This is a genomic window from Caldalkalibacillus salinus (genome assembly GCF_016745835.1).
Taxonomy (GTDB): Bacteria; Bacillota; Bacilli; order Caldalkalibacillales; family JCM-10596; genus Caldalkalibacillus_A; species Caldalkalibacillus_A salinus.
Genome location: NZ_JAERVL010000025.1, coordinates 57,300 through 106,143 on the forward strand (window position 1 = coordinate 57,300; position 48,844 = coordinate 106,143).

Here is a 48,844-nt window from a genome sequence, read left to right on the forward strand (position 1 = left end):
GTGTTTTGTGATGTCTACTTGGTGTGTCATCGTTAAGTCAACTCCTTCAGTCATCGTGATCGTTATCTTTTATCATACTAAGTCAAAAAAATAAAAGTAAGTAGTATGGCCACTAAGGCAGCACTACCCGTACAGAGCGCATTAACGGCGTCGTTGTTTAACCATGTGGTCCCTTTGACGAGCCTGCCTGCCTGATGACAATGATGCTTATGTTCGGTCATACGCTGACATTTCGGACAATGGTATAAACCCTGCCATTTGGCTCCTACGAAGGTATCAACCCAATTCCCAATCCAACCAGCCAACCCCAGTAGGATGAGGATAGACGTAGTAGTAGCACCTAAGTCAACATTGGGGATATGAGACAATTGTTGATGTAAAAGCGGCCAGGAAACAAGGGCCGTAGACCACGCTCCAATCATACTTGCCACTGTTCCTGGTAAAGTAATACCACCGGACGTCCCTTTAGCCACTTTTTTACGCGTTAGTAGGTCGAGGGGTAGGGATGGACTGTTTTTACCAACTTCTGAAGCCCATGTATCCGAGCTCGCAGCGGCTAGCGAGGCTGCGAAACCGAATAACCACCATGGTGAGGGACTGAAAGCAAAGATCAGAGCACACCCCGCCGCTACTCCCCCATTTGCCAAGACCTGATAGGCATCTCGCTGATCACCTTTATGTTCAACCGCAACCGCCTGCGAACCATCTGACCCCTTTCTCCACTTACTTAAGTAAGAGGAGGTAGCAAAAAAGTAAGCCAACACTAAGAACCCAAGTAAACCTGTCCCCCCCACGACCGTCGTTCCAACCACAATCGCTGCTAGACTCCCTGACCGAGTTAAGTGTTGCTTATGGTAGGCCACGTACGCTAGGCTCATGCTGATAAGTGCGCCTAATCCCCACAACAATGATAGTCCTCCTTCTCCGGTTGGCATGTTTACCCCTGTGAACCTGCCATTGTCTGTTTCCTCCTAGTATACTACAATAAAAGGAATGAGTATAAGGAGTTGAGCTGATGAGTTACCAATTTGTATTTGATGAGCGCTTAGGCATTTCTCTACCCGTACTCGAGAAGCCTTGGGAGGACTATTCACTTGCTGAACAATCTCAAATGATTCTCGAATGGGAGTCCCACCGTTCAGATATTCCTGACAGGATAAAAGAAATTGAAAAAATAATCATTGGCAAACAACAAATGCTAAGCGTAGAAGAGAACTTTCAACGATCATGTGAATTAAATAAAGATATTGCAGAACTTGCAAGTGTCATTAATGACCTCAATATTTGGTTCCGTATTCAGCAAGACACACAACGCAAAATGCACGCCTAATGACTGGACGAGATTGGCAAAAAACGAACGCCCCCGGTGCGATATAAAACCGGGGGCGTTTAATATGCTATGAGCTGTGTTTGTGTTTTGCCTTGTTTGTTTGTTTAAAGTTTGATCGTGTTTTGTATTGTATTGGGTGTCTTTTTTGGTATCTGACTGACAAGCATGATGCAAAAGCTTTATTGGCAAAATATCACAGGGTGAATGTTTTGGCTAAGCCAGGGACCTTCTTACCCTTATGGTCATAGTAAGTGAATGATAATGTCTTAGCCCCCTCACCTTCTGCTACATCTAGAATAGCAAATGTAGGCACTGAAAATCCTCTCGGGTGTCTCAGGCTTCCTGGATTCATGTAAATGACGCCATCTTCTCGCTCACAGTAAGGCGTATGTGTGTGACCAAATAAGACTACATCAGCTCCTGCTTCCTGCGCTTTGTATTTCAGGTTTAACAAGGAAAACTCTACTTGATATAAATGACCATGTGTCACAAAAAATGTTAACCCCGCCCAATTCACAACTTGATCGTTGGGCACACCCGCACGGATGTCATTATTTCCTTTGACAAGGACCATCTTGTTTAATGGAAACATGTTCTCGTCAACACAAAAGTCCCCACAGTGGAAGCCTTTGTCAACCTTGACTTTTTCGGCCAGTGTTTTTAAATCTTTTTTCAAACCGTGCGTATCACTTGTGATTAAAGCTTTCATTTTAACCTATTACCGCTCCTTTTGTTTGCATAGTGCCTTTAATCAGTGACCGCTCCTTTAGAAGCCGATGATACCGTTTTGGCATATTTATAGAGCACACCTTTATGGTACTTCAAACCGGGTGCAGTCCAGGCACGTCTGCGTTGTTCTAAATCTTCGTCAGAAACATCCACTTTCAGTTCCTGCGTTTCACTATCAATGGTAATGGTATCACCCTCTTGAAGCAAACCAATCGGTCCACCCACTTGTGCCTCAGGCGCTACATGGCCTACCACTAAGCCGTGTGTGCCCCCAGAAAATCTTCCGTCCGTTAGTAGTCCAACTTTTTCTCCTAGTCCTTTACCAACGAGGATAGCTGAAATGGATAACATTTCAGGCATACCTGGTCCCCCTTTTGGGCCTTCATAGCGAATAACGAGAACATCCCCGGGATTGATTTGATCATTCAATACGGCTTCTGTTGCTTCTTCCTCAGAATCAAAGACTCGTGCTGGCCCCGTGATTTTCTTCACCTTTAGGCCCGACATTTTAGCCACAGCCCCTTCAGGTGCTAAATTTCCTCTGAGGATCACGAGAGGCCCAGTCGTCTTCAACGGTTCATCGAAAGAACGAATGACTTCTTGGCCTTCTTTTAAGCTATTTGCTTGCTGTAGGTTTTCTTTTAGAGTTTGTCCAGTCACTGTGAGACAATCTTCATGGAGTAAACCTTGATCTAAGAGTTCCTTCATGACAGCTGGCACACCGCCCACTTCAAACAGGTGTTGCATCACGTATTGACCGCTCGGTTTAAGGTCGGCAATATGAGGCGTACGCTCACGTATCCGTTCAAAGTCATCAAGGGAGAGATCCACATCAACCGCATGTGCAATAGCTAATAAATGCAGGATAGCGTTAGTAGAACCCCCCAGGGCCATGACAACGGTGATCGCATTTTCGAATGCTTCCTTCGTCATAATATCCTTAGGATAAATCCCTTTGCGTAAGAGATTCATCACAGCTTGACCGGCACGTTCACAGTCATCTCGTTTATATTCATTCGTTGCCGGATGAGAAGAGCTTCCCGGTAAGCTCATACCCATCGCTTCAATGGCGGACGCCATCGTATTTGCTGTATACATCCCGCCACATGAACCTGGCCCAGGACACGCTTGGCACTCAATCTCATGTAGCTCATCTTCATTAATCATACCTTTATTGTACTTGCCCACGCCTTCAAAAGCTGAGACGATATCAATGTTTTTTCCGTCTAATCGGCCTGGTTGAATCGTTCCCCCATATACAAATACAGCAGGGACCTCAGATCTGCCAATTGCAATCATACATCCGGGCATATTTTTATCACAACCGCCGATGGCCACAAAGCCGTCCATGCGTTCTGCTCCTACCACCGTTTCTATTGAGTCAGCGATGACTTCACGGCTGACGAGCGAATAATTCATGCCCTCAGTCCCCATAGAGATCCCATCGGATACGGTGATCGTGTTGAAAATCATGGGGGCACCGCCAGCTTGTCTCACGGCCTCTTTGGCTTTTATCGCAAGTTCGTCGATATGTACGTTACAAGGCGTCACCTCGCTCCACGTACTTGCCACACCGATCATCGGCTTTTTAAAATCTTCATCCTTAAAACCTACCGCTCTCAACATTGCACGGTTAGGCGCTCGATTCTCTCCTTCACTAATCACGTGGCTTCTGATGCGTAAATCCTGATTCTCGTTGTTTGCCATGTCTAGCTCCACTCCCTTTATTTGATTTTTCTGTATATTTAAAATATATATTTGTATATTGTATCATGCTTGTACGAAAATGTCACAACAAAAATAAAAGCACTGGCTCCAGGTCAGCCAATGCTTTTATTTTTGTTATTTTTTTCTTAATTGTCCCAACTCTGAGACAATCATTTGCGTCTCGCTCGTACTATAGTTATCTTTTGTCATAATATAGTCATATAAGTCTAATAAATCTTCGTAACGAGATAAATCAATGTCCTCTGACCTAATCATACCCGTATTGACCACTTGTAGCTTTTTATTCATCTGGTCAATGATAAAAGCAACGTTCTCCTGTGACGGCTCCTGTAATTCTCCAATTGGTTTACTCAAGATAACAACCCCTTGTGACATGTTGTTAGTATTATAACAAAATCAGGCCTAATTATAAATAAAGGGTCACACCCATAAAGGCACTGGCCATGACGAATTATTTTTACGGAACAATAAAAGTTTAGCTGAAAGCCAAGTTTGGTATCGAACAAAAGGAAGACATCTTATCATTAAAGGAGTGGTACCTATGTATAGGCTTTTGGGTATGATCCTACTCGTTAGCATACTCACAACAGCACCCGTTGCCATGGCAGCCGGAGACACACAATTTGCTACAAAAACTGAAAATTCCGTGACGCTAAAACAGAATAATCTAAGTATATCAAGTGAAGCAGAAACTGAAACCAACGCAGCATTAGATTCTGATTCAGAAACAAGCACAGACGTATCATATGACATCAGTGCTCATGCTACACAAGAGAACGATAAAACAATATTAACACTTACGATTACAACTCTCGAAAGTGGTCCATCAACCGACTTGAATGTCGACTTTGATTTCTCTTCTTCCGGAAGCATTGAAGTCGTCAATCATTCAGCAAACGTTTCGGCCACAACTTCACAGGAAAATCACCTGCAAGTCGATATTGACGATATTAATGAAGGAGACAGCGGCACTCTAGAGTTAATCTTTACGCCATCCTCTATTGACAATCAGTCCTATCAAGTCCCTTATAACGTGACATATCAACAGGATTTACTCCTTGAGTCTGAATTGTTATTCGAGATCGGTACCTCTATTGGTGAGGAGGACGGATCACAAGACGATGGTCAAAATGAAGATGGTTCGCCAGATGAAGACCCTCCTGCAGAGGAGGACCCTCAGGAAGAACCCAATCAACCTGAAGGCTCTGATGACCCTAACCAAGAAGAAGAGCATGATCAACCTGAGGAGCCGGGCAACAATGACCCCTCAAATCCTGATCAAGGGGAAACTCCTACATCTTCTCCTCAAGAGCCCGAAGACGGGGACCCTCACGGCGATCGACCAGATGATGAAGAAGTCCATTCAGACCCAGGCGAAGAAACATTACCACAAACAGGTTCTTGGATCAATTCCATGCTATGGTATAGCTTAGGTGGTATCTTACTTGTCATCGGAGCTGCTCTGTTTGTACGTACTCGGTTGCTTGGAGCTGAATAATGCATGGGCGTGAAAGGAAAGCGAATATTAACAATGATGGCGGTTATCTTTATATTTACAGGGATGATATGCATTTCGATTCCTACGTTTAGCAAGTTCATAGTGGATGCGAAACAAAAAGAACTGTCAAAAGAGTGGGAAGCCTTGCAATCCACTTATACATCCCCTCAACTCAATGATGAGGGGCGACGAGAAGCACATCATGAGTTCAACAGAGACGATACGGCAAGTGATGATATACAAGACCATCGCAAGCTCGTCAATGAAAACCAAGTGCTCGGCCAATTAGAAATTCCTAAAATTGATTTAGACGTTATGGTTAAGCCGGGGGTTGAAGAAGCCGTACTCGATCATGCGCTCGGTTGGATGACATCCACCAGTTTTCCGGGGGAAAAAGGGAATGTCGCCATTGCCGGTCATAGAAGTCACACGTATGGACAGTTTTTCCATCGCCTGGGAGAGATTGAAGAGGGAGATCAAATCACATTAAACACTCATTTTGCTACTTTCACATACGAGGTAGATGATATTTTGGTCGTTGACCCTACCGATGTATCCGTTATTGCACCGACTGACAAAGAAACGATTACCCTTATTACTTGCGAACCGCTGTATTCTAATGAATATCGTCTGATTGTTAAAGGCCATAAGACAAACATGACCTTGAAAGATGAAGCAAAAGCAGAAATTAATCCATGGTACAGGTTATAATAGACGATCAAAAAGACCAGCTGTGATCACAGCTGGTCTTTTTAGTGGCTAAAGGTGTTTAAGACAAATTCCACATCATAGGATGATTACGCATCCTACTAGTAGGGATTAACGCACACAACGGTGTGTCTTTTATATAAGTTGTATTTTTAGATGTATGTCTAAAGTCCAATTTTATTCGTATTGTGATGAACCAACCATCCCGCTCCAATGACCCCTGCATCATTGCCGAGCGTCGCCGGCGCAATGTCAATATGACCGGTAAGGTGAGGTAATCCGTACTTCTGATAAGCTTCACGGATGGGGTTAAACAGTACCTCACCTGCTTTAGACACACCGCCACCGATCACAATCTTCTCGGGGTTCAAAATAACAGCATAATTCCCTAACATGACACCTAACGCTTCTGCCGCTTGTTTAATGACGTGTCTTGCTAAGGCATCGCCATCTTCCGCTGCTTGAGCGACATCTTTGGCTTCGATGTTAGACTTGCCCTGTAACTTGGAATCTGGGTAATCACCCAAATGCTCCTTGGCTAAACGGACAATACCCGTAGCACTTGCGATCGTTTCAATACATCCAGACTTGCCACAGTTACAAGGGGCGCCACCTTCAGTAACGATCGTGTAATGCCCGATTTCACCAGCCACGCCACGATGCCCATGATAGATGTTACCGTTAAGTATGACGCCGCCTCCAACACCTGTCCCCAGTGTAATACACAGGAGGTCTTTGGTTCCTTCACCTGAACCTCTCCACATTTCACCTAATGCGGCCGTGTTTGCGTCGTTATCGAGAAAGACGGCTAGTCCCGTTTTCCCTTCTAATTCCGCTTTAAATGCAAAGTCCTTGAATCCAAGGTTAACAGCTTCATAAACGTATCCTTCTTCAACATTAACAAACCCAGGTACGCCTATCCCAACACCGTGTACTTGAGATCGATCGTAATCCATCTCACTCAAGGCCGACGTGATCAAATCATCTATCTGGTCAATAATGCCTTCCCCGCCTGCATCCTTAGCCGTAGGCGCATCAGATTTGTAGACGATTTGACCATCTGTATTTATCAGGGCGTATTTGACTGAAGTCCCACCTAAATCAATGCCTACGTACACTTGCTGACTCAATGTGCTTCATCCTTTTCCTTTTTTCTATGTCCATCATAATGATATACGATACGTGTCTACATGACTAGTCATATTCTAGGACTGACAAAAGGAAATAACTACTTAATACGTTCTTCTGTCTCTTCATCGAAGAAGTGTACTTTGTTCATGTCTAAGGCAAGTTTAAGCGTCTGCCCGTTACTGACGTCCGTTCTAGAGTCGACACGAGCAATAAATTCATTGTCATTTATGGAACTGTAGAGGTATGATTCTGCCCCCATTAATTCCGCAACATCAATATATGCATTAATGACAGACCCTGGTGAAGATTCGATAAACACCGGTTCGTCATGGATATCTTCAGGTCTGATACCCAGGACAACCTCTTTGCCCTCGTAGCCTTTTAGAAGTTTCAATTTGCCCTCTGGCACCTCTAATGTTTGTTCTCCCACTTTAAACTGATTACCGTCGAGTTTACCGTGGACAAAATTCATTGCTGGAGACCCGATAAAGCCGCCGACGAATATGTTATCAGGGGCATCATATACTTCCTTCGGTGTTCCGACCTGCTGAATGACACCGTCTTTCATAATGACGATTCTGTCCGCCATGGTCATCGCTTCAATTTGGTCGTGTGTGACATAGATAATGGTCGTCTCTAGACGTTTGTGTAATTTCGTAATTTCAGCACGCATCTGTACACGTAGTTTGGCATCGAGGTTAGACAATGGTTCATCCATAAGGAACACTTGGGGTTCACGCACAATCGCACGTCCTAATGCCACACGCTGACGCTGACCACCCGATAGCTCCTTAGGCTTACGATCTAACAGGTTTTCAATGCCCAAGATCTTTGCAGCTTGGTCCACTCTTTCTTTGATTTCATCCTTCTTAAACTTTCGTAGTTTTAGTCCGAAGGCCATATTATCGTACACGTTCATATGAGGATATAAAGCGTAGTTCTGGAATACCATAGCGATGTCACGATCTTTGGGGGCGACGTCATTCACGCGACGGTCTCCGATGTATAGGTCTCCCTCTGAAATCTCCTCAAGTCCTGCCACCATACGTAAAGTCGTTGATTTACCACAACCGGAAGGGCCGACGAAAACGATAAACTCTTTGTCATCAATATTTAAGTTAAAATCTTTTACCGCTGTTACAGTATCACTATAATGTTTGTAAATATGAGATAACTCTATGCCTGCCATTATTAGTTCCTCCTCTGTTCCCTTTTATATTATTGTAAGGGTTTACAGCACATAAAACTATTAGGCAAGTTGACAGAAAAAAAAGGTCTACTTCTTGTTCAATTTGCCCAAAGCTTGTATGGCGAGGTGAACTTTGACTGCGTCCTCAAACTTCCGGATATCCATCCCCGTTTTTTCAGTAAATTTATCCAAACGATACTGCATACTATTACGATGAATAAACAGTTGTTTAGCGGCTTCAGATATGTTTAAATTTTCTTGCAAAAATACTTGGATCGTATGAAGGAGATCTTGATCCTTGCGTGTGTCTCTCAACACTTGCTCAACAGCATATCCAGCATCTTCCTCACGAAGATGTCCCAACAAAGCATAAGTCAATAGATCTCTCATGTGAACAACGGATGTTCCCCATGAAAAAGGTAAACTGTGACGCAAGAAGCGTAGTTCTTGCTTCACCTGAGTATGAACATGACTTGGCATGGTAAAGGGTTCACCAATCGTCATTTTTGGATCGACCATCATTTCAGACATGACCGTACCTAGGAGATTCTGAACAATCTGTTGAATGTTATCCTGAACCGACTCAAAAGAAGGAATAATCCAGACGAAAGTATCGCTTTCAATACGCAGCAAATAACTCTCATCTTCGATGACACCTTTGACCCAATCTTCTAATGGACCATCTTCTTCAATTTGAGCTTCTGGTAGTATGATGTATACGAGACCAAAAAGATGGTCATGCCAACGGTCAAAGGTTCTCCACTCCTCCAACCAATACGAGGGCTCGTGTTGTATCACAGTCATCCAAAAGGATTGTTCTGTATTCCAATCTTTGTGAAGGGTGGAAGAGGCGATGTCGGACAAAGCATGGAGCAATGCCTCAGCATCTTCACTAAGTCTCGCTTTTTTAATCCCAATCCAGCCTACTTCCTCTAACCCTTCTTTTACTTGAATATAGTGATAATCACCATCTACATGTACGATGTCATCATCTGAATCGACTAGTTGTAAGTGGTTTTCCCCGTATATCCTTTTCATTTGTGCATACATCCATGTTTTTTTAATGTTGAGCATTACTTATCCACCCTGTGTCAATTGCTGGCGTTCTTTCTTAAGAATCATTTTAGCCGTTTGATAGTCTCTCAAATCGATCATCCCAAACTGATACAATTCATTAAATTCTTCCTCTATCAGGTCTAAGTCGGCTTCTTTATCCTTGGTATAAATGAAAGTTCCGAAAGTCCTAAGGTAAGCCTGTAGATCACCTATATGTGTGAAGCTTGTCCCTTCTACGTTCATGTGACCATCCACTTCCTTATTTATTTTACATCCTATTATAGCATTTTTATTAAACCGTAACAGACAATTAAAAGTCCGGGAATATGAGGATAAATTAATTTCAGTCGCCAATTTGTCAGCCTTCTATTTCCAAAAGCCATACCACAGATAATACTCCCTAATAGCAATAATGAGATCGTCATAGCTAAACCAAAGCCACCATCCTCATTCTGACCGTAATGGAAGCCTAGTAGACCTACGTCCAGGGTTATAGTCAAGCCGAACAAAAGCAGGTCTTGTTGACCTGGATAAATGGGTTTTTTCACAACAATAGCCACACCGATGGCAATTAATATGAGACTCACGAACACTTCAAAAAAACGGTAGGAGAAATATTCCTTTGCTAAATGTCCGATGAACGAACTGGCTAAGCTGACCATGAAGAGAAGAACAATGAGAGCTGCTAGATGATACCAAGCGACAAACACTTTTCTCGTGTATAGACCAAAACCTACAATGGCACCTAGGGCTACCGTAAACATCGATAACATCACCCACTTGAGAATTTCCATACGATTCTCCCTCCATCATAAAGAATATATGACTGGATGAAGTGTTTCATGCAAATATTTGTCCCAAGTGAAATGTGTACTTATAGAAATGGTGCTCAATAACAAAAAGAAGTGCCCCATGTATCACTAAGGCCCTTCTTTTTCGTGAAAAGACAATGTATTATGATGACAAGAGATAAGTATAGAGTACGACCGCTGTGTTAACCAAAGCGTCCTGATGTGTGCGTTCATGAGCGTGAGAAGCATCAATCCCCGGGCCAATGAGGCCATGAACAATATCGTGCCCTGAACGGATGGCGGCACTCGCATCAGAGCCGTAATAAGGGTAGATATCCACTTTATAGTACGCCTCTACCTGCTGTGCACAATCGATGAGTTTGTTTCTTAACTTAAGGTTGTAGGGACCACTCGCATCCTTGGCACATATCGATGCACAGAATTCATCCGTTTGCTGTCCATCTCCTATCGCACCCATATCAACAGCTAGGTATTCGAAAGTTTGTGGCGTAATATTTGAGTTTCCGCCATAACCAATTTCTTCGTTGTTGCTGATGAGGAAGTGCGTCGTATAAGGTAGTTGTACCCCTTCTTGTTTGATGTTTTTCATAAGCTGTAGCAAGATGGCCACACTCGCTTTATCATCTAAATGACGAGACTTAATAAAACCACTGTCGGTTACTTCAAACCGTGGGTCAAAGGAGACAAAATCTCCAACCTCTATCCCTAAATGACGGACGTCTGCCTCTGATTTAACTCGTGCATCGATCCGTACTTCCATGTTCTGCTCTGTACGCTCTTCATTCTCTCGATAGACGTGCACGGAAGCCTTAGTATGTAATATGGTACCCGTGTAAGTTTCACCTGAAAGCGTTTGAATTTGGCAGTACTCGCCCTCAATGGCATTCCACCTAAAGCCACCTATTAAGGTTAGCTTCAATCGGCCGTTGGATTTGATCTCTTTTACCATTGCCCCTAGGGTATCAACATGTGCTGTGAGCATGCGATGAGCCTGATTATTCTCACCTTGTATTGTTGCGATTAGTCCCCCTTTTCTATTTAAAGTATAAGGGATTTGCAGCTCTTCTAGATAAGTGGCTACATACTGTATGACTTGTTCTGTGTTTCCCGACGGACTGGGAATCTTCACTAACTGTTCCAAAGTTTCAATCATGTCATTGACACGAAGCTCTTTTTTTATATCCATATGACCCCTCCTAAGTTTTCTTTCTATCATACCATCTTGCATAAATGTTGTCCTTTCTCGCATATAAGTATAGTAACCAAGAATGATGCTAGAGGGATGATGTTTATGGAGAGGCACAAAAAAAGATGGCTCGTTGCTTTGCTACTGGCTTGTTTTGGTGTCACTGTATACACAAGCTATGCCCTTTTATTTGAAGACGAAGCACTCACCCCTCCGTCCATCCTTAAGCATCATAAGCCCCAGCTAGAATTTCATCCGATTGACGCTGACGTGCAATTTATCGACGCCTATACCCGTGTCATTCTGGACAGTCGAGAAGGCAGCTCACATACACTCACGGTTCATGTCACCTCAGAAACGTCAATCCCGACCACCATTAGACAGGATGTGGCCCTCGTCTATGCTAACGGTGTACTGGCTGACCGTGTCTATGGAGGTGAAAAGGAGACCGCTTTTTTAAGTCAAGATATGTATATTCAAGGCCAAGGATCGACGCGTTATGATGTCATTACCTTTCACCATGCTGAAATAGAAAAAGAAGACGATAGCATGACAAGTCAACAAACACTCAGTCAAGACCGTGTATACTTATTAAGTTCAGCCATTACCTCCTCGTCCCTCTTTCGTGAAGCACAGACAAATACTCAAAATCATTGGAAACGCATTCTAGATAACGCCATTGAAGATAATTGGTCTTACCAGTGGCAACACCTTATGGAACACTTTGAATTAGATCAACGGGATTACACAGTCATTCCTTTGTATGAACTTCATGAATATACCACGCAGAGCTTTCCCGGTTTTGATCAAGACCAGACGACATTATTATTAGGCTTAATTTGGGAAACATTATTTGAACGTTATATTCTAGAGATACACCCTGACGACCATCATAAAGAACAACCTCAAGGAAGTATCATGCCCATCATCCTCGTGGCCAACGACCAAACCCATGTAAGCATCCTGTTTCGAACAGCGGAGGGTAAAGAAGTCCAAATCGAGCATCCCATCTCTTTCAAAAATAAAACAACAGAAGAGTGATATCCCTCAGGGTAGACATGGCTGTGGCCCACTGATCTACACGTTTGGACTTGCCGTGATTGATAAGTGATAACCGTGGTGACCTACGGTTCCGTGGTGACCTACGCTTCCGTGGTGGCTTACGGTTCTGGATATTCTCCAATCGTTCTTCGATCAATCATATCTCTCAGCATGGCCATACGTTCACTTTCAATATCCCTCTCCTCTGCTCGGTCCAACACTTCAGCCGCCTCTTCCCATTGAGACATCTGCATCAACAAAAAGGCCAGTCGTAGATAAGGTTCCTCCAAGTGAGGAGAACGCCTAATGACCTGTGTTAATTGATCTCTAGCCTCATCATAACGCTCTAACCCCATCAGAGCGACCCCATGTTCAATGAATAACGCTTCATACTGTGCACCTTTTTGTTCGGCCTGTTCTAACAGTGTGACCGCTTCATCGTAATCCTGCAGTTGGTTATAGACCATACCTAATTGGATATCGAATTCAGGCTCATCATATGCCAGTTCTCTCGCTTGGGCTACAAACCATCTCGCCTCTGCTTGATCATTCCTTTCTAAGGCTAAACCGGCGTGATGTAAAAAATAATAAGGGGATGTGCCGGCTTGCTTAAAGCCAAATAATATTAAACCGACGACGAGCACGACTGTGACCACGGTCGCCCCCACTCTCTCCAATACGGCACGTTTATGTGGCAAACTCAGCATCACGGCAGCTGAAAAGCCCCCTAATAATCCCCCTACATGTCCGTAGTTATCAATCATCGGGATGACGGCGCCAATCCCTAAGTTAATCAATAAGATAATGAGGACATCCATCCCTAACGTTCTAAAGAACAAATCACGATATTTCAGCCCAAAATACAAAAGGGCGCCGAAACATCCAAAGATGGCACCGGATGCACCCGCTGCTAAATTATCAACAAAAGCAAAGCTGGCCAGCGTGCCTGCAAAACCAGCGAACAAGTATATCCATAAGAACCGTAGAGAGCCATATATGCGCTCAACCAGCGAACCTAGAAAGTATAAAGCTATACTGTTCATAATGATATGGAGTATGCCAATATGGAGAAACATAGCGGATAGTAAACGCCAGTATTGGCCATCGACAATACTGGGATTCCACTTTGCCCCATAAGTAATCAGTGTCTCCGGGTCTGTACTTGAACCGACATACTCCAGAAAAAAATAAACTAAGGCATTCAAAACGAGAAAAGCGTAAGTTAAAATGGGGCGTCCGAATTTGAAAATACTTGCAAACTGCTTTTCTTTTTTACGCTCTTCTTGTCTAAGCTCATGCTTCATCTCCTCAACCGTGAGGTGTAAAAAGTGTTTTCGCATGTGAGCCGCAACCTGACTTGTATCGATATCCCAACGACTCCAATCAAGTTGTGCTAGCTGGATCTCTTTCTCCTCGGTCTCTTTCTCCTGTACTTGCTCCGATTGATCAGCGTAGGGGACGTATAAGTCATTTAAGAATATAGGATATGATGTCATGGTGATCCGATCATCTTCCTCAAGTATTTGCATCTCATCTAATCGTTCTTGAATGGAAGAGACTGGTTCGAACGGGAAAACGTATAAATTAATCACTTCTAGCTTGCGTGCACGCAACCGCTTTCTAAAGGCTGGGAGCTGGTCAGCAAGTTGTCGAATGTCCCTTGTTAAGGTTGAGCCCCAAACAAAGCTCGCCCCTTGTATACGTATAATCTGAAAATCCCTAGCTTGATTGCGTAAAAGCACGAGTTGGGGTAATGGTTCCCCACCTTCATCACGAAAAACAACGTTATGCTTCGTATCAGGCAACTCAGTCGTATGAAATTGATAATACTTCGATAACGTTAGTGTTAACGCCCAAATCCATCTGTTTCTCATTGACATGATACGCTAATTCCTTTCTCATCACTCATTGTTGTAAAAAAAATTGGTGAATCTCCTCAAGCGTACGGCACTCGTATAATGGCTGGTGTGAGGTTGTTCTAGGCCGCTGCTGTGTGTTCAAGTAGATCGCTTCCCACCCAGCATCTATAGCACCCACAATGTCTAACTCCCACGCATCTCCAATAAACACGGGACGACGAGGGTGCAGCTCTTTAACAGCCTTTTGAAAAATGTGTTTTGACGGTTTTTCAGCATTGACCTCCTCGGACACAATAAATCTTTCTCTCGGTATGTAACGATATAACTTTAACTTTTTGTATTTTAGCCATTGGACTTCACTTTTACCATTCGTTATGACACCAGTGTTGGTTCCCGCATCCTGAAGCTGTTGTAACACTGGGTATAAAAACGGATAGGGCTGAACATAAATATGTGCCTTGGCGTAATATTTGTCATGAAATTGATCCGCTTCATCTTCGTCATGGGGTAATTTAAAATGTCGCATTGTGGACATATACCTTTTTCTTCGATATGCCCGCTGAGAAATTTCTTTGTTTTCGTATTCAGGCCACCATTTGTCACTAAAATGCTTAAATACTTCAAACCAGTCATCCATATCGACATGAGGGATATGTCTACCAGTGAGCTCCCATTCCTCTAATAATTCTTGGTAGCAATCCTGTATAGCCTTCTCGAAAGCATATTCATGACTATATAGGGTATTATCCAGATCAAAAAAAACGGCATCCCACTTGGGCATCGTAACACCCCTTCCATATACTTCTTTCTATTATATCAGGCGGATGAGGGTAGAAAAAAGAACCTGCTTCATTCCGAAGCAGGTTCCTTTATATCTCCTATGGCGTCGGGTTCGAATCCCGCTTCGGAAAAACCTGTCGCATCAAGCGGTCACGGACATAGGGCATTGATAAGACGAACCTTAATCCCATATTGCGAATTCTCGGACTGCGTATCACCCGATAAAAGATAAAACGTCTCACACCAGGGATAAGAAGAGCAAGCAGCGCTAGTAAAAGCCACATGGGGCTCATCCACTTTTGTTCCATCTCATGTCCCCTCCTTCTTTATCCCTATGCTTCCCCAATTTACGTAAATTCATGAAGACATAATCTTTCCAGACATAAAAAAAGCCGAGTGAACGTGTTGTCCACTCAGCTATACATTAAGAACATACCGCTTCTTTATTCATGCGGGTATTGTATTTTTTGATCAGTCCTTCATACTCTTCTTTATTGTAACCGACAATAAGTTGATTGTCCGTTAACAATAAAGGACGGCGTAACATGCCTGGATGCTTCCCTACAAGCTCTACCCACTTGTTTAATGAAAGCTCCTCAACGTTAATGTTGAGATCTTTAACATCTTGACTACGTTTGGACATGATATCCGTCGTGCCGTTTGTCGTATATCCTAATAAATGAAATACTTCACTTTCAGATAGTGGATCAGTATTCATATTTCTTTCTTTGAATGGAATTTGGTTATCCTTAAGGATATCACGAGCTTTTCGACAAGAGGTACAGCTTGAAAATGTATACAATTGTATCACTTGCCTCACCTACTTCTTTAGATTTATTATTTTATCATGTGAAGCAAATAATAAAAAGTATAAATAAGTTTAAATTGCTTGTTTAAATCCTGACGTTCACAATTTCGTCACACGAAAGAAATGGCTCCAAAGCTATACGATTCTCCGTCGAATATAAGCACTTAAGTAATCCACTATGGTGATGGTCAAAATGATAATAATCAACATCATACCGACATGTTCCCAATTTCGGTTATCAGCATATAGCATTAATGGTACACCGATACCACCGGCTCCGACAATCCCAAGCACCGTAGAGGAACGTAGGTCAATCTCGTAACGGTATATCACGTACGATAAACATTCAGGTATAATCTGTGGAATCACCCCGTACCAGATCACCTGCGCTTGATTGGCCCCACTCGACCTCAACGCCTCTAACACGCTCTTATCTATAGACTCAATAACCTCGGAGTAAAGCTTACCTAACATCCCGATAGAATTAATACCGATGGCCAGAACCCCGGCAAAAGGTCCAATTCCTACGGCAAAGACAAAGATAATAGCAAACACTAACTCTGGAAATGCCCGGATAAAGCTGAGAATGTTCTTACCGATAAATGAAAAGCGTCCAACCATATTATTGGAGGCAAAAAAGGCAACCGGGAAAGCGAGCACTGCTCCCATTAGTGTCCCCACAAAAGCGATACATATCGTTTCAATCATGAGGCTAAGATAACGGGGCACATCTGCAAAAACGTCTGCATTCCACAGTGGACCGAGAAGCTGGCCTGTCTCTATCCACTCTGAAATAGTTTCTATGTTCAACCAGCTGTCTACAAACATTCTTCTAAGGATAGATATGAACGTTGCATCAGGTTTTCTCATATTCAGATCGGTAAAAGCAAAAGCGATGGTGTACAAGGAAGCCATGATTAGTGCCGAAACGGTCAATCGTGTCCAAAACTTCGCCCTGGGTGACATACTGTTTCTCTTTTTCATCACACTAATCTCTCCCTTAACCGCGTACTCACTGTATCAATAATGACAACAGCAACAAAAGTCATGAGTATAATCATCGCCACTCTATCAAAATTAAGCCAACCCATCTGCTCAAGAATCAGCTGTCCAACCCCACCAGCCCCAACGAACCCAAGCACAATGGAAGCACGTACGTTTATCTCAAGCACATATAAGGTGTAGGACACGTAATGGGGAATAATCTGGGGGATGACACCGTAGCAGATCACTTGAATGACATTTCCTCCTGTTGCTCTAATGGCTTCTAAGGGACCCGGGTCGATAGCTTCTACTGTTTCACTGATCAATTTGGCCAAAATACCCATTGAGAAGAAGATCAGTGCCAGTATACCAGGGAAGGGCCCGTAGCCGACCATGGCCACAAAAATAAGGGCGAGTATAATTTCAGGAATGGTACGCAACACATTGAGCCCGAACCGTACAACTTGATACAGATAGACGTTTTTATTGATATTAGACGCTGCCAAGAAGCTAAACGGCAAGCAGACAATCGCTGCTACAGACGTACTAAGTAAAGCCATGTTCCAAGTTTCCAACAGGCTCAAACCTGCAGTTTTGTAATACGATACAGAAGGGGGGAATAAATCATTAATGAAAAAGTCATAAATATCAGGGATCCCCTCTAGAAGTCTAGGAACACTCGCATTGGTCCTCACCGCTGAATAGATGTAAAAAGTACCGATAATAAGTGCGATTAGTAGAAAATATATTTTTTTCTTAAGAGGAATAAGCGGGATGCGTTTACCTTTTTTTATCATGATTCCTCCGCCTCTCCGAGCATATCATCTTCCTTGATCTTACGCCCGTAAATCTCTTCAAACGTTTGTTCAGATACATCACTTACCGGCCCGTCAAAAACCACCTCTCCTGCACGCATCCCAATAATTCGATCCGCATATTCCATAGCCATGTCAATAAAATGGAGGTTCACGAGTGTTGTAATATTATCTTCACGATTAATACGCTTCAGGTCCTTCATCACCTGGTGGGAGGTTGGCGGATCAAGGCTAGCCACAGGCTCGTCCGCAAGTATAATCTTGGGCTTTTGCGTCAAGGCTCTGGCGATACTCACCCGTTGTTGTTGTCCCCCGCTTAACTGATCGGCACGTACGTATGCTTTCTCCTTAATGTTCACGCGTTCCAAGCTTTGCATCGCTAGCTCAATATCATCCTTAGGAAACCACCCTAACATACTGCGTAGTGTTCCTGTATAGCCTAAGCGTCCAGTTAGGACGTTCCGTAGGACGGATAAACGCTTCACAAGGTTATAGCTTTGGAAAATCATGCCCACTTCGGTACGTAATTTTTTCAACTGACGATCGTTCAACGGAATGATATTTTGATCTTCGATATTTAACTCCCCGGCCGTCGGCGTGACTAAACGATTGATACTGCGGATCAGTGTCGATTTACCGGCCCCGGATAAACCTACGATGACCACAAACTCACCTTGATTAATCTTCACGTTGACATTTCTTAGTGCTTCATGTCCATTTGGATAAACGAGAGAGACATCTTTGAATTCAATCATGTTACCCCTACCTTCGTAAAATAAGGAGAAGTCCCTCTTGCCCCTTCTCCTTCATTCCTGAATTTTTAAGTATGGAATTGGTAAGCTAAAATTGCTCTGGCTTTTTACTTATAAACCTTCTATCTCTATTATTCATTATTCTTTATTTGCAGCTATCAATCTATAAATTTAGAGATTTTAGGAATCTAATTCTTCTAATTTTTCTAACGTTTCACGCACGATGTCATAGTCTTCAGGGTGGGCTTCTACGATGCCTGTCCAATCATAGACCTCATTCATCACTTGCATCATGTCTTCGTCCTCATTAAAGGACAAAAATGCTTGTTTAATTTCCTCTACTAATTCAGGGTCTAACCCTTCACGTACTGAAATCGTATCATTCGGGATATCTGCTGTATGGTCGATCACATTGATGCGCTCCATGACGTCAGGGTAATCCTCTTCTAATAGCGTTCGAGCATCCTCGAATGTCGTCGCCACATCAGCATCACCATTCATCAAAGCGACGAGCGCTGCATCGTGTCCACTTGTCTGGATCAGTTCAAAATGTGATTGCATATCCTCGATGCCCAAGTCCATGAGCTGAGCAGCTGGATATAAATAGCCGGATGTCGAACCGTAATCAGAAAAAGCCCAGACAAGTCCTTCTTCTTCGACAAGATCTTCTACACTTTGGATATGATCCAACTCGGCCCGAACGTTATATTGAGCGCGATAGGTCACGGAACCGTGACGTTCTGATTTCAGGATTAACTCTACATTAGCACGATCCTCAGCTTGGACATAGTTGAAAGGGGCTAAGAAACCAATATCAACTCTTCCAGTTCTCATGGCTTCAATCAGCCCAGCGTAGTTGGTCATAACCTCCGCTTGAACTTCTCTACCTAATACTTCAGAGAGTCTCTCCTCTAAAGGCTCGACTTCAGTCGCAATTTTTTCAGCATCCCTTGACGGTACGAATCCCATCATGAGTGCCTCTTCATCTCCTTCTTGTCCACTCGCATCGGAACCTGTTTCATCGTTTGAATCAGCGTCAGTTCCACACGCGGTTAAAACAACCATCATAGAAAGTACAAACAACATGAAGAAAAACTTTTTCATTTCACAACTACCCCCTCATATGTAGTAGATACCAAAAGCATTTTACCACAAATTGTTCAAAGATTGACGACATTTACACAAAATTAATCAAAAAACTGTTTGAAGTGCGAATTTTCTACAATCAGACATGCTGTTTATTGACGTCCTGCCCGATTTCCATTATTTTAAATAAGTATAATGTTCTGTTATGGTGAGTACAGAAGAGGGGGAAATATAATGACCGACACGACCAATTTATTTGAAGATAGTCAGTTGATGATCTTTGACCTTGATGGCACACTTTATGAGGATACCGACCATTTTGCTTATTATGCTCATTTGTTAAAGCAAGAGGTCGATGAGGCGTTCCGTTCTGCTTATGAACGAGAATATAAAAAAATGATCAACGGTGAGCATACATTGAAGATTGGTAGCGTTTACGACCTGGTACGTGATCACATTGTCGAGATTGATTCAAGCTCTTCACGCGTCACTCACGCATGGACATGGGACGGTGACCCACTGAGTGAAGACGAGCGTCAACGCCTATATCCTACACCTGTTGAGTGCGATTTTGAGACAATGATGGCCATTGGCGATGGCTGGTGGCTTCCTAATGCTTGTGCGAGACATTTCGGTGTGAATGATACAGACACGGCATACGTGAAAACCAAAGAGTACATGGCGGCAGAGCAATTCTCTCTCACACGAATCCCTGGTTTAAGAGAAGGATTACTACACCTGAAGCAAAAGCGCGATATCGTGCTAGTCACGAACAGTGATCCTGATGATGTCGGACGCCTCCTTGATAGACTAGATTTAGATGATATTTTTGAGGATAGAGTGACCGTAGCTAAGAAACCTCAATATACCAAGAATCATTTTTCTCAATTATTAAAAGAATATGATGTCCGTCCACATGAGGCCATCTCGATTGGAGATAATTATATCAATGAGATCGCTCCTGCTATACAATTAGGCCTAAAAACGATTTTTATTGACGCGTACAATTCAAACTATCCGGAGTATAAAGGGGTTAAAGTTGATAGTATTTCTGAAACGATTGAAGATATGTTAGAGTTATAGAACCAAAGAAAAAGTAGCCTTGCTCATAAGACAGGCTACTTTTTTGGCTTTGTTTATTATATACCTACTCTGTTATATATCTACTGTGTTACATCCCTGTTTAGTTACATCCCTATATATCGAGCATAGATTGTTTTGGCCCGACTGATATCTTCAGTGCCTTGGATGAGAACGCGACCGTCGGTAAACATGACAAGTGTGACGTCTTCCACATGGCAACGGATTAAGAATGGCGTCTTTTCCACTCGCCCGACTTTTTCTAAATGTTGCGCCCATTCGTTAAGGTCTTGCTTTGCTGTCTGTTGGGTTTGAGGTGTCATTTGAACCGTCTCACGCCCACATAAAGTTGTGATCTGATCCTCATCTGAATGCGCTAACGACGGGTATTGCTCTCGTTGACAAGTGAGACATCCTGCTTTCGGCTTGGTCAGCTTCAACTCATAACGGTGATGGTGCCAAAGATCCATGGTTAATAAACTTTGGCGTATGTTCTCCTGATCACCTAAAAGCCATTTCATCCCCTCAACCGCCTGGAGGGAGGCGACCATGTCCACAATTGGTGCGATGACACCTGACGTATCACAGGTCTCTGTTGCTCCTCCGGATTCCTCAAATAAACAGCGCAAGCAAGGCGTTTTTCCCGGAATAAAAGTGGCTTGCATTCCTCTAGAGCTTACCGCACCGCCGTAAACATAAGGAATCCCCATTTTAAAGGCATAATCATTAATAACGAATCTTGTACTAAAGTTATCTGTCCCATCTAGGATGAGATCCACATCAGACGCGTACTCCGCAATCGTCGATGCCGTGACATCTCCAATCAAACCCTGCACTTCAATGTCACTGTTCACTAAGCGTAGTTTTTGTTCTGCTGCAACAGCTTTGGGTAGCTTTTGCTCCACGTCTTGTTCATCGAATAAGAGTTGGCGTTGTAAATTGCTAAGCTCAACGAAGTCACGGTCAACGAAGCGCACATGACCCACGCCAGCGCGTACCATATGGTTGGCTAAAACGGTACCTAGAGCCCCCATACCTACAATTAACACACGACTCTGATTTAGTTTTGCTTGTCCTTCTTTTCCAATCGGAGGAAAAAGATGTTGACGAGAATATCTGGATGTATCCATATCATTCAGCCTCCACTCGCTTTCATTGGCTTGGGAGAAACAGTTGAGGTACCCCCAAAGCCCTTAGCCCTTATATCTATATCCATTAATAGCCTTTATTTTATAATTTGTTTTACGCTTTAACCGCCGCTCACAGGAGGAATGAAGGCCACTTCATCTGCGGATGATATTTTGTAATCAGCATTTACAAACTCCTCGTTAACGGCCACCATGACACCATCCAAATCTTGCTTGATTGATGGGTACTGTTGTATGACTTTACTCTTTAAGTCTCGCACGGTCAAGTCACAGTAGTCAAGCTCAACCACTCGTTGACCTGTTTTTTCTGCTAATCCGGCAAAAAATAATACTTTAATCATCGCGTAGTCCCTCCGGTCTCCCTGTTGGATAGTACACGTGTTCTTTTTGGTCACCGATCCACTTTTCTCCGTCTTCCCAATACTCTTTCTTCCATATGGGGACGATTTCTTTAATCCTTTCAATGGCATACCGAGAAGCGTCATAAGCATCTGCGCGGTGAGGAGTGGACACAGCAATCACGACGGCAATATCCGTGATGTCAAGTGTACCGATACGGTGGTCAATGGCCACTCTTGCTTCAGGCCACTGTTCTTGTATTTCTTTTCCTATTTGCTGTAGTTTCTTCTCTGCCATGGGCACGTAAGCTTCATACTCTAAATACAATGTACGCTTTCCTTTGGTTAATTCTCTCACTGTTCCTATAAACGTATTAATGGCGCCGGCATGAGGATGGACCACGCGTGAAGTGACTGTTTCAATCTTTAACGGTGCAGTGGTCACATTGTAGTTCGCTTGTGTCATGAAGCTCCCCCTTTACTCCTTCTCTTCTAAAGTTACTCTTCCTATATAGGTCGATCCACTCAATCATCGTATTAGCACCGCTCTCACGCTGCTGATATAAGAATGTGGGCGTTTGTCTCAGACGTCTGAATTGTGTGCTATGATCCCGTTGTTGCTCAAACTGTGCGCGATCTTTTTCTGTATGAAAAGCGATGGCTATAATATGCTGTAGTGTGCTTAATTTATGTATGTCTTCATCAGAACGAACGAGGACCACCTTAGGATATGAGGCCTGCTTAAACCCTTCAACGAGTATGATCGATGGTTGTTGCAAGTATTGTGTGACGGCAACCAACTCTTCTAAGGTCCTCTCTGATGAGGTGGCAAAAAGACCCAGCCTCTCAGGAGATTGGATCATCGTCATATCAGCTCCCGCTTTTTGATGGTGCCACGTATCAGTAAAAGGTTGGTCCACTTCAAAGCCGTGAACGTCATGTTTGATCGTGCTAATCTTATCGTCACCGAGTGCTTTCCAATGTCGGACTAAGGATGTCACCAATGATGTTTTGCCGCTATTTTTATAGCCTACAATTTGGAGAACGTGAGGTAGCTGAGAAGTGGGATTATCTGTCCCCATCTGCCGGTTTGCTCGGTTTTTTTGATTCATTCTACGATTTTGCCGCGCTACACGTTGGTCTTTCATCTTTGTTAGTCGCTCCTTTTGCTAGGCTATCTGTCTAGCCACATGACGTCTAGCTCTTCTCCAGCCTTATATCCCTCTTGATTAGGGGGCACGATGAGTAACACGTTCGCTTCGACTAACGCTGAGGCTACACCCGACTTATCTAACCCGACGGATTGGACAGTAACCTGTGATCCGTTGTAAGAAGCTTTGGCCCGGACGAAACGCGTAAAGCGGTTGGGTTTCTTCAGATCATGAGCGAGTACAGCCTTAGACCGTGGCAACTCTAATTCCTCCGATCCTAATGCGGTCTTAAGTACAGGTCGGGCGAAAAGTTCAAAACCAACATAACACGCAGCCGGATTGCCGGAGAGTCCAAACAACCACTTATCTCCTACCGTGGATACGGTCGTCACACTACCAGGTCGCATGGACACTTTATTGAATAAGACATGTGCATCTAGCTCCCGCATAATGTCTTGTACGTAGTCAAAATCTCCCACAGATGCACCGCCCGTTGTCATTAGAAAATCCACTTCTTCTAAGGTGTCCCTGACTTTTTGTAAACACAGGTCATAATCATCCGGTAGAATACCGTAATACTTTGGAATAGCCCCTAAGGCGCGCACCTGGCTTTGTAGCATATAGGAATTACTGTTACGTATCTTTCCAGGCGTGAGTGGCGCATCAACAGGGAGTAACTCGGTCCCCGTGGCATAGATGCCCACAACGGGTTGGCGATATACGTTAACCTGTGCATAACCGAAGGTCGCCAGCATGGACATCTCACCAGCCGTAATACGGCGCCCTTTTCTAGCGATAATCTCCCCTTGGTCTGTATCTTCCCCTTGGCGTGAAATGTGGCTGTTACGCGCAACTGGGCGATTAACCCTGACCCAGGTTTCACCAGTGTTTTCAAATGTTTCACTCAGTTCTAAGGCTAGAATGGCGGTCGTCCCAGACGGTATCTGTGCGCCTGTCATAATACGAATGGCTTCTTTTTCCCCAAGTGTTTTGTCGCTAACAGCACCTGCTCCAATATCATCGACCACTTTTAATGTGATGGGGTTCTCGAAGCTTGCCTGCGCGGTATCTTCCGCACGAATGGCAAAGCCATCAAAAGCTGATCGATCGAAAGAAGGGATGGGATGGTCTGCAATTAAATCTTCAGCTAAAACACGGCCATCAGCCATCTCGAGTGGTACACTTTCAATAGGGTTGCGTTTTGTTCGGTTTTTGACTCTCGTTATGGCTTCCTCCACAGGAATAGGGATTCTCTGTTCTACCATCTTGTCTCCTCCTCCAACGTCAATCGCCAATATGCGTAGTCCTCAGGGTAATTCATGTTATAAAATGGGTCACTTTGCGTCGTCCAATGCTGCCATTCATTCGGCTTGATATCGTAGACACTAAGCTCGGAGAGTAACGCCTTCATACTTCTTTTGCCGTTCTGTAGCAAAGCTTCTATGGTCGGGGCACAGTATCGATAGCAACCCACTAAAGGTTGTAGCCGTTTATTGTCAGAAACAGGGATATAAACGCTGTATTTTTTCGACTCTAAAGTGCTTTGGGATACTAAGTTTCTATCGGATACGAACTGTTTGAAGTGGAACAAAAATGGGTGATCCACAAAGACCATGTCACAAGCAAGAACCAGATACCATTGTGCCTGAAGGACATTCATCCCTGTATACATCCCTGCGAGTGGCCCCTGAAGCTGAAACGCTTCTTCATCAAGGACGAAGGAAATTTCGGGATTCAATGCTAATGTTGAGGCAAAGTATTCTATATCTTGTTTGTTTGTCATCACAACGATAGGCGAGTATAATCCCTGTACTTGACGAATCATATACTCAAGCACGGTGTCACCCTCCGTTGCGGGTAAACGTGCTTTAGATGTCCCCATTCTTTGGCTTTGGCCACCGGCTAGAAGGATACATCCCCACTCTGGCTGTGTGCTCTTTGGGCTGGTGCCTTTAACCCTGTCGCTTTCTCTCACATGACTAACTCCCTTCCCTAGCGTTACTCTCAAACACAGGTCAGTGTTCTGTTTTCCGTTAGTATCATATCTACAGGTATATCATAGGAATCATGCGGCAAAGCAGTTGGCACGACTTGAAATGACATGGCAAGGGACACTGATTTCATTTCCCGGGACATGTCATCTTCTTGAATCAGGCCACTTAGAAAACGATCATAGTAACCCCCACCGTAACCAATCCGAAAACCTTGTTGATCGAATACCAAGCCAGGCACAATGATGAGATCCAATTGATGAACGTCTAACGGTTGAGCAATATTAGGATCGGGTTCTGGTATACCGTAAAATAAGCCAGTCAAATCAGCTTCAGACTCGACCTTGGAGAATAAAAGCTGCTTTTTATCAGGCTCGCACTTGGGTAAGTATATGTGCTTCCCCTCTGCCCAACCCCTTTTCATAATATCCTGTGTATTAACTTCTTTATTAACGGCATAATACAGGGCTACGTGTTGGCTATTGATCCAAACTGGGTGAGTAAATAAACGATGATGAATATCCGCACACTTTTCCTGCCATTGGCTATGTGACATCGCCTCTCGTTTTTGTAGCATCTTCTTGCGCCACGTTTTTTTATCTATGTATGTCATTGCTCTCATCCTTTTGAAATGCATCCATTACTGTTATGTTACCGCTTTTTCATTTGTTTGTCACCAAAAGTACAGCACCTAATATACTGTAGTAGAGAAGACTCGGGGTTGGACTTTAACACGCCAACAACGTAAGCAGCTTGAGATCAGTAATAAGGAACGAAGTGTCTCTACCAGTGGATAATCGACGGCTTGGACTGGAAAAAGAGAGTGGTTCCCACTCTCTTTTAACTGTTTCCTAACCAAACGTATGTCCTATTGCCAAAGGTTTACCGTTTGTACAAGCATCCCTCTATGCTATCCTCCGATATGCGACATTTCCACTTTTTTCGTTTTCTTGTTGGTTCGTGTTTGTTTGACTCTATCAACAGAGTACTGATCGTGACGCTGCCCCCAAATGTCTCTGATATAAGTAGCGATCATTTGATCTGAATCTTGGCTTCTAAGGCGTGATCTTAAATCATAACCGGAGGATGCGAATAAACACGTGTACATTTTCCCTTCCGCCGACACGCGAGCTCGCGTACAAGTAGAACAGAAGGCTTCTGTTACAGAAGAAATAAACCCAATTTCTGTGTTGGTCCCTTTGTAACGATATCGATTCGCTACTTCTCCATAATAATGAGGTTCTACTGCCTCAAGTGGGTACTGTTGATCAATGATCTGTACGATATCACGGCTAGGGTAGACATGATCAAGCTTCCAGCCGTTTGTATTACCCACATCCATATACTCAATGAAACGTAAAGTATGGCCTTTGTCTTTGAAGTATTTAGCCATCGGAAGGATATCTTGGTCATTTTTTCCTTTTTGTACCACCATATTAATCTTGATACCTAAACCCGCTTGTTCTGCAGCCTCAATACCGTCAAGCACTGTCTGCACAGCATAACCTCGCCCATTCATGTCAGCAAAACGGTCTTCATCTAGACTATCCAGTGATATTGTTACGCGGTTAAGACCCGCTTGTGCAAGGCCATGGGCATACTTCGTTAGTAAAGAACCGTTTGTTGTCATGGCTATATCTTTTACGCCAGGTATTTGATTGATCATATGGATCAGGTTGGGTAGTTCACGCCTCATGAGCGGTTCTCCACCTGTTATTCTTATTTTTTCAACCCCAAGTGATACGAAAACCTTACTTAAACGGGTTAGCTCTTCAAAACTTAATAACTGGTTCTGAGGTAAGAATGGGTAATCTGGTCCGAATATTTCAGCCGGCATACAGTATTGGCACCTAAAGTTACACTTGTCGGTCACAGATAATCTCAAATCACGGAGTGGACGGTTCAATTGATCTTTTGGTTTTTGGTGCTCCATCTTCCACTCTCCCCTCACCTTTTCCATCAGTGTATCATATGATAAAGCCCATTGTCTTTAACCAAGCCTGTAATAAAAAAGACGACCCGATAGTAAACTACCGGGCCGTCTTCTTTTAATATAGATTTAACTTAAACAATTACTGAGCTGATCCACCAAGTTGTTGCTCAGCCACTTGTACTAAGCGTTTTGTAATTTCTCCACCTACTGAACCGTTAGCACGAGAAGTTGTGTCGGCTCCTAGTTGTACACCGAACTCTTGAGCAATCTCAAACTTCATTTGGTCTAGAGCTTGAGATACTCCTGGTACTAGTAATTGGTTGCTGTTGTTGCTTCTGTTTTGTTGTGCCATGACAATAATTCCTCCTTATTCTCACTTTTTTCAAGCCAGTTGTTTACTATCCATGTTGTGTAAACACCTGACCCCCACTGATTAGTGGATTCTTAATATTTGATATCGAAGGAGGTTTTATTCATTGATCCATTAAAAAATTTTAAATGAGAACGATAGGAGGAATATTTAGACTAGCAAAGACGTGTCATTCAGCTTTTTTTAAGCGTGGAATAAATTTATGATTTGTGACTCTAAATCCTTCGTTGGCTATGTTGGTCAAAACTTCATCAACATTGTCCGCTTGTACTTTGACAATAATACGTTCTAAATTAGCGACAGACAAATCAAATTGAACGATACTAACGATGTTAGAGCCTGTATCCGATATGGCTTTAGCTAACCTGGCCAGTTGTCCTTTCACGTCAATGGCTACGACCTCAATCAGATAGCCATCTTGGTTATAACCAAAAGCAGACTCAAACGCTTCAAATATTTTATTTCTTGTTACGATGCCTAGAAAACGGTGATCTTGATCTAGGACAGGTAAAAAATGAATATCCATCTTCTCCATTTTTAGAATCACTTCAATAAAATCTGTGTGTTTCTCTATAGATTGTATCTTATAGCTCACGAGGGGGCGAATTTCAGCTTTAAGGAATTCGTCCTTTTCGACTTCGTTATAGAAAAACGCCTCATACAGCTTTACTTCGTGAATCACACCTACAAAATGATTCTGTTCACTGACAACGGGTAATGTCTTATAGGAACCTTTTTGCATGAGTTCTAAGGTATGTTGCACTGAATCGCCTTCTTTGACGAAATCAAGCTTACTCAGTGGCACCATATACACCGTGGCATTCATGGAACTCTCCTCCTTTTTCCCCTAGACTAAATTTCATTATATTAATTTTGTGTATACTTTATGTTCGATGACAAGTTCTGTTTTCCTTTTATTTTTAAAGAATATTGATAAAAAGACAGGTGAGACACCAATATAGGTGAAATTGACATTATTCAATACAACTCCAGTGTATGAATTAAGTTTATTAAACATACGATACGCACATATGACATATTGATAAAGTGTAAGCTTGTATCATGAATAAGGGGGGACCTTATGCCTAACATTTCTCGTCTACGAACATATCTTCGTCATATACCAAAAGAGGACAACAATTTTCTGCTCCATCGTTATGTATTGATCATCCTTCTGATGACTTATAGTGCCATGGCTCTAATGGGTTTATCCCCTATTCAGGCACAAGAAATAACATCACGTGCAACAGAAACAAGTCAGAACACCGCTCTTATAAAAGATGTTAGCGTGACAAAGGCCAAAGACAATACCTACAAAATTCGTGGATGGGTCAGTGCTGATGTTCACACGCTCTACTACACGCTTGATGATGGACATGATATTCTACTTGCTGATAAAATCACAGACTTACAACAAACGTCAAGCACTCATGAACATGATTCTGGGTATCCGTTCACTTATGAAGTTCACTTTTCAGAGAATGTAATCAATACAAGCAACTTAACGTTCAATTTGGTTTTATCTCCTTCAGAAGAGGGATTTAACTCTCCCGATCAATACGTACATGTGACAATGCCAAAATCATCACCGCAATAATTTTCTCAACCATAAAAAAAGGTTGGAACACATAATCACTGTTCCAACCTTTTTACGTATAGAGGTTTTGTTCTCTCAAAACTAGATAACCGTTGAAGAGTTTCACTTGTGAGTGTGTTGAGGTTAAGCCCTCGACCGATTAGTATTCGTCAGCTTCACGTGTCACCACGCTTCCACCTCGAACCTATCTACCTCATCATCTATAAGGGGTCTTACTACCTTGACGGTATGGGAAATCTCATCTCGAGGGGGGCTTCACGCTTAGATGCTTTCAGCGCTTATCCCTTCCACACTTAGCTACCCAGCTATGCTCCTGGCGGAACAACTGGTACACCAGCGGTGTGTCCATCCCGGTCCTCTCGTACTAAGGACAGCTCCTCTCAAATTTCCTGCGCCCGCGACAGATAGGGACCGAACTGTCTCACGACGTTCTGAACCCAGCTCGCGTACCGCTTTAATGGGCGAACAGCCCAACCCTTGGGACCTACTTCAGCCCCAGGATGCGATGAGCCGACATCGAGGTGCCAAACCTCCCCGTCGATGTGGACTCTTGGGGGAGATTAGCCTGTTATCCCCAGGGTAGCTTTTATCCGTTGAGCGATGGCCCTTCCATGCGGAACCACCGGATCACTAAGCCCGACTTTCGTCCCTGCTCGACTTGTAGGTCTCGCAGTCAAGCTCCCTTGTGCCTTTACACTCTGCGAATGATTTCCAACCATTCTGAGGGAACCTTTGGGCGCCTCCGTTACTGTTTAGGAGGCGACCGCCCCAGTCAAACTGCCCACCTGACACTGTCCTCCACCCGGATCACGGGCGTGAGTTAGAATTCCAATACCGTTAGGGTGGTATCCCACCAATGCCTCCACCGAACCTAGCGGTCCGGTTTCTCTGGCTCCCACCTATCCTGTACAAACGATACCAGAATCCAATATCAGGCTACAGTAAAGCTCCATGGGGTCTTTCCGTCTTGTCGCGGGTAACTCGCATCTTCACGAGTAGTATGATTTCACCGGGTCTCTCGTTGAGACAGTGCCCAAGTCGTTACGCCTTTCGTGCGGGTCGGAACTTACCCGACAAGGAATTTCGCTACCTTAGGACCGTTATAGTTACGGCCGCCGTTTACTGGGGCTTCGGTTCAAAGCTTCTCCTAATGGATAACTCATCCCCTTAACCTTCCAGCACCGGGCAGGCGTCAGCCCCTATACTTCGCCTTGCGGCTTCGCAGAGACCTGTGTTTTTGCTAAACAGTCGCTTGGGCCTTTTCACTGCGGCTCTCTCAGGCTATACACCCGAAAGAGCACCCCTTCTCCCGAAGTTACGGGGTCATTTTGCCGAGTTCCTTAACGAGAGTTCTCCCGAGCGCCTTAGGATTCTCTCCTCATCTACCTGTGTCGGTTTACGGTACGGGCACCTTATCGCCTCGCTAGAGGCTTTTCTTGGCAGTGTGAGATCGGGGACTTCGCTACTGCTATTTTCACTCGCCATCACAGCCCAGCCTCATGAAGCGCGGATTTGCCTACGCTTCGGCCTCACTGCTTGGACGTGCACTTCCCGTCGCACGCTCTCCCTACCCTCCTGCGTCACCCCATCACTCAGACGGCTTAAGGTGGTACAGGAATATCGACCTGTTATCCATCGTCTACGCCTTTCGGCCTCGACTTAGGTCCCGACTAACCCTGAGCGGACGAGCCTTCCTCAGGAAACCTTAGATTTTCGGCGGACAAGATTCTCACTTGTCTTTTCGCTACTCACACCGGCATTCTCACTTCTAAGCGCTCCACCAGTCCTTCCGGTCTGGCTTCAAGGCCCTTAGAACGCTCCCCTACCACAGTGTCGTCTTCACTTCCCCTTCGAAGTGATCGTTTAGCTAAAAAGCATTTAGCCAAACCCAGCCATCCCACATCTTAAAAAAAACATAAATGTTGGGTTTGGCGAATGTGCCTTCACTATATTGCCTTCAAAGAAGTAGTGAAGACGACACGATCCATAGCTTCGGTGGTATGTTTAGCCCCGGTACATTTTCGGCGCAGAGTCACTCGACCAGTGAGCTATTACGCACTCTTTAAATGATGGCTGCTTCTAAGCCAACATCCTGGTTGTCTAAGCAACTCCACATCCTTTCCCACTTAACATACACTTTGGGACCTTAGCTGATGGTCTGGGCTGTTTCCCTCTCGACTACGGATCTTAGCACTCGCAGTCTGACTCCCGGATTAAAGTATCTGGCATTCGGAGTTTGACTGAATTCGGTCACCCGGTAGGGGCCCCTAGTCCAATCAGTGCTCTACCTCCAATACTCATCATCCGAGGCTAGCCCTAAAGCTATTTCGGGGAGAACCAGCTATCTCCGTGTTCGATTGGCATTTCACCCCTACCCACACCTCATCCCCGCATTTTTCAACATGCGTGGGTTCGGGCCTCCATTCAGTGTTACCTGAACTTCACCCTGGACATGGGTAGATCACACGGTTTCGGGTCTACGACGACGTACTGTACGCCCTATTCAGACTCGCTTTCGCTGCGGCTCCGTTTTCCCAACTTAACCTTGCACGTCATCGTAACTCGCCGGTTCATTCTACAAAAGGCACGCCGTCACCCATAAAACGGGCTCCGACTAATTGTAGGCACACGGTTTCAGGTTCTATTTCACTCCCCTCCCGGGGTGCTTTTCACCTTTCCCTCACGGTACTGGTTCACTATCGGTCGCTAGGGAGTATTTAGCCTTGGGAGATGGTCCTCCCGGATTCCGACGGGGTTTCACGTGTCCCGCCGTACTCAGGATCCGTCCCGGAGGGACGAAAGTTTCGGCTACGTGGCTGTTACACTCTTTGGCCAATCGTTCCAGATTGCTTCGCCTACTCTCGTCCTTTCTCACTCCAATGGAACGTCCTACAACCCCAACACGCTAGCGCGTTGGTTTGGGCTGTTCCCGTTTCGCTCGCCGCTACTCAGGGAATCGCTTTTGCTTTCTCTTCCTCAGGGTACTGAGATGTTTCAGTTCCCCTGGTCTGCCTTCTCATCTCCTATAGATTCAGAGATGGATACTACCCGATGAGGGGCAGTGGGTTTCCCCATTCGGAAATCCCCGGATCGATGCTTACTTACAGCTCCCCGAGGCATATCGGTGTTCGTCCCGTCCTTCTTCGGCTCCTAGCGCCAAGGCATTCACCGTGCGCCCTTCGTAGCTTAACCTACAAAGAGATCCTCGCACTCTCTATTGGGTATCTTGCGATACCCGGTGAAACTCTTCTTCAATGTTATCTAGTTTTCAAAGAACATAGTTTTGAGGTTATCAAAACCCTCTAAACTGAACAAAGTGTCAAATCGTGAACCGACGGCCCTTACTGGATAAAGCTATAGTCTGTAAAGACACCATATAAACGAGGTGATCCAGCCGCACCTTCCGATACGGCTACCTTGTTACGACTTCACCCCAATCCTCTGTCCCACCGTAGGCAGCTGGCTCCATAGGTTACCTCACCGACGTCGGGTGTTACAGACTCTCGTGGTGTGACGGGCGGTGTTTACAAGACCCGGGAACGTATGCACCGCGGCATGCTGAGCCGCGATTACTAGCAATTCCGACTTCATACAGGCGAGTTGCAGCCTACAATCCGAACTGAGAACAGCTTTTTGGGATTGGCTCCACCTCGCGGCTTCGCTACCCGTTGTACTGTCCATTGTAGCACGTGTGTAGCCCAGGACATAAGGGGCATGATGATTTGACGTCATCCCCACCTTCCTCCGGTTTGTCACCGGCAGTCACCTTAGAGTGCCCAACTGAATGCTGGCAACTAAGATTAAGGGTTGCGCTCGTTGCGGGACTTAACCCAACATCTCACGACACGAGCTGACGACAACCATGCACCACCTGTCACCGATGTCTCCGAAGAGAACCCTCTATCTCTAGAGGTAGCATCGGGATGTCAAGTCCTGGTAAGGTTCTTCGCGTTGCTTCGAATTAAACCACATGCTCCACTGCTTGTGCGGGTCCCCGTCAATTCCTTTGAGTTTCAGCCTTGCGGCCGTACTCCCCAGGCGGAGTGCTTATTGTGTTAACGTCGGCACTAAAGGTATCGAAACCTCTAACACCTAGCACTCATCGTTTACGGCGTGGACTACCAGGGTATCTAATCCTGTTTGATCCCCACGCTTTCGCGCCTCAGCGTCAGTTACAGGCCAGAAAGTCGCCTTCGCCACTGGTGTTCCTCCACATCTCTACGCATTTCACCGCTACACGTGGAATTCCACTTTCCTCTCCTGCACTCAAGTCCCCCAGTTTCCAATGACCCTCCACGGTTGAGCCGTGGGCTTTCACATCAGACTTAAGAGACCGCCTGCGCGCGCTTTACGCCCAATAATTCCGGACAACGCTTGCCCCCTACGTATTACCGCGGCTGCTGGCACGTAGTTAGCCGGGGCTTTCTCGTCAGGTACCGTCAAGGTACCGCCTTGTTCAAACGGTACTTGTTCTTCCCTAACAACAGAGTTTTACGATCCGAAAACCTTCATCACTCACGCGGCGTTGCTCGGTCAGGCTTTCGCCCATTGCCGAAGATTCCCTACTGCTGCCTCCCGTAGGAGTCTGGGCCGTGTCTCAGTCCCAGTGTGGCCGATCACCCTCTCAGGTCGGCTACGCATCGTTGCCTTGGTGAGCCTTTACCTCACCAACTAGCTAATGCGCCGCAGGCCCATCCGTAAGTGGTAGCCTAAGCCACCTTTCAGCTGGGGATCATGCGATCCCTAGCATCATCCGGTATTAGCCCCGGTTTCCCGGAGTTATCCCCGTCTTACGGGCAGGTTGCCTACGTGTTACTCACCCGTCCGCCGCTAGATCCACTGTCGTCCACCCGAAGGCTTCTGTCAGTTTCACTCGCTCGACTTGCATGTATTAGGCACGCCGCCAGCGTTCGTCCTGAGCCAGGATCAAACTCTCCAAATAAAATTTACGATTTGTAATCGCTTAGTTGCACTTGTGCTGATGATTCAATCAACGAAGGAATCGCTTCAAGTGCAATTAATTTGTTTCAACGGCTGATTTCTCAGCGTTGAGATCCTGTTTTGTCGGACCCATTGGTTTCCCTGCTTATGATTAACACATCTTCGTCACTCGAGCTGCGCTCAAAGGTGACTCCGAAGCGCTAATTATAAGCTGGATAAAGAATGGTATGCACGCTTGACATTGCTTTGTTCAGTTTTCAAGGTTCTGACGCCCATGGATGGACAAGCATCTGTGTTGTCACAGGACGTGATGGTGTTAGCAGATGTTCCTTTTAGTTATCAGCTAAAAATCGGTGTCGCAACAATGTGTTGCCTCATTAGCTGATATTTTGTGTTTCTTGTTGTTAAGACAACCGCGCTTTTCGCGGCGACAAAAACCATCATAACATAGCAGGTTGATGTGCGTCAACAACTTTTTTAAATTAAATTATGGTGGGCCTAAGTGGACTCGAACCACCGACCTCACGCTTATCAGGCGTGCGCTCTAACCAGCTGAGCTATAGGCCCACAATGGAGCGGGTGATGGGAATCGAACCCACGACATCAGCTTGGAAGGCTGAGGTTTTACCACTAAACTACACCCGCAAAAGCAAAGCAAGTTATAATATTGTATTTGGCGTTCTAAATAAAAGATAGCCTAAAAAATTAAAAACAAATATATGGTGCGGGTGAAGGGAGTCGAACCCCCACGCCCGAAGGCACTAGATCCTAAGTCTAGCGCGTCTGCCAGTTCCGCCACACCCGCATATATAAATGGTGAGCCATGAAGGATTCGAACCTTCGACCCTCTGATTAAAAGTCAGATGCTCTGCCAGCTGAGCTAATGGCTCACATAAATGGCTGGGCTAGCTGGATTCGAACCAGCGCATGACGGAGTCAAAGTCCGTTGCCTTACCACTTGGCTATAGCCCATCAAAAAAGTCATGGGGCGACTAGTGGGAATCGAACCCACGAGTGTCGGAGCCACAATCCGATGCGTTAACCACTTCGCCATAGCCGCCATAATGGTGGAGGGGGAGAGATTCGAACTCCCGAACCCAGAGGGAGCGGATTTACAGTCCGCCGCGTTTAGCCACTTCGCTACCCCTCCAAATAAATAAACTTGTCAAAACACTTCATGATATTAACACGGATTGACGGTGTTGTCAAAAAGTAAATATTTATGTTGTATTCGTTGAAGCGACAATGAATAATATAACATCCTCTGAAAGAAAAATCAAGGGTAAATAAAAAGAAACTTCAGCCCTTGCTAAAGTTTCTTTTAACCAAGATTTCTTACGTTTTTTCTGAGTCTTAAAGTTACTTATCCTTATCACTCACATTGAGTATATCAGGCCTCTCCCTCTTAAGTGGGACTGGAGATCTGAATAGTACTTGTAACATTGCTTTTCCATTAAAAGGGATGAACGGCCAAAGATACGGTGCATTGAGCGTTTTTGTTGAGGTCAGGGTGATCAACCAAAATAGGATTGAAACCACAAGGCCCCATATTCCGAAAAATGCACCTGCCAGTAAAAAGAATATCCTGAATAACCGATTCGCTAAACTGAGCTCATAACTCGGTGTGGCAAAAGTACTCGTAGCCGCTATCGCTACATACAGTATGACTTCATAAGAGAATAATCCCACTTCAATGGCGACTTCACCGATCAGTATTGCTGCCACTAGCCCCAACGCTGTGGCCAATGCATTAGGCGTGTGTATGGCAGCCATCCGTAATACTTCAAGCCCCACCTCAGCTATGAGAAACTGCCAGATAAGTGATACGTGTCCGACTTTTTCTGGTCCGATGAACTGCCATCGTTCAACTAGGAGTTCAGTATTCGTGGCATATATGTACCATAATGGAAGAAGAAATAAAGATGCCAGTACCGCTGCGAATCGAACCCATCTTAGGAATGCACCGACGAGTGGTTTCTGCCGATACTCTTCAGCATGCTCTAAATGCTGCCAGAACGTCGTAGGGCATATCATCACACCGGGTGTACCATCAACCACGATCAGTACGTGTCCTTCAAGAAGATGTGTACTAGCCGTATCTGGCCTCTCAGTATACCTTACAACTGGGTAGGGGTTAAGATGCCGACCAAATATATACTCTTCGATCGTCTTCTCCCCCATCGATAAGCCATCAGGTTCTATGTTCTGTAGACCTTTTTTTATTCTTTTGACTAATTCCTTGTCTACAATGCTATCAACATACGAAACGACAATATCGGTCTTGGACCGTCTCCCCACTTGCAAATAATCCATAACTAAGGAGCGATCACGTATTCTTCTACGTATAAGTGCTGTATTAAAGACTAACGTTTCAACAAAACCGTCTCTAGGTCCACGAACAACCCGCTCAGTATCTGGCTCATCTGGGGAGCGTACAGGATAAGTTCTGACATCTAATAAAATAGCCGTATCTGTATCTTCAATGATAAAAGCGGCTTGCCCTGATAACACCTGCTTAATAACATTCTCTATGTCTTGTGTTGTTTCCACTTCTATGTAAGGAATTTTCTTTTGCATCAAAACGTCTATAGGGTCATGTCTTAAATCCCTAGGTTCTAGACGACCAAGATCACGCATGATCTGTAACATCACATCATCTTTGGTAAAACCATCAACGAAGAATAAACCAAACTTACGGTCGGCATAAACGAGCTTATGATGAATCACATCAAAGCTATCGTCTACACGCAAGGCTTTCTGTAAGTACGCTATATTTTCTTCGAAGCTCTTAGACACCGGGCGTTTCGTTGCCATCACAAAACAACTCCTTCCATACTTCCCTTAGTATGCAAGGAGTTGTTTTAAATCATGCAACATCACAAAAAATGCTGTACTATAGCAGTTATTTTTAGAATTTATTCCTCTTCTTTTACTCCAAAGTAAGATTCTAAGATTTCTCTGGCTATAATTCGAGCATGAGGACTTCGTTCACCGCCAGACCACGTTTCTTGAGACTTAGGCACGACACTGGCGAAAGCAATCTGAGGGTTATCAGCTGGTGCATAACCCACAAACAATGTATTGTTGAGGTCACGATCTTCTGTTTGGGCTGTCCCCGTTTTACCGGCCACCTTCACTTTAAAGTCGGCAAAATCTGACGCTGTACCACCAGGTTCCGTCACCATTTCCATGCCTTGCTGCATCATTTCAATGTGTTCATCACTCATATCGATCCGATTTAATACTTTTGGTTCACGACGTGTGACGACTTGGCCGAGTTCATCTTCGGAAGTGGCCTCTCGACGTATCTCTTTGACCAAATACGGTTGCATGCGATACCCACCATTAGCTATGGTCGAAACATACTGTGCTAATTGTAAAGGGGTATAGTTATGATACTGTCCGATCATGTAGTCTACTAATAAGCCTGGAAGCTCTCGACTACTCTTATAACCGTCAAATTCTACGCCATTAGGCAAGTCAATCCCCGTCTCGACGCCCAAGCCGAATTGTGAAAAGTAATTATAGGCCGTATCAAAGGCTTGGCTTAAGCCCACCTCGTTGATAAGTCTTAGTCCAATTCTGAACATATAGACATTGGATGATTGCTGAATGGCTTGATAGGCATTGACCGGGCCTAAGTTTTTCCATGAACTTTTTCTAATATTTCCTATTGTTATTTCTGTATCGTTGATACGTTCAGTTTCAGTCACAAGCCCCTCATGTAATCCCATCAACGTTGTCGCCATTTTGACAGTTGAACCTGATGCGAAAGACGTTCTCCCCGCACCGACTGTGCGAACGTCGTTAGACATGCCTAATATTTCGCCTGTATGAGGGTCCATGGCCACGAAAAAAGCGTCATTGACATTATCAAAGTCTTCTTTTAGTTTCTGTATACTCTCTTCGATGGCTTGTTGTAACTCTAAGTCGATGGTAAGTACAAGGTCATTTCCTCTCTGGCCTGGTGTGAGCTCAGGTTCTCCTAAAGGACGCTGCTGACGGTCAACAGGGATCTCAATGGTGCCTTCCGTCCCTCTTAGCTGTTCTTCATAATGCTCCTCGAGGTAACTTCGACCGACCTTCTCGTTCATCCGATACCCTCTAGAGGCGTAGTACCCCCAATCTTCTGCAGAAATGTTCCCTACACTTCCTAAGAAGCTTTTGAACAGGTTATCGTAGCGATATTCTCGTTCAGGGTCAACAATGACGTCAATGCCTGGTAAGCTTTCAAGGTTTTCTTGAATTTGAGATACTTCTTTGAATGTGAGTCCTCTTTTTATGGTATGACTTAGACCCTCATTTCTAGCTAACCTCGCTTTGATATCTTCAGGTTCCATATCAATATGCTGCGCCAAGTTTTGAGCGAGTACTTCGATTTCAAGGTTATTGATATTGAAGGTTTCTGTATAGGTTAAAGTGTACACGGGGGTATTATAAACAAGTACCTCTCCGTTACGGTCCAGCATCCATCCTCGTGGTGCCTCAACAGAAATACGTTGGGCATTTTGCCTTTCCGTCATTTCTCGATACTCTTCCCCATGTACGATTTGCAGGAAACCTAATCTAAAAACTAAGGCTGAAAAGAGAACAAAAGTCACTAAAAATAATATATTTAATCTAAATGATAACGATTTGGGTGTTTTTTTCTGCTGCAAGACAACCACCTCTTAGTCATAATTTCCTCGAACGAGATATACGAGATATCCTGTCATAGGATACTTTCTCGTTCTTAAGTTTCATTCTCTTCAAGCTTAGAGATATCTCGGTTTGAACCGATGACGACCAGTAAATCCCCTTTTTTAATGATGTCTTCAGCTCGCGGGGAGATGTTCAGGTGGTCTTCAGACTTAATAGCCATGATGTTACAACCGTATTTGGCCCGAATATCTAAATCGAGAAGTGTCTTTCCAACCATCTTTTCACTGGCGATAATCTCCACTAAACTATGATCCTGGGATAGCTCTATAAATTCAAGTACATTTTCTGATATTAGATTATGGGCAAACCGAACACCCATATCCCGTTCCGGATGAATGACCTTAGTGGCGCCAATCTTGGAGAGCACCTTCTCATGATAATCATTTTGGGCCTTTACCGTGATATAGGGTACTTCTAGGTCCTTCAGTATCAGGGTTGTTAAGATGCTAGCTTGAATATTTTCTCCAATCGCAACGATGACGTGGTCAAAGTTACGGACACCTAATTCTCTTAGTGCTTGTTCATCGGTTGTATCACACCGAATCGCTTGTGTAGCAATTGAAGCAAAGTCGTTAATCCGTTCTTCCTGTATATCAATAGCTAAAACTTCATGTCCTATTTCCGCTAATGTTTGGCATATACTTCCACCAAATCGTCCTAAACCAATAACTGCAAATTGCTTCTTCAACTTATATTCATCCCCTTTACAAATATTTTACCTTTGGAAAGGGGAATTGCCAAGTAAGAAGAATGTTTAATTAAAAAAGGAAAACCCTCATAGCATGTATGGCTAAATGAGGGATTAGTCTTCCATCTTTATTTTGCGAATGAAAAAGTAAATGAGTATTTGAACATGACCCAAAAAGAGTATAAAATACGGAAGCGCTTTTTTCTCATCAAACAAGGTCATTATCAGCATAAAGAGCAGGATACTGATAATGCGCCCTATATTAACAAATATTTCTCTTCCAACAACGTATTCGATTCGCCAATCAGCGGCGTTTTTTGCTTTGCCAATAACATCATAGGTCATGGACACAAAAGGGACGATTAAGATAGGGTAAGCAATTGATGCGATTACACCGTAGATCATTAATTTTGTAAAGGTTAGGTTAAAAGCAATAATCCAAACAGCCAAACCTAATATGATAGATCCAAACAGGACAGATCTTATTCTAAACTTCTTGGAGAGAAAGCGTCCTGTGATGTAATAAAAAATAAAGGCGACTGTTGAAGTGACCAAGCTAAAAGTCCCTAAAGCCAGTTCATTACCGGCCGCAACAAATACCCAAATCGTAATCAAAAAAAGAAAGGACCCTTCTCTAAGCCCTTGGGCAAGATTGCCGAGTAGAATGCCACGCCAATTTGGCCCAATATTTTTTAAGCGAATGACATTCTTTAAAACAAATTTTCCTTCGGCTGAACGACGCTTTAGAAAAAAACTCAGAATAACAGCAATCACAAAAAAACCTAAAGATAAAGCGAATATGAGGGTGTAGCCTTTCAAGTTTTCCATCTTAGTGATAATTAATCCCGCTAAAAAAGGGCCAATCATCCCTGCAAAGGACCCTAATAAACCGAAAAAACCATTAAATATGTCTCGGGTGTCAGGCTCCGTAATCTCAAACGTCAGTACATTAAAGGCTAACCAATAAAAGCCAAACCCTATTCCTAATAAAACCCCAAGCAGTATTACAAACTTTGTGGCTAAAGTTCCAAGCAAGAGCACGACTAGATAGAATATGGAGAGAAAAAATACCCCTAACCTTAACACAATGATGCGGTCGACCTGTTTCGCCCACCGCCCAGCGATTATAAAAACTAATGGCTGGGCAATGACAATGAAAAGGTTAAACAATGCAATCGTGATGTAATCATTTTGTTGTTTCCATATATAGACGTTCACAAACGTATTAGATAATGCGGTGCTGAGTGCATATAACCCCCCGATAAAAAGCAGTAATTTTAATTCTCTGCTTATTTCAACGTTCCCGAAGAAAAATTTGTGTAGGGTATGTGTTTGCATTTTACGATGGTGCATGCTTTCTCTCCTTTCCCGAAGAGTCAGCTTTATTTTCTCCAATCCTCCCCCTTTTCTATGCAAATAAAAAGACCCGAGGCAGGGCCTCAAGTCTTTTAATACGGTGAAAAAGAAAAGTTATTTTAAGGAAATTATTTTTCTAGGGTTTTCGTTTTAAAGCGAGCTTACTTCGCTGCTTCAAATCGCTTGTTTACTTCATCCCAGTTAATCACGTTAAAGAAAGCAGACACGTAATCAGGGCGCTTGTTCTGATATTTTAGGTAATAGGCGTGTTCCCAAACATCAACGCCTAGTAAAGGTGTCTTGCCTTCAGTAAGTGGGTTGTCTTGGTTTGGTGTGCTAGTGACTTCTAGCTCTCCATTGTTAACGACAAGCCACGCCCAGCCGCTACCAAAACGAGTAAGGGCAGCATTTTTAAATTCTTCTTTGAATTTATCGTAGCTACCGAACTTCTTGTTAATGGCTTCTCCAATAGCACCAGTAGGCTCTCCGCCTCCATTAGGGCTCATGATCTGCCAGAACAATGTATGGTTTGCGTGTCCGCCACCGTTGTTGCGAACAGCACCACGAATCGCTTCAGGTACTGCATTTAAATCTTTAACTAAATCTTCAACAGACTTGCTTTGAAGATCTGCATAGTCGCTTAAAGCGTCGTTTAGCTTGTTAACATAAGTAGCATGGTGTTTGCCATGGTGAATTTCCATTGTTTGTGCATCAATGTGAGGTTCTAGTGCGTCATGAGCATAAGGTAAAGCTGGTAGTTCATGTTTTGCCATCTCTACATTCCTCCTATGTATTTTATATTATTGATCCTACCTGGGAGTCATATCCCAGCCATTGACAATAGACACAACAGGTGGCATCCATAATTCTCCATCCCCTGTTGTAATTCTATTATAACGATAAGATCAATGTTTATCAACATTTTCTAAACATAAATGTTTAATAACTTTATTCATCTGTTTGTTCATCCTCTATCAGTTGAACGAGTATACGGGTACCGTTGACTTCACTGACTTTTAGTCTGGACCCTTTCTTAATCCATGTACCCTGAGTCACAGCACTATATGTTTTTCCTCCGACCTTAACCGTCCCACTTGGTCGAAAATCTGTTAGGGCCTCTCCCTCTAACCCAATAAGTTGTTTATATTCATCAGATAGTGAGTTATACCCTTCCTCACTTGATAAAGTATCCTTGAGGACAAGCTTTGACCACAAATCTCTTCTTGGGAAAAATTTTAAGAAGAGTAAAGCACTTGCTGTTCCAAATATAAAAGCAAACACAATCACCACACCGTAGAGAATAGTCGGTGAAGGTATAGCTAAAGACATTAACATCACGATTAAACCTAATCCACCCAAGGTTCCGTCGCCAATAAACTTACCATCTAATACCACGAGTGATATCCCTATTATGAATGTAAGCACCATCCATAAGGCCATTCCTTCTTGTATATGTACCATAAAATATGAACTAATCAGTGTAAAGCCGAGTAAACCGAAAATAAAACGCCCTTTGACGAGAACTTCAGCAAATAGGAATAGTGCGCCGAGTAAAACAATTAAGAAACCACCTGCAGGTAACATAATAAACTCAGTTAGAAAATCCATCAATACCCCTCCTTCCCTTTTATTATACTAATACGCTATCGTTTAATAAATGTTTCAATGAAATACTTGTGTCAATCATTAAAAAACCTCTTCTAAACCATTAACCTGCTGGTTCAAAAGAGGTCTTCCCTGTAATCTGAGGCCTATAAATAAGACCTGTTTTCCCATCAACATTAGTCGGTTTATCGGCTAAGAACTAATTCTTTTTGCTCCAAGGTACGTCTTTCTCCAATAACTTGATTTGGCTGCATTGAGTACATGAACACCACGGTTAGGGGTGGCATGGATGATGTATCCTTTCCCCACGTAGATACCTACATGTCCGACTATATTGTCACTGCTATATCTTCCTGGCCAGTTAAAGAACACAAGGTCCCCTCTTTTTAATTCTGAGACTGGGACATATCGACCTTGTTTGGCTTGTTGTCTCGAAGTTCGAGGAATGTAAATCCCGTTGGCCCCAAAGGCGTATTGGGTTAAGGAAGAACAATCAAATTCGGATGTATTGCCTGTTTTTGCACCAAAATCATAAGGCTTTCCACGATACTTGTACGCCGTTCTGACAACATCGTTCGCGTCTGAGCGAGACAGTACGGGTTCATCTTCCTCTTCATTTTCTAATACGTCACTAAAATCCTCGTTTCCTGGAAACCCGAATTCATCTTCCGATAATGTCGTAATGACCAATTGGTTCTCTGCTTCACTTATGTCATACTCATCGCCCATGAGTGCTTGTAAGGAAGTCACAGAAATGAAGGTTAGCCCTTGGTGGTTAAAGACGGGTTCCGGTAGTATCACGGCCTCCCCTTCAGCTTCGGCTTGATTTGAATTTTTCTCTACTCTGTAAATAATATCGGTGTAACCGGCAACAACGTCATTCTCGCGTCGACGCACTTCAAAATTTAAAGTATCGAGTACTGACTCAAATGATACATATCTTAGATTATTTTTTGTCAATGACTCTACTTCCTCAGCTGCTGAATCATCAATGACAACATCTAACTGATCCAAATCATTATTACCTTCAACCTGTTGTTCGTTCTCATCCTGGCCTTGGCCGCGTCCTTTCTGACCTTGCCCTTGACCGCCTTTCCCTTGTTGGTCTTGCTGGCCTTGTCCTTGACCACGTCCCTGTTGGCCTTGTTGACCTTGGCCTTGGCCACCTTGTCCTTGTTGACCTTGGCCACGTCCTTGTTGATTTTGTTGCTGTATAGATGGATCTTGATTTCTTTGACCTTGGCCTAAGTCATTTCCACAACCGACTAATGTCATAACCATGACTAGAAATAGACAGAAAGATCTTTTTACAAGCATATAAAAATCACCCTTTCGTAAGAACCTTTTTCAAACTCTTCTGAGTCATCTTAGGTTCTGTAAAAAAGAGTGATTTCATCCTAAAATTTTTTATGTTGTTTCTACAGTGGTTACTGCTTCACGTTCTTGTTATTTTCCTTTGAGGATTGAAGGTGAGCTTCGTTCACTTCCATGATGATTGGAATAATCATAGGCCTTCTTTGAATTTTTTTATAGATAAACGGTGCAATTTGGTCTATGACTTGTGATTTGATGTTGGCCCAACTTCTCACTTTTTGATCCATAAGGTCTTGTACCAAAGACTTAACTCTTGACTCTGTTTCTTTGATAAGGTCTGTCGATTCACGGACAAAGATAAATCCGCGTGAAATGACGTCTGGTCCTGATAATAATCGGAAGTTTTTCATGTCAATGGTCATGACAATGACAATAAGGCCATCATCGGAAAGTTTCATTCTATCACGTAGCACAATATTACCCACATCCCCCACTCCATGACCATCTACAAGAAGTGAACCGGATGGAATCTTATCTCCGAGGTATGCATTTTCTCTCGTCATATTTAACACGTCGCCATTTTCTAGTAAGAAGCAGTTATCCCCTTTCACGCCAACTTCCTGTGCAATCTCACTATGCTTGGCCAACATCCGATACTCACCATGGATGGGAATAAAATACTTCGGTTTTAGAAACTGCAACATCAGTTTTTGATCTTCCTGACTACCGTGTCCCGAAGCGTGAATATCAAAGCCCTTTCCATATATCACATCTGCACCTAAACGGAACAGTTGGTCAATGATACGGTTCACATTAAGTGTGTTCCCTGGAATAGGAGAAGAAGAGAACACGACAGTGTCATTCGGTGTCAACTGGATATGACGATGTTGCCCTCTCGCAATTCTTGCTAAGACGGCCATCTGCTCTCCCTGACTTCCCGTACAGATGATCACGAGTTTGTGGTCAGGTATACGATTAACCTCGTCCCCTTCCACTAGTGTGCCTTTAGGTACTCTTATATAGCCTAACTCCTGTCCAATCTGGAAGACTTTCTCCATACTACGTCCAAAAACGGCGATTTTACGGTTGTGGTGTACGGCTGCTTCAACGACCTGTTGGAGACGATACACATTGGAGGCAAAAGTGGCAAATAAAATTCTGCCGCTCGTTTTCTGAAATACGTCTAATAAAGAGGCACCTACTTTTTGCTCCGACCCCGTATAACCTGGACGTTCACTATTGGTACTATCAGAAAGAAGCGCGAGCACACCCTTGTCTCCTAATGCTGCTAATTTGGCGTAGTCCGTACTATTGGCTACTGGAGAAAAGTCGAATTTAAAGTCACCTGTATGAACGATCGGGCCCTCTGGTGTATGGACCACAACACCGATTGAATCAGGAATACTGTGGTTCGTCCTGAAACAGCTCACAGCCAGGTGTTTGAACTTAATCATATCCTTGTTTGTAAAAGGCAATAGCTTTGTTGATCGTAACAATCCATTTTCCTCAAGCTTAGCCCTTACAAGCCCAAGTGTTAAACGCTCTCCATACAGGGGTACGTTTATTAATTTGAGGATATAGGGTAAGCCACCAATATGATCCTCATGTCCGTGCGTTAGGAAAATGCCTTTTACTTTATGCTGATTTTCAACCAAATAATTAATATCTGGAATAATGAGATCAATCCCTGGCATGTCTTCTTCAGGGAACTTGAGCCCACTATCAATCACTACAATTTCATCTTTGTACTCAATGGCGTACATGTTTTTTCCGATCTCGTCGAGTCCGCCTAGAGCGAACACTTTCACTGTATCTTTTTTCACATTCTCAACTCCAAGTTTAAAAATTCGTCTGTTCCGTCATTATTTCTCATTATACTTTAAAACGCATCACATTTGTAGTTTTTCCATAACGCCTATATTTCTAGTTAAAGCGCACATCCGCCTCCACGCATACATATTTTTATGTAGAAGGGCTTTCAATGAAGGGAGGAATAAGATGCGAAAAACCAAAAAAAGTCGATACGGTCAACAAATAGGATTCTTACAAGGTCAATCTCCCGGTTCTTTTCCTCCAGGTCAAGGGGGACCCCCCCAATCTTTCACGGGCATGGGACCTAGGCCTCCGTTTCCAGGTCATCCTGGTGGTTCCTTCGGCGGGCCGTTTGCAGGACCTGGTGGATCAGGAGGCACTCCCCCGGGATTAGGTGGCTTATTACAGGGTCTAACGGGAGGGAGTGGTACACTAGACATCCCAGGCCTGTTGTCAAATGCCCAAAAACTGATCGGCGCAGTTAATCAAGCGGGTGAAGTAGCCAAAAATATTAGTCCCATGGTGCAACTTCTTAAAAATTTTAACCTTGAGGATTTATCTTTAGATGATGATGAAGAAGACGATACGATACAGGAGGAAGATTCCTCGGAAAGCAAAAAGAAATCACCCAAAAGAAAAAGAGCGAAAACAAATAAAAGGAAAATGAAAAAGCGTAAAAAAAGAGCAACGAAGGCCAAACGTAAAAAAGATTAATGGAGGAGATCGTTATGGGCTTTTTATTTGGAGGAGGAGCACGTCCTCGTTATCCCAACCAGTACCCAACGATGCCACAGCAACCTAATCAATATCCGCAACAATACCCACACCAAACGTTTCCTATACAACCACAATATCCAGTTTATCCACAAAATCAGCACAGTACACTTCATCCAGGTACGATGTATTACCCTGACCCTGATGCTTATCCATATCAATATGATCATAGTAATTATGGGTACCTCAATCCTATGTGGAACTACCAACAATATAACCCTTATCAGCAGATGCCCATTCCTCATCAACCATACATCTACGAAGATCCCACAACGGAATACAGATATCCGGAGTATGTTGGGAAGCAAAAATGTATTGAAAAATAAAACATAATAAGATAATTGCGTTAAAAAAAAGGCGTACACCCATAAGATGGTATACGCCCTTTTTTTATATTACGTGATTATAATTTACGTAACACTTCGAATAGTTCTTCGTTATCCGGTTGTTCCCCAATTGGGTGAACATCGATAAATTGGACAATACCTTCTTTATCGATGATGATAAGAGCACGTTCAGATGCACCATAAGCGGGTTCATCTTTGTTCGTGCGGAATACACCGAACTTTTCAGATACTTCTCCATGTGGATAGAAGTCCGCTAGTAATGGATAAGAAATACCACCGATAGACTTTTGCCATGCGTTATGGCTGTGTACACTGTCAACGCTAATACCCAAAACTTGGGTATCATACTCTTCAAAACGAGGAAGATCGTCCTCGTATGAAGGCATTTGCGCTCCTCAGACAGGTGTCCAATCTAGTGGATAGAATGCGATAAATACGTTTTTCTTGCCTTGGTAATCAGACAATGAAACGGTACGATCGCCAGTGGCTTGTAGTGTAAAGTCAGGCGCTTTGTCGCCAACTTTTAGTGTTCTTGTTTCTGTTGCACCTTTTGGCATCGTATACCTCCTCCTTTTGCTTGAGTATGTAAGACGAGGTTTGGGCTCGTCTATTTAAATATTATACTATGCTCATAGCAAATTACAAACATTTAGCTTATAAAATTTATTATATACTAATTTTAAAAATGTACTCAATATTCAAACAACGTAAAAAGGTGATTCAAACAAAGTAGAAAAGGTTAATCAAAGTTTAACCCATAGGCTACTATGAGACGATGCTTGACCCATCGCCTGTTGATCAAGGATAATAGTATGAGGTAGATTTGGGAGGGTGCACATGGATACAACATATATACATTTGATCGGTCAGCCTTTTAGTCGGTTGCAACAAACTATGAGCTATCCCCCTATAAATGAGCACTCGTTTACGTCACGTGATTATGCTCACATTCGTTCATTGTTATCATCCGTGCCATCTGACACTCAAAGGTTATTTAAAAAGTTATGTCGCTTAATTAAACATGGCTCCATAGATGAAATAACAGAGCATCGACATGGGCTTACCGTAACGTTATGCGTGTGCCACAAGAGGGAACAATATAACATTGAGATGTACTTGTCCTATCATAAATGGGCATGGCAGTTTAAGGCTATTCATTTTACAGGTAAGCAACTCATTCCTACACAGCAACGCGTGCTGACTTATGCTACACTGGTGTTTTGTACACTTCTTCTCATATGGTTATGGTCAAATGACTCAATCATACACACTTTTCATGGTGAACAGGTTATAGGTTATGATGACAGCGAACGCGACCAACCAAACGTGACTAACCATGACGAAAAGAGCCCCCCTAATCAGGAAGACACTGAGAATGAAAATGTTTGGCAGAGTCAGCTGCCTGAGTTTTTACATACATATACACATAGGCAAGCACGTGTCGTTGAAAACTCATCTTCTATGGATGGGAAAGAAAAAGAAAACCTCGAACATGAACGCCACACAACCCACAACAGGGCCAATGGCATTCAGATTACGATACTACCTGGTATGAACAGTCAGGAAGTAGCTGAGCTTTTAGCAGAAAAAGGATTAGCCAGAAGTGTTGAAGAGATACAGGAGCTCTTTATTACATTACAAGTCCAAGATAAAATAAGGGTAGGTACTTATACATTTGAAGAAACAGAGACCTATATGGACATTATCGAGCGCTTACAAGAAGGACAATAGTCTTAACAGTAACGTATAAGCGAAAGGATGAAGGTTATGAAGATTCTAGCTATTACTGGAAGCATGAATACGGAGTCAAAGACAAAACTCGCAACGGATATCGTGGTTAACGCCGCAAAGCAAGAAGACGTGCAGGTGGAGCACATCCATTTGGCGCATTTCCCTTTACCCGTCTTCGACTGCCGCGATGATCGGGCAACTTATCCTGAAAACGTCCATACCTTTACTCGTAAGGTGGATGAAGCCGATGGTCTTATTTTAGCGTCACCTGAGTATCACGGAAGTATATCTGGCGCTCTAAAGAATGCTTTAGATTTTATTGATGGTAGAAACATGGAAGGTAAGGTTGTCGCTATTTTAGGAGCTGCAGGTGGGGGCTTTGGTGCAACGAATACCGTTAATACACTTCAGCAAATTTGTCGAAATCTGCATGCATGGCCGCTGCCTTCGAGTCCGAGTGTGCCAAGATCTTATG

At 43.7% G+C, this 48,844-nt stretch carries 48 protein-coding genes, 7 tRNA genes and 2 rRNA genes (1 of these 57 running past the window's edge); 10 read left to right on the forward strand and 47 right to left on the reverse strand.

Annotation, left to right across the window (positions count from 1 at the left end):
* Together nfsA and JKM87_RS14305 are read right to left on the reverse strand one after the other, a co-directional pair.
* On the reverse strand, positions 1–54 hold the 5' end (the start) of the coding sequence (gene nfsA / locus JKM87_RS14300; protein ID WP_236838845.1) for an oxygen-insensitive NADPH nitroreductase. It extends 723 nt beyond the left edge of the window; 54 of the gene's 777 nt are visible here — the first part of the coding sequence; the start codon lies at positions 52–54; the stop codon falls past the left edge of the window.
* Positions 55–77: 23 nt separating this feature from the next.
* On the reverse strand, positions 78–908 hold the full coding sequence (locus tag JKM87_RS14305; protein ID WP_202081050.1) for a DUF92 domain-containing protein: 831 nt from the start codon (positions 906–908) through the stop codon (positions 78–80).
* Between the two features lie 107 nt (positions 909–1,015).
* On the opposite strand from JKM87_RS14305, the gene JKM87_RS14310 reads away from it, so the two are divergent.
* Positions 1,016–1,330, forward strand: a complete 315-nt coding sequence (locus JKM87_RS14310; protein WP_202081051.1) for a hypothetical protein — start codon at positions 1,016–1,018, stop codon at positions 1,328–1,330.
* Positions 1,331–1,523: 193 nt separating this feature from the next.
* On the opposite strand, the gene JKM87_RS14315 is transcribed toward JKM87_RS14310, so the two are convergent.
* From JKM87_RS14315 to JKM87_RS14325, 3 genes are all read right to left on the reverse strand, one after another.
* Positions 1,524–2,039, reverse strand: coding sequence for a metallophosphoesterase family protein (locus JKM87_RS14315; protein WP_202081052.1), 516 nt, complete (start codon positions 2,037–2,039; stop codon positions 1,524–1,526).
* Positions 2,040–2,077: 38 nt separating this feature from the next.
* Positions 2,078–3,766: a dihydroxy-acid dehydratase gene (gene ilvD, locus JKM87_RS14320; RefSeq protein ID WP_202081053.1), complete on the reverse strand. Its 1,689-nt coding sequence runs from the start codon at positions 3,764–3,766 to the stop codon at positions 2,078–2,080.
* Positions 3,767–3,901: 135 nt separating this feature from the next.
* Positions 3,902–4,141, reverse strand: coding sequence for a DUF1128 domain-containing protein (locus JKM87_RS14325; protein ID WP_236838846.1), 240 nt, complete (start codon positions 4,139–4,141; stop codon positions 3,902–3,904).
* Positions 4,142–4,328: 187 nt separating this feature from the next.
* Here JKM87_RS14325 and JKM87_RS14330 point away from each other — a divergent pair, with 187 nt between their 5' ends.
* Together JKM87_RS14330 and JKM87_RS14335 are read left to right on the forward strand one after the other, a co-directional pair.
* Positions 4,329–5,285: an LPXTG cell wall anchor domain-containing protein gene (locus JKM87_RS14330; RefSeq protein ID WP_202081055.1), complete on the forward strand. Its 957-nt coding sequence runs from the start codon at positions 4,329–4,331 to the stop codon at positions 5,283–5,285.
* Between the two features lie 33 nt (positions 5,286–5,318).
* Positions 5,319–5,996 (forward strand): class D sortase, encoded by a 678-nt coding sequence (locus tag JKM87_RS14335; protein WP_202081056.1) that lies wholly within the window; start codon positions 5,319–5,321, stop codon positions 5,994–5,996.
* Positions 5,997–6,157: 161 nt separating this feature from the next.
* On the opposite strand, the gene JKM87_RS14340 is transcribed toward JKM87_RS14335, so the two are convergent.
* The 6 genes from JKM87_RS14340 to JKM87_RS14365 form a co-directional block, all read right to left on the reverse strand.
* Positions 6,158–7,123: an ROK family glucokinase gene (locus JKM87_RS14340; RefSeq protein WP_202081057.1), complete on the reverse strand. Its 966-nt coding sequence runs from the start codon at positions 7,121–7,123 to the stop codon at positions 6,158–6,160.
* Positions 7,124–7,221: 98 nt separating this feature from the next.
* Positions 7,222–8,313, reverse strand: a complete 1,092-nt coding sequence (locus tag JKM87_RS14345; RefSeq protein ID WP_202081058.1) for an ABC transporter ATP-binding protein — start codon at positions 8,311–8,313, stop codon at positions 7,222–7,224.
* 87 nt (positions 8,314–8,400) lie between these two features.
* On the reverse strand, positions 8,401–9,387 hold the full coding sequence (locus tag JKM87_RS14350; RefSeq protein ID WP_202081059.1) for a PucR family transcriptional regulator: 987 nt from the start codon (positions 9,385–9,387) through the stop codon (positions 8,401–8,403).
* A gap of 3 nt (positions 9,388–9,390) precedes the next feature.
* Positions 9,391–9,612 (reverse strand): YqgQ family protein, encoded by a 222-nt coding sequence (locus tag JKM87_RS14355; RefSeq protein WP_202081060.1) that lies wholly within the window; start codon positions 9,610–9,612, stop codon positions 9,391–9,393.
* A gap of 35 nt (positions 9,613–9,647) precedes the next feature.
* Positions 9,648–10,163 (reverse strand): hypothetical protein, encoded by a 516-nt coding sequence (locus JKM87_RS14360; protein WP_202081061.1) that lies wholly within the window; start codon positions 10,161–10,163, stop codon positions 9,648–9,650.
* Positions 10,164–10,323: 160 nt separating this feature from the next.
* On the reverse strand, positions 10,324–11,367 hold the full coding sequence (locus JKM87_RS14365) for a M42 family metallopeptidase (RefSeq protein WP_202081062.1): 1,044 nt from the start codon (positions 11,365–11,367) through the stop codon (positions 10,324–10,326).
* A 105-nt stretch (positions 11,368–11,472) separates the two neighbouring features.
* On the opposite strand from JKM87_RS14365, the gene JKM87_RS14370 reads away from it, so the two are divergent.
* Positions 11,473–12,408: a hypothetical protein gene (locus JKM87_RS14370; protein WP_202081063.1), complete on the forward strand. Its 936-nt coding sequence runs from the start codon at positions 11,473–11,475 to the stop codon at positions 12,406–12,408.
* A gap of 119 nt (positions 12,409–12,527) precedes the next feature.
* Here the strand turns inward: JKM87_RS14370 and JKM87_RS14375 are convergent, their stop codons facing one another.
* The 8 genes from JKM87_RS14375 to JKM87_RS14410 all read right to left on the reverse strand — a co-directional run bounded on the left by JKM87_RS14375 (position 12,528) and on the right by JKM87_RS14410 (position 19,510).
* Positions 12,528–14,282 (reverse strand): rhomboid family intramembrane serine protease, encoded by a 1,755-nt coding sequence (locus tag JKM87_RS14375; RefSeq protein ID WP_202081064.1) that lies wholly within the window; start codon positions 14,280–14,282, stop codon positions 12,528–12,530.
* Between the two features lie 31 nt (positions 14,283–14,313).
* Positions 14,314–15,048, reverse strand: a complete 735-nt coding sequence (locus JKM87_RS14380) for an HAD family hydrolase (RefSeq protein ID WP_202081065.1) — start codon at positions 15,046–15,048, stop codon at positions 14,314–14,316.
* A gap of 97 nt (positions 15,049–15,145) precedes the next feature.
* Positions 15,146–15,340: a hypothetical protein gene (locus JKM87_RS14385; protein WP_202081066.1), complete on the reverse strand. Its 195-nt coding sequence runs from the start codon at positions 15,338–15,340 to the stop codon at positions 15,146–15,148.
* 131 nt (positions 15,341–15,471) lie between these two features.
* Positions 15,472–15,867 carry a Spx/MgsR family RNA polymerase-binding regulatory protein gene (locus tag JKM87_RS14390; RefSeq protein WP_336885188.1) on the reverse strand — a complete coding sequence of 132 codons (396 nt, stop codon included), beginning with the start codon at positions 15,865–15,867 and terminating at the stop codon, positions 15,472–15,474.
* A 123-nt stretch (positions 15,868–15,990) separates the two neighbouring features.
* Positions 15,991–16,839 carry a phosphonate ABC transporter, permease protein PhnE gene (phnE, locus tag JKM87_RS14395; protein WP_236838847.1) on the reverse strand — a complete coding sequence of 283 codons (849 nt, stop codon included), beginning with the start codon at positions 16,837–16,839 and terminating at the stop codon, positions 15,991–15,993.
* Positions 16,839–17,636 (reverse strand): phosphonate ABC transporter, permease protein PhnE, encoded by a 798-nt coding sequence (gene phnE / locus JKM87_RS14400; RefSeq protein ID WP_202081068.1) that lies wholly within the window; start codon positions 17,634–17,636, stop codon positions 16,839–16,841. The genes phnE (JKM87_RS14395) and phnE (JKM87_RS14400) overlap by 1 nt, the downstream gene beginning before the upstream one ends.
* A complete protein-coding gene (gene phnC, locus JKM87_RS14405; RefSeq protein ID WP_202081069.1) occupies positions 17,633–18,409 on the reverse strand; it encodes a phosphonate ABC transporter ATP-binding protein in 777 nt (258 codons plus the stop codon). Before phnC ends, phnE (JKM87_RS14400) begins: the two co-directional genes overlap by 4 nt.
* A 177-nt stretch (positions 18,410–18,586) precedes the next feature.
* A complete protein-coding gene (locus JKM87_RS14410; RefSeq protein ID WP_202081070.1) occupies positions 18,587–19,510 on the reverse strand; it encodes a phosphate/phosphite/phosphonate ABC transporter substrate-binding protein in 924 nt (307 codons plus the stop codon).
* Between the two features lie 216 nt (positions 19,511–19,726).
* Here JKM87_RS14410 and JKM87_RS14415 point away from each other — a divergent pair, with 216 nt between their 5' ends.
* Positions 19,727–20,575, forward strand: coding sequence for an HAD family hydrolase (locus tag JKM87_RS14415; RefSeq protein WP_202081071.1), 849 nt, complete (start codon positions 19,727–19,729; stop codon positions 20,573–20,575).
* 104 nt (positions 20,576–20,679) lie between these two features.
* On the opposite strand, the gene JKM87_RS14420 is transcribed toward JKM87_RS14415, so the two are convergent.
* The 10 genes from JKM87_RS14420 to JKM87_RS14465 all read right to left on the reverse strand — a co-directional run bounded on the left by JKM87_RS14420 (position 20,680) and on the right by JKM87_RS14465 (position 28,329).
* Positions 20,680–21,702: a ThiF family adenylyltransferase gene (locus JKM87_RS14420; RefSeq protein WP_202081072.1), complete on the reverse strand. Its 1,023-nt coding sequence runs from the start codon at positions 21,700–21,702 to the stop codon at positions 20,680–20,682.
* A gap of 119 nt (positions 21,703–21,821) precedes the next feature.
* Positions 21,822–22,061 (reverse strand): molybdopterin converting factor subunit 1, encoded by a 240-nt coding sequence (moaD, locus tag JKM87_RS14425; protein WP_202081073.1) that lies wholly within the window; start codon positions 22,059–22,061, stop codon positions 21,822–21,824.
* Positions 22,054–22,524, reverse strand: a complete 471-nt coding sequence (locus tag JKM87_RS14430; RefSeq protein WP_202081074.1) for a molybdenum cofactor biosynthesis protein MoaE — start codon at positions 22,522–22,524, stop codon at positions 22,054–22,056. The genes moaD and JKM87_RS14430 overlap by 8 nt, the downstream gene beginning before the upstream one ends.
* Positions 22,478–23,206 (reverse strand): molybdopterin-guanine dinucleotide biosynthesis protein B, encoded by a 729-nt coding sequence (mobB, locus tag JKM87_RS14435; protein WP_202081075.1) that lies wholly within the window; start codon positions 23,204–23,206, stop codon positions 22,478–22,480. The genes JKM87_RS14430 and mobB overlap by 47 nt, the downstream gene beginning before the upstream one ends.
* 26 nt (positions 23,207–23,232) lie before the next feature.
* Positions 23,233–24,474 carry a molybdopterin molybdotransferase MoeA gene (locus JKM87_RS14440; protein ID WP_202081076.1) on the reverse strand — a complete coding sequence of 414 codons (1,242 nt, stop codon included), beginning with the start codon at positions 24,472–24,474 and terminating at the stop codon, positions 23,233–23,235.
* Positions 24,468–25,184 (reverse strand): NTP transferase domain-containing protein, encoded by a 717-nt coding sequence (locus JKM87_RS14445; protein WP_202081077.1) that lies wholly within the window; start codon positions 25,182–25,184, stop codon positions 24,468–24,470. The genes JKM87_RS14440 and JKM87_RS14445 overlap by 7 nt, the downstream gene beginning before the upstream one ends.
* Before the next feature lie 29 nt (positions 25,185–25,213).
* Positions 25,214–25,813, reverse strand: coding sequence for a 5-formyltetrahydrofolate cyclo-ligase (locus JKM87_RS14450; protein WP_202081078.1), 600 nt, complete (start codon positions 25,811–25,813; stop codon positions 25,214–25,216).
* A gap of 297 nt (positions 25,814–26,110) precedes the next feature.
* On the reverse strand, positions 26,111–27,133 hold the full coding sequence (gene moaA / locus JKM87_RS14455) for a GTP 3',8-cyclase MoaA (protein ID WP_236838848.1): 1,023 nt from the start codon (positions 27,131–27,133) through the stop codon (positions 26,111–26,113).
* A gap of 139 nt (positions 27,134–27,272) precedes the next feature.
* The gene (locus tag JKM87_RS14460; RefSeq protein WP_202081080.1) at positions 27,273–27,485 is read right to left on the reverse strand and encodes an alpha/beta-type small acid-soluble spore protein; all 213 of its coding nucleotides are present in this window, start codon (positions 27,483–27,485) and stop codon (positions 27,273–27,275) included.
* 187 nt (positions 27,486–27,672) lie between these two features.
* Positions 27,673–28,329: a CBS domain-containing protein gene (locus JKM87_RS14465; RefSeq protein ID WP_202081081.1), complete on the reverse strand. Its 657-nt coding sequence runs from the start codon at positions 28,327–28,329 to the stop codon at positions 27,673–27,675.
* Positions 28,330–28,584: 255 nt separating this feature from the next.
* Here JKM87_RS14465 and JKM87_RS14470 point away from each other — a divergent pair, with 255 nt between their 5' ends.
* The gene (locus JKM87_RS14470; protein ID WP_202081082.1) at positions 28,585–29,100 is read left to right on the forward strand and encodes a hypothetical protein; all 516 of its coding nucleotides are present in this window, start codon (positions 28,585–28,587) and stop codon (positions 29,098–29,100) included.
* 119 nt (positions 29,101–29,219) lie between these two features.
* Here the strand turns inward: JKM87_RS14470 and JKM87_RS14475 are convergent.
* The 17 genes from JKM87_RS14475 to rnjA form a co-directional block, all read right to left on the reverse strand.
* Positions 29,220–32,292: ribosomal RNA gene (locus tag JKM87_RS14475) — 23S ribosomal RNA — on the reverse strand.
* 186 nt (positions 32,293–32,478) lie between these two features.
* A 16S ribosomal RNA gene (locus tag JKM87_RS14480) occupies positions 32,479–34,042 on the reverse strand.
* Together the 16S and 23S rRNA genes with 7 tRNA genes alongside form the textbook arrangement of a ribosomal RNA operon.
* A gap of 489 nt (positions 34,043–34,531) precedes the next feature.
* Positions 34,532–34,608 (reverse strand) — tRNA-Ile (locus JKM87_RS14485).
* A 4-nt stretch (positions 34,609–34,612) separates the two neighbouring features.
* Positions 34,613–34,686, reverse strand: a tRNA-Gly gene (locus JKM87_RS14490).
* A gap of 75 nt (positions 34,687–34,761) precedes the next feature.
* A tRNA-Leu gene (locus tag JKM87_RS14495) sits at positions 34,762–34,846 on the reverse strand.
* Between the two features lie 9 nt (positions 34,847–34,855).
* Positions 34,856–34,931: transfer RNA gene (locus JKM87_RS14500), tRNA-Lys, on the reverse strand.
* A 7-nt stretch (positions 34,932–34,938) separates the two neighbouring features.
* Positions 34,939–35,013 (reverse strand) — tRNA-Gln (locus JKM87_RS14505).
* 12 nt (positions 35,014–35,025) lie between these two features.
* Positions 35,026–35,101 (reverse strand) — tRNA-His (locus JKM87_RS14510).
* Positions 35,102–35,106: 5 nt separating this feature from the next.
* Positions 35,107–35,191: transfer RNA gene (locus JKM87_RS14515), tRNA-Tyr, on the reverse strand.
* Positions 35,192–35,400: 209 nt separating this feature from the next.
* Positions 35,401–36,855: a spore germination protein gene (locus JKM87_RS14520; protein WP_202081083.1), complete on the reverse strand. Its 1,455-nt coding sequence runs from the start codon at positions 36,853–36,855 to the stop codon at positions 35,401–35,403.
* 101 nt (positions 36,856–36,956) lie between these two features.
* The gene (locus JKM87_RS14525) at positions 36,957–38,699 is read right to left on the reverse strand and encodes a peptidoglycan D,D-transpeptidase FtsI family protein (protein ID WP_202081084.1); all 1,743 of its coding nucleotides are present in this window, start codon (positions 38,697–38,699) and stop codon (positions 36,957–36,959) included.
* A gap of 74 nt (positions 38,700–38,773) precedes the next feature.
* The gene (locus tag JKM87_RS14530) at positions 38,774–39,430 is read right to left on the reverse strand and encodes a potassium channel family protein (RefSeq protein ID WP_202081085.1); all 657 of its coding nucleotides are present in this window, start codon (positions 39,428–39,430) and stop codon (positions 38,774–38,776) included.
* A gap of 114 nt (positions 39,431–39,544) precedes the next feature.
* Positions 39,545–40,783 (reverse strand): MFS transporter, encoded by a 1,239-nt coding sequence (locus JKM87_RS14535; RefSeq protein ID WP_202081086.1) that lies wholly within the window; start codon positions 40,781–40,783, stop codon positions 39,545–39,547.
* A gap of 164 nt (positions 40,784–40,947) precedes the next feature.
* On the reverse strand, positions 40,948–41,559 hold the full coding sequence (locus tag JKM87_RS14540; RefSeq protein WP_202081087.1) for a superoxide dismutase: 612 nt from the start codon (positions 41,557–41,559) through the stop codon (positions 40,948–40,950).
* Between the two features lie 175 nt (positions 41,560–41,734).
* A complete protein-coding gene (locus JKM87_RS14545; RefSeq protein ID WP_202081088.1) occupies positions 41,735–42,394 on the reverse strand; it encodes an NfeD family protein in 660 nt (219 codons plus the stop codon).
* Between the two features lie 189 nt (positions 42,395–42,583).
* On the reverse strand, positions 42,584–43,672 hold the full coding sequence (locus JKM87_RS14550) for a C40 family peptidase (protein WP_202081089.1): 1,089 nt from the start codon (positions 43,670–43,672) through the stop codon (positions 42,584–42,586).
* A 146-nt stretch (positions 43,673–43,818) separates the two neighbouring features.
* A complete protein-coding gene (rnjA, locus tag JKM87_RS14555; RefSeq protein WP_336885189.1) occupies positions 43,819–45,528 on the reverse strand; it encodes a ribonuclease J1 in 1,710 nt (569 codons plus the stop codon).
* Between the two features lie 175 nt (positions 45,529–45,703).
* Here rnjA and vrrA point away from each other — a divergent pair, with 175 nt between their 5' ends.
* On the forward strand, positions 45,704–46,231 hold the full coding sequence (gene vrrA, locus JKM87_RS14560; RefSeq protein ID WP_202081090.1) for a VrrA/YqfQ family protein: 528 nt from the start codon (positions 45,704–45,706) through the stop codon (positions 46,229–46,231).
* 14 nt (positions 46,232–46,245) lie between these two features.
* Positions 46,246–46,617 carry a hypothetical protein gene (locus JKM87_RS14565; RefSeq protein ID WP_202081091.1) on the forward strand — a complete coding sequence of 124 codons (372 nt, stop codon included), beginning with the start codon at positions 46,246–46,248 and terminating at the stop codon, positions 46,615–46,617.
* A 77-nt stretch (positions 46,618–46,694) separates the two neighbouring features.
* Here the strand turns inward: JKM87_RS14565 and JKM87_RS14570 are convergent, their stop codons facing one another.
* Positions 46,695–47,195, reverse strand: a complete 501-nt coding sequence (locus tag JKM87_RS14570; RefSeq protein ID WP_236838849.1) for a redoxin domain-containing protein — start codon at positions 47,193–47,195, stop codon at positions 46,695–46,697.
* A 280-nt stretch (positions 47,196–47,475) separates the two neighbouring features.
* Here JKM87_RS14570 and JKM87_RS14580 point away from each other — a divergent pair, with 280 nt between their 5' ends.
* Together JKM87_RS14580 and JKM87_RS14585 are read left to right on the forward strand one after the other, a co-directional pair.
* A complete protein-coding gene (locus JKM87_RS14580) occupies positions 47,476–48,369 on the forward strand; it encodes a hypothetical protein (protein ID WP_202081094.1) in 894 nt (297 codons plus the stop codon).
* A gap of 36 nt (positions 48,370–48,405) precedes the next feature.
* Positions 48,406–48,844: NADPH-dependent FMN reductase (locus tag JKM87_RS14585; protein WP_202081095.1), on the forward strand; the 439-nt coding region annotated here is incomplete at its 3' end.

Coding starts and splice junctions, on each gene's coding strand:
- JKM87_RS14460 (WP_202081080.1), bottom strand. CDS start 27,485: ATGGCACAACAAAACAGAAGCAACAACAGCAACCAATTACTAGTACCA.
- JKM87_RS14360 (WP_202081061.1), bottom strand. CDS start 10,163: ATGGAAATTCTCAAGTGGGTGATGTTATCGATGTTTACGGTAGCCCTA.
- JKM87_RS14330 (WP_202081055.1), top strand. CDS start 4,329: ATGTATAGGCTTTTGGGTATGATCCTACTCGTTAGCATACTCACAACA.
- JKM87_RS14520 (WP_202081083.1), bottom strand. CDS start 36,855: ATGGCAACGAAACGCCCGGTGTCTAAGAGCTTCGAAGAAAATATAGCG.
- JKM87_RS14470 (WP_202081082.1), top strand. CDS start 28,585: ATGCCTAACATTTCTCGTCTACGAACATATCTTCGTCATATACCAAAA.
- JKM87_RS14415 (WP_202081071.1), top strand. CDS start 19,727: ATGACCGACACGACCAATTTATTTGAAGATAGTCAGTTGATGATCTTT.
- JKM87_RS14465 (WP_202081081.1), bottom strand. CDS start 28,329: ATGAATGCCACGGTGTATATGGTGCCACTGAGTAAGCTTGATTTCGTC.
- JKM87_RS14450 (WP_202081078.1), bottom strand. CDS start 25,813: ATGACATACATAGATAAAAAAACGTGGCGCAAGAAGATGCTACAAAAA.
- phnE (WP_236838847.1), bottom strand. CDS start 16,839: ATGAAAAAGAGAAACAGTATGTCACCCAGGGCGAAGTTTTGGACACGA.
- JKM87_RS14350 (WP_202081059.1), bottom strand. CDS start 9,387: ATGCTCAACATTAAAAAAACATGGATGTATGCACAAATGAAAAGGATA.
- JKM87_RS14365 (WP_202081062.1), bottom strand. CDS start 11,367: ATGGATATAAAAAAAGAGCTTCGTGTCAATGACATGATTGAAACTTTG.
- JKM87_RS14310 (WP_202081051.1), top strand. CDS start 1,016: ATGAGTTACCAATTTGTATTTGATGAGCGCTTAGGCATTTCTCTACCC.
- JKM87_RS14370 (WP_202081063.1), top strand. CDS start 11,473: ATGGAGAGGCACAAAAAAAGATGGCTCGTTGCTTTGCTACTGGCTTGT.
- moaA (WP_236838848.1), bottom strand. CDS start 27,133: ATGGAGCACCAAAAACCAAAAGATCAATTGAACCGTCCACTCCGTGAT.
- JKM87_RS14380 (WP_202081065.1), bottom strand. CDS start 15,048: ATGCCCAAGTGGGATGCCGTTTTTTTTGATCTGGATAATACCCTATAT.
- JKM87_RS14440 (WP_202081076.1), bottom strand. CDS start 24,474: ATGGTAGAACAGAGAATCCCTATTCCTGTGGAGGAAGCCATAACGAGA.
- JKM87_RS14410 (WP_202081070.1), bottom strand. CDS start 19,510: ATGAAAAAGTTTTTCTTCATGTTGTTTGTACTTTCTATGATGGTTGTT.
- JKM87_RS14550 (WP_202081089.1), bottom strand. CDS start 43,672: ATGGTTATGACATTAGTCGGTTGTGGAAATGACTTAGGCCAAGGTCAA.
- JKM87_RS14375 (WP_202081064.1), bottom strand. CDS start 14,282: ATGAGAAACAGATGGATTTGGGCGTTAACACTAACGTTATCGAAGTAT.
- ilvD (WP_202081053.1), bottom strand. CDS start 3,766: ATGGCAAACAACGAGAATCAGGATTTACGCATCAGAAGCCACGTGATT.
- JKM87_RS14385 (WP_202081066.1), bottom strand. CDS start 15,340: ATGAGCCCCATGTGGCTTTTACTAGCGCTGCTTGCTCTTCTTATCCCT.
- JKM87_RS14420 (WP_202081072.1), bottom strand. CDS start 21,702: ATGGATACATCCAGATATTCTCGTCAACATCTTTTTCCTCCGATTGGA.
- JKM87_RS14565 (WP_202081091.1), top strand. CDS start 46,246: ATGGGCTTTTTATTTGGAGGAGGAGCACGTCCTCGTTATCCCAACCAG.
- JKM87_RS14535 (WP_202081086.1), bottom strand. CDS start 40,783: ATGCACCATCGTAAAATGCAAACACATACCCTACACAAATTTTTCTTC.
- JKM87_RS14430 (WP_202081074.1), bottom strand. CDS start 22,524: ATGACACAAGCGAACTACAATGTGACCACTGCACCGTTAAAGATTGAA.
- JKM87_RS14335 (WP_202081056.1), top strand. CDS start 5,319: ATGATGGCGGTTATCTTTATATTTACAGGGATGATATGCATTTCGATT.
- JKM87_RS14545 (WP_202081088.1), bottom strand. CDS start 42,394: ATGGATTTTCTAACTGAGTTTATTATGTTACCTGCAGGTGGTTTCTTA.
- vrrA (WP_202081090.1), top strand. CDS start 45,704: ATGCGAAAAACCAAAAAAAGTCGATACGGTCAACAAATAGGATTCTTA.
- phnC (WP_202081069.1), bottom strand. CDS start 18,409: ATGATTGAATTCAAAGATGTCTCTCTCGTTTATCCAAATGGACATGAA.
- phnE (WP_202081068.1), bottom strand. CDS start 17,636: ATGATAAAAAAAGGTAAACGCATCCCGCTTATTCCTCTTAAGAAAAAA.
- JKM87_RS14355 (WP_202081060.1), bottom strand. CDS start 9,612: ATGAACGTAGAAGGGACAAGCTTCACACATATAGGTGATCTACAGGCT.
- JKM87_RS14315 (WP_202081052.1), bottom strand. CDS start 2,039: ATGAAAGCTTTAATCACAAGTGATACGCACGGTTTGAAAAAAGATTTA.
- JKM87_RS14580 (WP_202081094.1), top strand. CDS start 47,476: ATGGATACAACATATATACATTTGATCGGTCAGCCTTTTAGTCGGTTG.
- JKM87_RS14345 (WP_202081058.1), bottom strand. CDS start 8,313: ATGGCAGGCATAGAGTTATCTCATATTTACAAACATTATAGTGATACT.
- moaD (WP_202081073.1), bottom strand. CDS start 22,061: ATGATTAAAGTATTATTTTTTGCCGGATTAGCAGAAAAAACAGGTCAA.
- JKM87_RS14540 (WP_202081087.1), bottom strand. CDS start 41,559: ATGGCAAAACATGAACTACCAGCTTTACCTTATGCTCATGACGCACTA.
- mobB (WP_202081075.1), bottom strand. CDS start 23,206: ATGAAAGACCAACGTGTAGCGCGGCAAAATCGTAGAATGAATCAAAAA.